Origin of the sequence: Actinosynnema sp. NPDC020468, from assembly GCF_040642015.1 — a bacterium.
Taxonomy (GTDB): domain Bacteria; phylum Actinomycetota; class Actinomycetes; order Mycobacteriales; family Pseudonocardiaceae; genus Actinosynnema.
The window spans coordinates 1-49668 of record NZ_JBFAEO010000058.1; the positions used below are offsets into that span (position 1 = coordinate 1).

Here is a 49668-nt window from a genome sequence, read left to right on the forward strand (position 1 = left end):
CGGTAGCGCTGAATGTGCCCCCTTGACACATGCGGTTGGGCTGCGCCCAGGCCATACGGGGAGAACACGAGGCCACCGGCTTGGTCGGCGCGACCGTGGCGTTGGGCTGCGCGCCCTGCGGCGCGTGGGGTGGCTCGCTTCGCCTTGCCGGGTTAGACCTCGGCTTCGAGCATGTCCGCTGTCACTGCCGATTCCGTGTCCGGCATGCCCAGTTCCTTGGCTCGCTTGTCCGCCATCGCCAGCAGGCGGCGGATTCGGCCTGCTACCGCGTCCTTCGTCATCTGGGGGTCGGAGAGTTGGCCCAGTTCCTCCAGTGACGCCTGGCGGTGGGCCAGGCGTAGGGCGCCTGCGGCGGCCAGGTGGTCGGGGGCTTCGGCGCCGAGGATTTCCAGGGCTCGTTGGACCCTCGCGGCTGCCGCTACCGCTGCCCTTGCCGAGCGGCGGAGGTTGGCGTCGTCGAAGTTCGCCAGGCGGTTCGCCGTGGCTCGGACCTCTCGGCGCATGCGGCGTTCTTCCCAGGCCAGGACGCTGTCGTGGGCGCCGAGGCGGGTCAGCATGGCGCCGATGGCGTCGCCGTCCCTGATGACCACGCGTTCCGCGCCTCGGACTTCCCTGGACTTCGAGCCGATGCCCATTCGCCTGGCGGCGCCGACCAGGGCCAGTGCGGCTTCCGGGCCTGGGCAGGTGACTTCCAGGGAGGACGAGCGGCCTGGTTCGGTCAGGGAGCCGTGGGCCAGGAAGGCGCCTCGCCAGGCTGCCTCGGCGTCGCACACGCCACCCGAGACGACGGGGGCGGGCAGGCCTCGGACCGGGCGGCCCCTCGGGTCGAGGAGGCCGGTTTGGCGGGCCAGGCCCTCGCCGTCCTTCACGACCCGCACCACGAACCTGGTGCCCTTGCGCAGGCCGCTGGAGGTGATCGTGAAGACGTCGGACTGGTGGCCGTACAGCTCGTGGATCTCGCGGCGCAGGCGGCGGGCCGTGGAGCCGAGGTCCAGTTCCGCCTCCACGACGACGCGACCGCCGACGATGTGCAGGCCGCCCGCGAAGCGCAACAGCGAGGCGACCTCCGCGCGGCGGCAACAGGTCTTGGAGACGGCCAGCCGGCTCAGCTCGTCCTTGACCGCCGACGTCATCGCCACGTCTGCTCGCCTCCCAGGGTCTCGCTTGCGTTGTGCAGGGTTGTACTCGACGGGTCCTCGGGTCCGTCAGGCAGGCCATCCAACGCCCGTCGGATGGCGAGCGCCAGCGCCGCCGGGTCGTGGCGGTCCGGTTGACCCGCCACCGCGACCTCCGCGAGGTGGGCCGCAGCGCCCAGAGCTGCGGCGGCGCGGCGGAGGCGGTCCGGTACCGGCACCGCGTCGGTGTCCGCGATCACAGCGTCGACGCGCAGTTCGGGCGCGTGCTCGCACAGCACGTCCAGGTGCAGCTCCGGCGAGAAGCCGGCGGTTTCCCCCGGTTGGGGGACGAGGTTGAGCACCACGACCTTGCGCGCCCTCGTGCGGACGAGCGCGTCGTGCAGCTCCGGCACGAGCAGGTGCGGCAGCACGCTGGTGAACCACGAGCCCGGACCCAGCAGCACCACGTCCGCGTTCAGCACCGCCTCCACCGCCTCCGGGCAGCCGCGGGGCAGCGCGCCCGGACCGCCGGGGCCGTGCAGCCTGATCCGGCGCACCCGGCCCGGCGTGGTCGCGACGGCGACCTGACCGCGGATCCGGCGGACCACGTCCGCGTCGTCGTCCAGGCCGGTGACCTCGGCCTCGATCTCCAGCGGCTCGGTGCACATCGGCAGCACGCGACCTCGGACGCCGAGCAGCCTCCCCGCCTCGGCGAGCACCTCGACCGGGTCGCCGAGCTGTTCGAGCAGGCCCGCCAGCACCAGGTTGCCGATGGCGTGGCCGGCGAGCGCGCCGGTGCCGCCGAAGCGGTGCTGGAACAGCGTCGCCCAGCGGCCCTGCGGGTCCTCGGCCAGCGCGACCATGGCCTTGCGCAGGTCACCGGGCGGGAGCAGGCCGAGTTCGCGGCGCAACCGGCCGGACGAGCCGCCGTCGTCGGCGACCGTCACGACCGCCGTCACGTCGTCGGTGACGCGGCGCAGCGCGGTGAGCGTGATGTGCAGTCCACGCCCACCGCCCAGCGCCACCGCTCTCAAGCTCACTCGCGACCCAGGTCGCGGTGCACGACCTTGACCGCCATGCCGTCCTCGGCGGCCAGCCGGGAGGCCAGCTCCTCGGAGATCGCGACGCTGCGGTGCTTGCCGCCCGTGCAGCCGACGGCCAGCGTCAGGTACCGCTTGCCCTCGCGCCGGTAGCCGGCGCCGATGAGCCGCAGCAGCTCGTGGTAGCGGTCGAGGAACTCCTCCGCGCCCTCCTGGGTGAGCACGTAGTTCTTCACGTCGCCGTCCAGACCGGTCTGCTCGCGCAGCTCCGGGATCCAGAACGGGTTCGGCAGGAAGCGGACGTCCATCACCAGGTCCGAATCCATCGGCAGGCCGTACTTGTAGCCGAACGACAGCACCGTGACGCGGGTGCGGGTCGCCGACTCGGTGCCGAACGTGTCCTCGATCTTGGCGCGCAGCTGGTGCACGGACAGCGCCGAGGTGTCGAGCACCAGGTCCGCCTCCTCGCGCAGCGGCGTGAGGAGGATCCGCTCGGCCTCGATGCCGTCCGCGAGCCTGCCGTCGGCCTGCATCGGGTGGCCGCGGCGGACCGACTCGAACCGGCGGATCAGCACGTCGTCGGTGGCCTCCAGGAACAGCACCTTCGGCTTGTAGCCGCGCGCGTCCAGGTCCTTGATCACCGCCGCCAGGTCCTCGGTGAACGCGCGGCTGCGCACGTCCATCACCACGGCGACCCTGGTGATCGCGCCCCTGGCCTGCGCGCCCAGCTCGACCATGGTCGCTATCAGCTCGGGCGGCAGGTTGTCGACGACGAACCACCCGAGGTCCTCCAGGCACTTGGCCGCCGTGCTGCGGCCCGCGCCCGACAGACCGGTGACCACGGCGACCTCGATGCCGGACTTCTCGCCGGCCGGTGCGTTCACGATTGCTCCCCTTCGGTACCCGACGCGCTCAACGTCGCGCGCACGGCCTCGGCGGTGCGCAGGCCTACCCCGGGCACCGCACTGATCTCCTCGACGCTCGCCTCACGCAGCTTCCTGAGCGAGCCGAAGTGCTTGAGCAGCGCGGCTTTCCGCGTCTGCCCCAAACCCGGCACGCCGTCCAGCCCGGACGTCGTCATGCGCTTGGAGCGCTTCTGCCGGTGGTAGGTGATGGCGAACCGGTGCGCCTCGTCGCGCACCCGTTGCAGCAGGTAGAGGGCCTCGCTGGTGCGGGGCAGGATCACCGGGTCCGGCTCGCCGGGCACCCACACCTCCTCCAGCCGCTTGGCCAGGCCGACGACCGCCACGTCGGTGATGCCCAGCTCGGCCAGCACGTCCGACGCGGCCGCGGCCTGGGGCGCGCCGCCGTCGACCACCAGCAGGTTCGGCGCGTAGGCGAACCGGCGCGGCTTGCCCGTCTCCGGGTCGATGCCGGGCGTCGGGCCCGCGTCCGCGGTCTCCCGCAGGTACGCCTGGAACCGGCGGCGGACGACCTCGGCGATCGAGCCGACGTCGCCCTGCTCGGCGCCCTCGCGGACGGCGAACCGGCGGTACTCGGACTTGCGCGCCAGGCCGTCCTCGAACACCACGAGCGAGGCGACCACGTCGGTGCCCTGCACGTGGCTGATGTCGGTGCACTCGATGCGCAGCGGCGCGGTGTCCAGGCCGAGCGCCTCCTGGAGTTCCTGCAACGCGGCGGACCGGGCGGTCAGGTCGCCGGCGCGCTTGAGCTTGTGCTGCTGGAACGCTTCCCTGGCGTTGCGCTCGACGGTGTCCATCAGCGCCTTTTTATCGCCGCGCTGCGGAACGCGCAGCGCGACCTTGCCGCCGCGCAGGTCCGACAGCCACTTCTCGACCGCCGCCGCGTCCTCGGGCAGTTCGGGCACCAGCACCTCGCGCGGCACGGGCGCGGCCTCCACGCCGCCGGCCGCCGCGGACTCGGCCTGCTCGCCGTAGAACTGGGTGGCGAACTGGTCGACCAGCTCGGCGGGCGTCGTCTCGTCCACCTTGTCCACGACCCACCCGCGCTGGCCGCGCACCCGGCCGCCGCGCACGTGGAAGACCTGGACGGACACCTCCAGGTCGTCCTGCGCGAACGCGACCACGTCGGCGTCGGTGCCGTCGCCGAGCACGACGGCCTGCTTCTCGAGGGCGCGCTTGAGCGCCGCCTGGTCGTCGCGCAACCGGGCGGCCTTCTCGAACTCCAGGTCCTCGGCGGCGGCGGTCATCTCGCGTTCGAGGCGGCGGACGAGGGCGTCGGTGCGGCCCGCGAGGAAATCGCAGAAGTCCAGCACGATGTCGCGGTGCTCCTCGGCGGTAACCTTGCCCACGCACGGCGCGGAGCACTTGTCGATGTAGCCGAGCAGGCACGGGCGGCCGATCTGGCCGTGCCGCTTGAACACGCCCGCCGAGCAGGTGCGCGCCGGGAACACCCTCAGGAGCAGGTCCAGGGTTTCCCGGATCGCCCACGCGTGCGCGTACGGACCGAAGTAGCGCACGCCCTTGCGGCGCGGGCCGCGGTAGACGTGCAGGCGCGGGTACTCCTCGTTCAACGTCACGGCGAGCACCGGGTAGGTCTTGTCGTCCCGGTAGCGGACGTTGAAGCGCGGGTCGAACTCCTTGATCCAGTTGTACTCGAGCTGGAGGGCCTCGACCTCGGTCGTGACGACCGTCCACTCGACGCTCGACGCCGTGGTGACCATCTGGCGGGTGCGCGGGTGCAGGCCCGCCACGTCGGCGAAGTACGAGTTCAGTCGTTGGCGCAGGCTCTTGGCCTTGCCTACGTAGACCACTCTGCCCCCGGAGTCGCGGAACTTGTAGACACCGGGAGCTTCCGGGATGGTGCCGGTTGCGGGGCGATAGGTCGACGGGTCGGCCACGGGGTCAAGACTACGGGCGGGCACCGACAATCCTGACGTGTGGCGTCGTGGTGAGGGGTGGAGTGGGGTCTGCTAGGTCGGGGGGGCGGGGGGCTGGGGCGGGGGCTCGGCTACGCCGTTGCCACTACCTGGCCGCCGTTGACGGTGACCGGGACTGATTTCAGGGCCTTGGTGGCCGGTGGGTTTTTGACTGAGCCGTCCGTGGCGCTGAACTGGCTGCCGTGGTTGGGGCAGGTCATCACGCCGTTCACCGGTGGGGCGACCGTGGTGCCCTGGTGGGTGCAGGAGGCGTTGAAGGCCTTGACCGTGTCTCCGGTTCGGACCACTACCACCGGGGCGCCCTTGTAGTCGACGATCACGCCGCCGCCGTCGGGGACGTCGGCCAGGGCCACCAGGCCGGCTGTTCCGGATGCGGTGCCGGTGGACGAGCCCGGGGTGGTGGCCTGGGCTCCGCCGGTGGTGGGGGCCGGGGTGTTGCCGGTTGTTCCGGATCCCGTTGTGGAGGAGTCGCCGCATGCGGCCAGGCCGCCGGGGACTGCCAGGGCTACCAGGACTCCGCAGAGGGCTCGGCGGCGGGAGATCGAGGGAGGGGTGGGGGTGGTCAAGCGGGCCTCCGCGTGGTGGGTGCGGTTCGGGTTACGAAGGCACTAACGACACCACGGAAGTTCCGGTTCAACACTTTGATCTTTGTCGAAGTGTTCAGGGCGTAAAAGCGTCCTCGCCGGACGGGCAGCGCCTCCGGGGGTGAAGGGCGTCGTGTTCTCCCCGTATGGCCTGCCTGAGGCAACCACATGCGTCAAGGGGGCGGTTTCGAGTTCGGCCGGCGGTAGCGCTTAAGGCGCCCCCTTGACACATGCGGTTGGGCTTCGCCCAGGCCATACGGGGAGAACACGAGGCCCCTGCGTTAGGGCTTGCGCGCCCTGCGGCGCTGGGGTGGCGTGGTCAGGCCAAGTGGATGTCCTGGCTGGTCAGGGTGATGGGGACTTCCTTCAGGGGGGCTGGGGAAGGGCCTGAGCGGACTGCGCCTGTCGTGGAGTCGAATTCGCTGTGGTGGGTTGGGCAGGTGATCGGGGTTGCCTTCGTTGGCGGGTTCACCACCGAGCCTGCGTGGGGGCAGGTCGGGTTGAAGGCTTTGATCACGTCCGCGGTGGGGCGTACCAGTAGGAGTTGGCCGTCTGTTGCCACGTCCACCAGTACGCCCGCGCCCACGGGGATGTCCGCTATCGCCGCCAGGCGGTCTCCGGGTTTGGCCGAGCCCGGGCCTGGTTTGCGGGTGTTGGACGAAGTGCCGCAGGCGGCGGTCGTCAGGAGCAGGGCGCCGCACAGGAGGGTTCTTCGGTCCACCCGGACATCCTGACCTACCTGTCTCCGGCCGCCGCCGAGCGGGCCAGGGCGAGGACCGCGGTGAACGGGGGGAACCAGTGGCGGGAGTGCGACGGGGGGTTCGCCCACCTCAGGGAGCCGTAGCGGGTCATCGTCGGTGGTAGGGCGATTCGTTGGGGGGAGCGCACGAACTGGACCTCGGGCGGTGCCTTGAGGTGGGTCGGGAGCAGGGCCACCAGTTCGGCCAGGAAGATCCAGTGCTCTCGGGGGCCCGGGATGACGGTGACCGGGCCTGCCAGCATTCTGGCCTTCAGGTCGGCGAGCACTCGCGAGCCGATGCGGGCGGGCATGGCCAGGGCCGTGGTGGCGGGGCCGAGGGGGAGGAAGACACCCTGTTCGGTCACCGTGACCTTCCAGCCGAGCAGCCGGTAGCCCGCGATCGCCTCGCCGAGCGCCTGCTGGTGGACCCGGTTTCTCGGGCTGAAGCGCGGGCTCGGTTCGGCGCCGGTGGCGGCGGTGAGGCTCATCTGCGGAGGTCCCTCCCCGGTCGGGTGGAGCGTGCGGATGGCTGGGCCGGCGCTGTGGTCGACGGGCACCGGCTGTTCCGCCGAGGGTGGGGCGCTCGGACGGGAAAGACCACACCGTCGTCGGGTGAGGCGCATGCACCGGACGTATCGCCGGTATCCACCACCCGGCGTCACGGGGGGCGGCCGCGCACTCCGACGGCCACTTATGCACGAAATGCATGGACACCCGTTCGCATTTCCCTAGACTGTCGAGCACGCTCAGTGACGGGAGCGAGCCGATGGAGCCGAAAGCACGGAGACGGGCAACGAGTTCCAGGCGCGCGTGCCCGTCGTGCGGAGCAGTGATCGCCGCCGACAACACCGACCGGTTGTGCCACCGGTGCAGGCGCAACGCGCGGACCGAGTTGTACGGCCCACCCAAGCTCCCGGACGAGTTCTGGGACCACGAGGTGCTGGCCGCCGCGTTCGCGCAACGGGACATGGGCGCGCTCCTCGCCGCCTATCGCCACCACCCGCAGCACGTCAGCCGCGTCACCCAGGACCGCATGGCGTCCTGGCTGGGCATCAGCCAGGCGCAGCTGTCCCGCTACGAGACCGGTGAGAACCCGATCGACCGGATCGACCGGCTGCGCCACTTCGCGCGGCAACTGGGCGTGCCCGGCGACCGGCTGTGGTTCGACCGCGTCGGGATCCCAAGCCAGGTGGGCGCCGAGACGGGCGTGCCGCCGGATGTGTTCGGCGCGGCGTGGGACGCGTCGAGCATTGCCAGATCGGTCGAGGAGACGGCGAGGAACGACTTGGCGATCAGCAGACGAGCGGCGCTCACCGGAGCGACCGCGGTGGCGATGGGCACCGCCCTGGTCGAACCATTGCAACGGTGGCTCCACCCGTTGCAACCGTTGGCCCGGTGGTCGTCCAGCGCGGCCATCAGCGAGGAGGAGCTGGCCGCGTTGCAGCACGTCGCCGACGGGCTGCGCGGCTGGGGCGGTCGGGGCGGGTACGGCCTGGCCCGCAAGGCGGTGCTGGGTCAGCTGGAGGAACTGGCCGAACGGCTGTCGCACGCGCCGGCCGGTCCCACCACCGAACGCGCCTTCTTCATCGGCGCGGAGCTGTCGAAGGTGGCCGCGAGCATGTCGTGGGACGCGGGCATGCACGACGCCGCGCAGCGGTATTACGTGCTCGGCGTCCGGATGGCGAAGGCGGGCCGCAACGACCCGTTCGCCGCGCTCTGCCTGGCCGCGATGGCCCGGCAGATGTTCGACCTGGGCAGGCCCGCGGACGGGCTGGAACTGGTGCAACTGGGCCAGTACGGCACCCGGCGCAACGCCACGCCCACGTTGCAGGCGCTGCTGCTCACCCGCGAGGCGTGGGCGTACGCGCAGATGGGGCAGGTGCGGGAGTTCCACCGGGCGGTCGGGCAGGCGCAGGACTGCTTCGCGCAGCGCGAGTCGGGCGCGGAGCCGTGGTGGTTGCAGAGCTTCGACGAGGCCGAGCTGGAGGGCGTCATCGGGGCGCGGATGCGGGACCTGGCCGGGCACGACCCGAAGCAGGCGCCGCACGCCGAGCAGCACATCCGGCGCGCGCTGGACCTGCGCGACCCGAAGCGGGTGCGCAACAGGGCGTTCGACGTGATCGGACTGGCCCGCACGATGATGGTTGCCGACGAGCCCGAGGAGGCGTGCGGCTTGATCCAGGGTGTGCTGCCGATGGCGACCGGATTGGCGTCCGGCCGGGTCGTGCGCAAGTTGCAGGACTTCGCGAAGGAGGCCGAGCGCCACCGCGACCTCCAGGCCGTGCGGGATGTCCGCGAGGCCATCCGCGGGGTGCGGACGGCGTAATGATCCGGGTGGGTGTCACCGGGCACAGCAACCTCGTGCCCGACTGCGTCGACGCCGTCCGGGACGCGATTCGGGCGGTGTTGGCGGCGGAGGGCGGGTCGCCCCTGGTCGGGGTGACCTGCCTCGCGCCGGGGGCGGACCAGCTGTTCGCCGAGGTCGTGCTGGAACTGGGCGGGCAGGTCGAGGTGGTGCTGCCCGCCATGGACTACCGGGACCGCATGAAGGAGGAGAGGAGAGCCGCCTACGACGCCCTGCTGGCCAGGGCGCACGTGGTCAGCGTGCTGCCGAACGAGTTGTCCGGCCGGTACGCGTACGTGATGGCGAACGAGCGGATGCTGGCATCGGTGGACCTGCTCGTCGCGGTCTGGGACGGCAACCCGCCCGACGGCCGCGGCGGCACCGCCGACGTGGTCGAAACAGCCCGCGCGTCGGGCGTGCCGGTGGCCGTGGTGTGGCCGCCGGGGGCAAGACGAGGACAGTAGTCGTCCGCGTTTGCCGGCAGTATCGGTCGCTGTGCTGGAAACCTCGGCCAGACTCCTGAGAATGCTGTCGCTCCTCCAGGTCCGGAAGGACTGGACGGGCGCGGAACTGGCGCGGCGACTGGGCGTGGACGTGCGCACGGTGCGGCGTGACGTGGACAAGCTCCGAACCCTGGGCTACCCCGTCAACGCCGCACCAGGCGTATCCGGCGGCTACCAACTGGGAGCGGGAGCCGAACTCCCCCCACTGCTGCTGGACGACGACGAGGCCGTGGCGGTGGCCGTGGGCCTGCGCACCGCGGCGAACGGCACCGTCACCGGCATCGAGGAAACCTCCCTGAGGGCGCTGGCAAAACTGGAACAGGTCCTCCCGACCCGTCTACGCCGCAGGGTGAACGCCCTACAACAACACACCATCGCCCTGAACCCGTCGGTGGTCCCGGTCGACGCCGAACTGCTCACCGCGATCGCCGGCGCGTGCCGGGACAACCAACGCCTGAGATTCGACTACTCGGCAAAACAGGGCACAACGACGAAACGCCACGTAGAGCCTCTGGGCCTGGCCCACACAGGCCGCCGCTGGTACCTGGTCGCCTGGGACGTGGAAAGGGAGGATTGGCGAACCTTCCGAGTGGACCGAATCACCACCACACCAACCCCGGGCGCCCGCTTCCCCCACAGACCCCCACCAGCAGAAGACCTGGCAACCTACGTCTCCCGCCAACTGTCGGTAGCCCCGTACACCCACCAGGCCCGCCTGATAATGCACGCCCCCCTGGAGGAGGTAGCGGCAAGAACCTCAAGAATGAGCGTCCACCTGGAACGAATCGACGACCACCAAACCCTACTGACCGTAGGATCCCCTTCACTAAAAGACGTAGGCCTCTGGATAGCCATGCTGGACATAGACTTCACAGTCCTGGACCCACCAGAACTCAAGGACCACCTACGCAAGTCCGCAGAACGCCTGCTGAAAGCCGCAGACCCAACCCCCACAACCACCCAACCCACGCGCAATCCCTAATGCGGGGGCCTCGTGTTCTCCCCGTATGGCCTGGGCGAAGCCCAACCGCATGTGTCAAGGGGGCGCATTAAGCGCTACCGCCGCCCAAACTCAAAAACCGCCCCCTTGACGCATGTGGTTGCCTCAGGCAGGCCATACGGGGAGAACACGACGCCCTACCTCCCCGGAGGCGCTGCCCGTCCGGCGAGGACGCTCTTACGCTTTTACGCTTTCAATCCCTAAACCCAACCCACTCAACCCCGCCCAGTGGCCACCCGATAAACCGCAGACCCGATCAACTCCAACGAAATCTGCAACCGAGCCTGACTGACATTCAACGCAATCGTATCCTCAGGCGTGTGGTAAAGGGGCTCAAGCGCACCAGGCCCAGCCTCCCCCCGCCAGCTGAAGTTCGCCGCCGCCACACCCTTCTCATGAAACGGAACGTGATCACTGCTCCCCCGGGCCACCGGCCCGCGAACCTGCCCCCGATACCCCAACCGGGAAGCCGCCTCGGCCACCGCGGTAGTGGTCACATTCGCCCCACCGTCGACCGACAACAACCAATACGCCGAAGACCCGACATGACTGGTGGCCACCATGTCGTTCTGAAACACCCCGGCAACCCGCCCGAGCTCCACCGCGGGCAACTGCGACACGTAATGCCGAGACCCCAACAACCCTTGCTCCTCGGACCCCCACAACGCGAACCGCAACCCACGAGCCACCGGCAGGTACCGCAACACCCGGGCCAACTCCAACACCAACGCGGTCCCGGACCCGTCGTCATTGGCCCCGGGCGACCCCGGCACGCTGTCGTAGTGGGCGGTCACCATCACGACCTTGTCCCCACGCCCGGTGGCCGGCCGCTCCGCGATCACGTTGTACGAGGTCAACCCGGTCAACACCCGGGTACCCACGACAACCGACACCACCCCGGCCGCCCGCAACCGCTCCACGTGCACCTGCGCCAACCCCACCACGGGGACCGGCACCACCTCGGTCAACACGGGCGAAAACGCCCCGGACCGCCCGGGCGACGTGATCCGCCCCAGCAACACCGCCGCGGCCCCGCGCCGAACCGCCTCGAACACCGGCCCGAACCCGGCGGCGACGTCGACCAACAACACCACGACCCCGGTCAGGTCCGGCGGCAGCACGGACCCGTCACCCAGATCCAGCACCGGCCCCTCGACCGACACGTCCACCGCCCCGAACCGGGACGCCGCCGCCTTCCACGTCTCCCCGCCCACCACCAACGACGCCAAGTACTTGTCCGGCACCGCGAACGGCTGCAACGCGACCCGGTACCGCAACTCCCGGAACACCGAGGCCACGTAGTCCCGGGCCTGGTGCTCGGCGGAGGTCCCGCCGACCCGCTCCCCGATCCCCTCGGCCAACGCCCGAAGGTGCCCCATGGCCCGACTGGCCCGCACCTGCGACACGACAACCCGATCCGACACCCCGAGATCGGGCAGCGCGGAGGCACCGGGCCGCTGAGCCGCGGCCGCCCGTGCCGCCGGAGAGAACCCCAGTGCGGCAGCACCCGCCGCGACCGCGCCGAGAAGGACATCGCGCCTGCGCATGACCCTAAAACCTAGGGAGCCCCGCCCACCCCGGACAAGGGTGCCGACGGGGGACCCGTGATCACCCGATTGCCGCCCGGTGCAGCTCCCGCAACGCCCGGACCGCCGTCACCGCCCGCTCCCGGTCCACCGCCTGCACGGCCATCACCGACACGTACTCGTCCTCGGGCAACTCCAACCGCGCCCACGACGCCCCGTCCGGGAACGACACGTGCAGCACCTCGGACCACGCGAACCGGTGCGCGGTGATCACGTTGCGCACCTCGATCCCCTCGGCGTCGGCCCGCACCCGCGGCCTGGTCAGCAGCAGCACGCCGCCCGCCAGCAGCACCCCGAGCACGATCATCGCGACCTGGTCGGAGGTGCGGAAGATGACGCCCGTCGGGGTGTCGCCGAGCAGCAGCCCGATGACCGTGAACGACACCACGAGGAACACCGCCGAGGCCCAGGCCACCACCCGGATCCGGCGCGGCCGGAACTCGACCGTCGAGGACACCACGACGCTCACCCCGCCACCCGCAGCGACCGCAGCACCAGGGCCGTGTCGAGCGCCGCCACGACGGCCTCGAAACCCTTGTCCTCCACCGAGTCCGGGAACCCGGCCCGGGCCAGCGCCTGCGCCTCGTCATTCGTCGTCAGCACCCCGTTGCCGACCGGCGTGGAGGTGTCGAGCGCGATCCGGGTCAACCCGGCGGTGACCGAGTCGCACACGTACTCGAAGTGCGGCGTGCCACCGCGGACCACGACGCCCAGCGCCACGACCGCGTCGTGGGTGCGCGCCAACTCCTGCGCCACCACGGGCAGTTCGATCGCGCCGGCGACCCGCACGACCGTCGGCGCGACGACGCCCGCCCGCTCCGCCGCGACGAGCGCGCGCGCCACCAGGTTGTCGGTGATCAGCGCGTGCCACCGGGTGGCCACCACGCCGAGCCGCAGCCCGGACGCGTCCGGCACCTCGTCGGTCGGACGTCCCTCGCCGCTCATTCCGCTCCTTCCGTACCGACCGCCGCGCCGCCCTTGGCCAGCGCCTCGTACTGCTCGAGCTGGTGCAGCTCGTGGCCCATCCGGTCCCGCTTGGTGCGCAGGTACCGCAGGTTCTCCGGGTTGGGCGAGATGGGCAGCGGCACGCGTTCGATCACCTTCAGGCCGTAGCCCTCGAGCCCGACGCGCTTGGCCGGGTTGTTGGTGAGCAGCCGCATGGACCGCACGCCGAGCTCGCACAGGATCTGCGCGCCGGTGCCGTAGTCGCGGGCGTCCGCGGGCAGGCCCTGCTGGAGGTTCGCGTCCACGGTGTCCGCGCCGCCGTCCTGGAGCTGGTAGGCCTGGAGCTTGTGGATCAGCCCGATGCCGCGACCCTCGTGGCCGCGCATGTAGAGCACCACGCCACGACCCTGCGCGGCGACGGCCTCCAGCGCGGCGTCGAGCTGCGGGCCGCAGTCGCAGCGCAGCGAGCCGAACACGTCGCCGGTGAGGCACTCGGAGTGCACCCGCACCAGCACGTCCTCGCCGTCGCCGAGGTCGCCGTACACCAGCGCGATGTGCTCGATGCCGTCGAGCTTCGAGTCGTAGCCGATGCCGCGGAACACGCCGTGCGCGGTCGGGATGCGGGCGTCGGCCACCCGCTCGACCTGGGTCTCCTTGCGCCGCCGGTAGGCGATCAGGTCGGCGATGGTGATCAGCACCAGGTCGTGCTTCCCGGCGAACAGCTCCAGGTCGTCGCGCCGGGCCATGGTGCCGTCGGCGTTGGCGATCTCGCAGATCGCGCCGGCGGGCCGCAACCCGGCGAGCCGGGCCAGGTCGATCGCGGCCTCGGTGTGGCCGGGCCGGCGCAGCACGCCGCCCTCCTTGGCGCGCAACGGGAACACGTGGCCCGGGCGGACCACGTCGTGCGCGGTCGCCTCGGGGTCGGCCAGCAACCGGATGGTCAGCGCCCGGTCGGCGGCCGAGATGCCGGTGGTGACGCCCTCGCGCGCGTCGACGGACACGGTGAACGCGGTGCCCATGCGCTCGGTGTTGTTCGAGACCATCAGGCCGATGCCCAGCCGGTCGAGCGCGTCGGGCTCCATCGGCGCGCACAGCAGGCCGCGGCACTCGGTCATGGTGAACGCGACCAGCTCCGGCGTCGCCTTCTCGGCGGCGAAGACCAGGTCGCCCTCGTTCTCGCGGTCCTCGTCGTCCACCACGACGACGGCCTTGCCCGCGGCGATGTCCGCGATGGCCCGTTCGATCGCGGCGAAGTCGCTCATCGGGTCTCCTCGGCGGCGCGCAGGTGCGGCAGGGTCAGCCGCTCGACGTACTTGGCCAGCACGTCCACCTCCAGGTTGACGGTGTCGCCCGGCCCGCGCCTGCCGAGCGTGGTCAGCTCCAGCGTGGTCGGGATGAGGCTGACCGTGAAGCTGTCTTCGGTCACCGACACGACGGTCAGCGACACGCCGTCGACGGTGATCGAGCCCTTCTCCACCACGTACCGCGCGAGCTGCGGCGGCAGTCCGAAGTGGACGACCTCCCAGTGCTCGGCCTTCTCCCGCGCCAGCACCGCGCCGGTGCCGTCGACGTGACCCTGCACGATGTGCCCGCCCAGGCGCTGCCCGACGGCCGCGGCGCGCTCCAGGTTGACCCGCTCCCCCGGCGCGACCTTCGCCAGGCTGCTGCGCAGGAGCGTCTCGCGCATCACGTCGGCGGTGAACGCGCCGTCGGCCACGTCCACCACGGTGAGGCAGACGCCGTTGACCGCGATGGAGTCCCCGTGCTTCGCGTCCTCGGTCACCACCGGACCCGCGATGGTCACGCGCGCCGCGTCCGGCAGGTCGGTGACCGCGGTCACCTCTCCCAGTTCCTCCACGATCCCGGTGAACACCGTCGTTCCTCCTCTAGCGCGCGGACTTCACGGCGGAGACCCGCACGTCCGGTCCGCACATCCTGACGTCCTCCACGACCAATCCCACAGCGCCGGTGACGGTCGACACCCCCGCGTCCCGCAGAGCGGACGGCCCGGCGCCGAGGAATTTCGGCGCGAGGTACGCGAGCACGCGGTCCAGCCGGTCCGCGCGCGCGAACGCACCCGCCAGGGTAGGCCCGCCCTCCAGGAGCACGTCGACCACGCCTCGCCGGCCCAGTTCGGCCAGCACGACATCCGGGTCGTGGGTGCGCAGGTGCACGGTCTCGGCCTCGTCGTCGAGCACGTGCGCGTCCCCCGGGAGGTCACCGCGCCCCACGACCACCCGCAACGGCTGCCGGCCCGCCGATGTTCCCCGCGCGGTCAGCCGGGGGTCGTCGGCGAGCACCGTGCCCCGCCCGACCATGATCGCGTCGACCTTCGTGCGCAGCTCGTGCACCTCGGCGCGGGACTCCGGCGAGCTGATCCACCGGCTGGTGCCGTCGGCGGCGGCGATCCGGCCGTCGAGGCTGGAGGCGTACTTCCACGTCACGTGCGGCCGGCCGGTGCGGGCGTGGTGCAGCCAGGCGCGCAGCGGGCCCCGTTCGACCTCCAGGGCGCCCAGCCCGGACTCCACGACCACACCCGCCGCCCGCAGCGCGTCCGCGCCGCCGGCAGCCCGGGGGTTGGGGTCGGCGACCGCGTGCACCACCCGGGCGACGCCCGCCCGCAGCAGGGCGTCCGCGCACGGCGGGGTGCGGCCCTGGTGCGCGCACGGCTCCAGCGTGACCACCGCGGTGCCGCCGCGCGCCCGGTCGCCCGCCTCGGCCAGCGCCACCACCTCGGCGTGCGCCTGGCCGGGCGGCCGGGTGCCGCCGGTGCCGACGAGCTCGCCCGACGCGTCCAGGATCACGCACCCGACGGGCGGGTTCGGGCTGGTCGTGCCGCGGACCCGCTCGCCGGCGGCGATCGCCAGCGCCATCGCCCGGTCGAGGTTCACCGGACCCGGGCCAGCCCGCGCAGCCGCTCGACGGCCGCCGCCGGGTCGGCCGCGTCGTAGACCGCGGAGCCCGCCACGAAGCAGTCGACGCCGGCCTCCGCGGCCTGTTCGATGGTGTCCGCGTTGATGCCGCCGTCGATTTCCACCACGAGCCTCAGGTGGCCGGTGTCGACCAGTCGGCGGGCTTCGCGCACCTTGTCGAGGACTTCCGGCATGAACGACTGCCCGCCGAATCCCGGTTCCACGGACATCACCAACAGCGTGTCGTAATGCCGGAGCACATCCAGGTGCGGTTCCAGGGGCGTGCCCGGTTTGATCGACAGGCCCGCCTTGGCGCCCGCCGCGCGGAGGTCCTTGGCGATCTTCACCGGGTCCGCCGCGGCCTCCGCGTGCACCGTGACGTTGTACGCGCCCGCCTCCGCGTAGCCGATCGCCCAGCGGTCCGGGTCCTCGATCATCAGGTGGCAGTCCAGCGGGATGTCGGTGGCCCTGCGCAGGGACTTCACCACCGGCAGGCCCAGCGTCAGGTTCGGCACGAAGTGCGCGTCCATCACGTCGACGTGCAGCCAGTCCGCGCTCCCGACGGCGGCGGCCTCCTCGGCGAGGCGGGCGAAGTCGGCTGACAGGATGCTGGGCGCGATCATGGGCTGCACAGGTGGTCAGTCTAGGGTCGGACCATTGCCCGCACCGACCCGGGAGCCGATTTCGGGCCACTACCCGATCGCGCGGTTTCGTGATTTAGCGTGACCGTCCAACTACTCACGCGGGTAGTTCCCTGCCGGTGCTCGTCCCCATTACCTTCGTTACCGGGGGCGGGGTCCGACTGGGGAGCGCTGGGGATGAAAGCGGAATTAAGTCACAAGATCGCGCTGGTGACCGGCGCGTGCACAGCGGTGGGCGCGGCGGTGGCGGAGTCGCTCGCGCGCCGGGGAGCGCTGGTCGCGCTGGTCGACAACGACGGCTCGCGGCTGGCCGCGCTGGTGGAGCGGCTGCACGGCACCGGCCTGCGGGTCGCGGGCCGGCAGGTCGACGTCACGTCGAGCGCCGCCGTCGACGCGCTGGTCGACCAGCTGGAACGGGAGTTCGGCCCGGTCGACGCGCTGGTCACGGTGGCCGCGGCGGTGCGGCCGGGTCCGGCGCTGGCGTTGTCCGACGACGACTGGGCGCACAGCTTCGCGGTGAACGCCGACGGCGTGTTCCACGTCTCGCGCGCGGTCGCCTGCCGGATGGTCGAGCGCCGGCACGGGGTGATCGTCACCGCGGCGACCCACCCGGGCTCGGTGCCCAGGACGGGGGTCGCGGCGTACGCGGCGTCCCGCGCGGCGGCCATCGCCTACACGGAGTGCCTGGCGGCCGAGGTGTCGCCGAGGGGTGTGCACTGCGCGGTCGTGGCTCCGGACGACGTGCGGCGCGTGGTGGACGAGGTGCTGTTCCTGCTGACCGACGTGGAGCAGGCGGCGAGCGCCTAGCGGGGGCGAAGGCTCGGCTGCGCCCTGGCAGCCGGCCCGGTGGAGACCGCCCGGGACGTCGGCCCGACGCCGCCGCCCTCAGGCCGACGTCCCGGCGGTCTCCCGAGGACGTGTCCTGCCCGCGACGCGGCACGCACCCGCGGTCCACCCCGGACCACACCAAGGGGTTGTCGACCCGCTGGACCGACTCGGCGGTCCCCCGGACCACACGGGGTGGTCGGCCCGAACCCGACTCCCACCGCGCCGCACGGCCGACCAGCCGGGGAACGAGGCCCGCGGTCAGACCGCGGTGTCGGCCGTCGCCTGCTCGTGCGCCAACCGGGCCAGTTCGACCCGCGAGCTGATGCCGAGCTTCTTGAAGATGCCGCGCAGGTGGTAGTTCACCGTGTGCGGCGACAGGAACAGCTGCTTGCCGACCTGCCGGTTGGTCATGCCGGCACCCACCAGGCGGGCGATGTCGCGTTCCGGCTCGGTCAGCCGCTGCCACTCCTCGCCGCCGCGCTCGGTCGTCTCCGGCACCAGGCCCGTGCGCCTGCGCAGTCGGGCCGCCTCGCCGTCCGCGCCCATCTGCTCGAAGATCTTCACCGCGAGCGCGCAGTGCTCCTCGGCCCGGTCGGCCCGGCCCGCGTCGGCGAACAGGTGCGACAGGTCCTCGTTGGCGTTCGCCCTCGCCCACGGGTGCGGGTGGGCCTGCGCGGCCGAGCGCAGGGCGTCCACGTCGCGGTCCACCAACGCCCGCGCGTGGCTCGCGGCCACCGACACGGGCGTGAAACCGGGGTTGCCGCCGGCCAACTCCTCCGCCGCCGACACGACCACGTCGGCGAGCCTGCTGTCGCCGACGGTCAGCGCCAGCCTGGCGAGCCACGGCGCCGCGCCCGGCTCCTCGATCAGCATCCGGCGCGCGCCGTCCAGGTCGGACAGCCGTTCCCGGGCCAGCTCGGAGGCCCGTCCCGGACCGCCGGCGGCGTGCGCGAGGAGCAGTTCCACCCAGTCGTACTGGCCGGAGTGCAGCACCGCCTCGCCGCCCGCCAGGTCGCCCCGGTACCGCCGCACGTGCTCGGCCGCGCCCGGCACGTCGCCGCGCAACAGGGCGACCGTCGCCAGCACCGTGCACGCCAACGGCACCAGCAGCCGCAGTCCCCGGTCGCGGGCCATGGCCAACCCGGCCTGCGCGGCGATGCCCGCCTGCGCCAGCCGACCCGCCTGGGTCAGCACCCTGGCCCGGGCGATCATCCGGGCCGCCGGCGCGCCGGAGGTGACCGCGCTGTCGATGTCCGGCCCGTCGCCGAGCACGAGCCGTTCGGCGGCGTCGAACTCGCCCAGCGCGGCCAACTTCATCGCGAACGACACCTCGGCCTGCGACTGCCACCACGAGGTGGGCCCGTCCAGCTCCCAGCGGGTGGACTCGCGGCCCCAGTACACGCCCTCGGCGAGGTTGCCCGCCGACCACTCCAGGCAGGAGTGGACGGTCGCGGCCATCACCACGTCCGCGTCGCTCGCCTCCCGGTCGCGGGTGGTCAGCACGGACAGCACGTGCGCGCCCGCCCGGTTGCCGGTGGCGAAGTACAGCGACAGCAGCCGACCGGCCGTGGCGAGCCTGCGCAGCGGCTCGGCGGCCAGCGGCGCGGCGATCGCGCGGTCCATCTCGGCCACCGCGTCCGCCGGTCGGCCGTCGGCCAGCAGGATGCCCGCGAGCAGCACGTGCAACTCGGCGGCGAAACCCTGGCCGGGCCGCAGCGCGAGGCTGTCGCGGGCCAGCGCGATCGCCGACCCGAGCCTGCCGTTCGCGGCCAGTGCCCGGACACCGCGCACCGCGACCGCACCCCGGTCCCGGTCGCCCGGCGGCGTCTCGGGCTCCGGTAAGGAGGTGCGCAACACCGCCGCGTCGTGCCGCAGCGCGTGCAGCACCGACTCCGGGATGGACTCGACCACCGCGCGCCACACCAGGTCCGAGCTGAACTCCAGCCGCTCGTCGGTGCACACCACCAGACCGGACGCGATCACCTCGTCCACGGACAGCAGCAGCGCCGCGGTCGTCTCGCCCATCAGGGTGGCGGCGTCGTGCAGCAGGAACGACCGGCCGATGACCGCGGACACCCGTAGCAACTGGGTCGCCCGCGCGGGCAGCCGCTCCACCCGGGCCCGCACCACACGGGCCACCCGCTGGGGCAGCCAGCCGCCGCGCAGCGCCGCGGTGCCGTCGCGCAACTGGAGTTGGCCCTCCTCGCGCAACCCCGTGACGAGGTCCACGACGAGCCTGGGGTTGCCGCCGGCCGTGGCCACGAACGCGGCCAGGTCCGGCTCCGGTGTCGCGCCCAGCAGCCCCACCACGAGCGCCCGCACCGCGTCGTCGGCCAGCGGCCCGAGGGGCAGCACGGCGCCCGCGAGCGACCTCGGCACCTCGACGCCCGCCCGCGTGCCGTCGAACGCCAGCAGCACCGTCGCGGCCGTGTCCGCCAAGCGCGCCAACAACTCCAGCACCGCCGTCGGGTTCTCGTGCGCGTCGTCGACGGCCACCAGCGGGCGCGGGCCGCGGTTCAGCGCGTCGGCCACGTCCGCCGAGTCGGCGAGCCTGGTGCCGGACACGAGCACGACCGCGTAACCGCGGTCACGGGCGGCGTCCACCGCCTCGTGCAGCAACGCGGTCTTCCCGCAGCACGGCGGGCCGTCGAGGGCCAGCACGCCACCGGGTGCGGACAGGAAGCGGAGAACCGAAGTCCATTCACGATCCCGGCCGTGCAATTTCGACACAATCAAGCCTGCTACGCCTCTTCGGCGGCTGTCAATTCACCCGGAGAACCCGCGGACGGCCTTCAGCACGGCTTCAGGGCCGCCTTCCGCCACGATCCGTGCACCTCCGCCGCGCAACACCGCCAAATGGCTGGAGAACGCGGGGTGCGCGCGCTGGTCGTCGTTCGCCTGCGGCATCACCACCAGCGGCGCGCGCCGGCCCAGCGCCTCGCACAGCACGGTCAGCGCCTGGTTGTCGGCGACGCCGAGCGCGAGCTTCGCCACCGAGTTCGCCGTGGCGGGCGCGAACACGAACGCGTCCGCCGGCGGGTGCGGTTTCGGTTCGGTCGGCAGCCGCGACGTCCAGCGCACCGGCAGGTCGGTGAGCGCGGACAGCGCGGGCACCTCGTCGGCGAGCCACCGCGCCACGGTGGGCGTGAGGGTGACGGCGAGCCGCCACCCGTCGCGCGCCAAGGGCTCGGCCAACCCGGTCCGGAACCAGTGCTCCACCCCGCCCGCGCCGGACGCCACCAGCGCGAGCACCTTCACGCCTTGCGCCTCAGCACCGCGCAGAACATCGCGTCGGTGCCGTGCACGTGCGGCCACAGCTGCACGTGCGGACCGTCGCCGAGGTCGGGCACGCCGGGGAAGAACTCCCGCGCGTCCAACCGCTCCGCGCCGGTGCGCCTGGCCACGTCGGCCACCACGCTGATCGTCTCGGCCAGGTGCGGTGAGCACACCACGTACGCCACCACACCGCCCGGCCGCACCAGCGACAGCGCCGAGGTCAGCAGCTCGCGCTGCAACCGGGCCAGCGGCGCGACGTCCGCCGGCTGCCGGCGCCACCGCGACTCCGGCCGCCGGCGCAGCGCGCCCAACCCGGTGCACGGCGCGTCGACCAGCACCCGGTCGAAGCCGCCCTCGGGCAGGCCCGGGTCGCGGCCGTCGGCCACGTGCACGGTGATCGGCAGGTCGCCCGCCGCCTTGCGGACCAGCTCGGCCCGGTGCGGCGCCTTCTCCACGGCCTCCAGCGACGCGCCGCTCAGCGTGGCGAGCGACGCCAGCAGCACGGCCTTGCCGCCCGGGCCGGCGCACAGGTCGAGCCAGCGCTCGTCCGGGCCCTCCAGCGGCGCGTTGGTCAGCGCCAGCGCGCACAGCTGGCTGCCCTCGTCCTGCACCGACGCCAACCGCTCGCGGACCGGGTCCAGGTCGCCCGGGTCGCCCGCGCCGGCCTCCAGCCGCACCCCGTAGGGCGAGTACGGCGCCGGGTCGCCGCCGGTCATCGCGGCCAGCTCGTCCGCGCTGCACTCGCCGGGCCTGGCCGCCAGGTGCACGGCCGGTCGCGCGTCGTCGGCGGCCAGCGCGTCGCGCAGCGGCTCGCCCCGGCTGCCCAGCGCCTCGGCGAAGGCCTGCGCGATCCAGCGCGGGTGGGCGTGCGCCATCGCGAGGTAGCCGATCGGGTCGGTGTCCTCGTCCGGCGCGACCTCGTCCACCCAGCCCGCCTCGTCCTGCGAGGTGACCCGGCGCAGCACGGCGTTGGCGAACCCGGCCGCGCCCGAGCCCAGCTCCGCGCGCACCAGGTCGACCGTCGAGGCGACGGCGGCGTGCGGCGGGATGCGGGTGCGCAGCAGCTGGTAGGCGCCCAGCCGCAGCGCGTCGAGCACCGAACCGTCCACTTCGGACAGCGGGCGCTCGGAGCAGACCGCGAGCACCGCGTCCAGCAAGCCCTGCGCGCGCGCCGTGCCGTAGGCGAGTTCGGTGGCCAACGCCGCGTCCCGGCCGGTGATCCGGCGCTCCCGCAGCAGGCCGGGCAGCACCAGGTTCGCGTAGGCGTCCCGCTGCCGGACCGCGCGCAGCGTGTCCAGCGCGGCGAGCCTCGCCGGGTCCTCCACCGGCGGCCTGGCCGGGCCGGTGCGCCTGCGCGGCGGCCGGGGCTGCGACGGTCGTGACGACCTCTGGGTCATGAGATGCGTTCCCCCGCCTCGATCCGGACGCCGCGGGCCCAGTCGGTCGCCGCCATCCGCTTCTTGCCCTGCGCCTGGACCTCGCCCAGCGCCACCGGCTCGGTGCCGGTGCCCACGAGCACCCGGCGCCGTTCGACCTTGACCTCGCCCACCGGCAGCGCCTGCTCGTCCACCGGCGTCACCGGGCCCAGCTTGAGCCGCTCGCCGCGGAACTCCGCCCACGCGCCCGGGTCCGGCGTGACGGCGCGCGCCACCCGGTCCAGGGTCTGCGCGGGCAGCTTGAAGTCCAGCCGGCCGTCGTCCACGGTCACCTTGGGCGCGTAGCTCACGCCCTCCTCGGGCTGTTCCACCGCGCGCACCGAGCCGTCCGCGACACCGTCCACAGTGGACAGCAGCAGCCGCGCGCCGGACTCGGCCAGCCTGCCGAGCAGGTCGCCCGCGGTGTCCCGCTCGCGGACCCGCTCGGTCACCACGCCGAACACCGGGCCCGCGTCCAGCGCCTTGACGATGCGGAACGTGGTCGCGCCGGTGATGTCGTCGCCGTGCCGCACCGCGGCCTGCACCGGCGCCGCGCCGCGCCACGCGGGCAGCACCGAGAAGTGCAGGTTGACCCAGCCGTGGGTCGGGATGGCCAGCGCGGACTCGGGCAGCAGCGCGCCGTAGGCGACCACCGGGCACAGGTCCGGCGCGAGCTCGCGCAGCCGGGCGAGGAACTCCGGGTCGCCCGCCTTGTGCGGGGTCAGCACCTCGACGCCGTGCTCCGCCGCCAACTCGGCGACCGGCGACCGCTCGACCTTGCGCCCCCGGCCGGCGGGCGCGTCCGGCCGGGTCACGACCGCGACGACCTCGTGGTCGGACTCCAGGAACGCGCGCAGCGACGGCAGGGCGGGCGCGGGCGTGCCGGCGAACACCAGCCGCATGCTCACGCACCCCCGAACAGCGGGTGCGGCGACTGCTTGAGCGTCGGCACGGCGCCGTCGAACCAGTCCTGCTGCCGGATGGCGCGCATGGCCTCCTTGCGGGTGGCGTCGTCCAGCCGGTCCAGGAACAGCACGCCGTCCAGGTGGTCGGTCTCGTGCTGGATGCAGCGCGCCAGCAGGTCCGTGCCCTCGACCTCGACCGGCTCGCCGTGCATGTTCCAGCCGCGCGCCACCACGTTCCGGTGCCGCACGCAGTCCCAGTACATGCCGGGGATGGACAGGCAGCCCTCCGGACCGTCCTGCGTCTCGTCACCCACCACGGTGAACGTCGGGTTGACGAGGTGTCCCGCGAACCCGTCGCAGTGGTAGGTGAACACCCGCAGGCCCACGCCGAGCTGGGGTGCCGCGAGCCCCGCGCCGCCCGCCTCGCTCATCGTGTCCCACAGGTCCTTGACGAGCTTGCGCAACTCCGCGTCGAAGTCGGTGACCTCGACGGCCGCGGTGCGCAGCACCGGATCGCCGAACAGCCGGATGGGTTGGACGGTCACGCAGTCTCCTCGCAGGTGGGCCGGGTGACCAGTCTAGGAGAACGCGGAAAGAGCGGGATCATCGGCTTTTGCCGGCGCGTGATCACCAAGCGCGACTATTCCCCGCCGGTGGCTCCCAATTTCACTCTTCCAGGGCAGCACTGATCTTTGTTGACACCTCTGACCAGCAGCGATGCCCACTGGACAATCCCGTCGAAATACTGGAGGAACTTTACACCGATCGGGCGGCATTCCTGGTTGATAGTTGTCCTACGGGGTGGAACCGCGGATAAAGTCCGGATCCGAACACGGAACGCAACGGGGAGGGTGTGTTCAGTGACCGGGGAGGACGCTGCCGAGAGAACCCGCCGGGAGGCCCACGAGGTGTACCGGGCCGACGGCTCGGGCCTGGTGGACCTGCTGACGCTCGGCGCGGGCGAGATCGTGGCCACCACCAGGTCGCTGGCCGCCGCCGCGCGGGCGGGCGCGCTCGCCGTGGACCCCCACGTGGTCGACGCGATGGTCCGGCAGCTGACCGACATGCGCGACGCGCTGGACCGGCTGGCGCTGGACACCCGGACGCTGGGCGTGCGCACCCCGCTGGGTCGGGGTTACGCCGAGGCCGTCGGCGAGCTGAACGCGGACCTCGGCCGGGAGTTGCGGTCGCGCCTGCTGCCCGAGGTGGCCCGCGCGCTGGACGAGCTGACCGCCGAGATCGCCCGGAGCCGCGACTCCTACCGGAACGTCGACTCGGCGCAGGCCGGGACGTTCGACCACGGCTGACGGGACAGTGACGATGCGTCGACAGCACGGCCTCCCGAAGCACAGCCTCCCGATCGCCTGCCTCGCCGCGGCGGCGCTGCTGGCGGCGTGCGGCACCGAGCGGGTGGCGGGCCGGGCCGCACCGGCCGAGCGCGTACTGGTCCTCGCGCCCACCGCGCCGAGCGCCGCGGACCGGGTGGTCGACCTGTGCGGGCTGCTGACCGCCCAGGACGTGGCGACCATCGGGCTGGACTACCCCGGCGAGTCCCGGGACATCGGCGGCGGCGCGCTGATGTGCACGTGGAACCGCAGCAGGCAGGGCGGGTTGAGCGCGAGCACCGTCGAGCGCCTCGACCAGCTCAACCTCACCGGCGAGAAGTCCTACCCGGCGAGGGTCGGCCGGTTCGAGGCGGTCAAGGTCGAGGCGCCCCAACGGGAAGCGGGCGGGTGCGCGGTGGCGATCGTGGTGTCCGAGGACCTCGTGGTGCTCCTGCTCGCCAGCCTCACCGTCACCTCCACCGACACCGCCGCCGCGTGCGTCCGCGTCGACAAGGCCGCCGAACTGGTCGCGCCCAAGCTGCCCTGACCGTCCCCGAGGGGAGAGCACGTGCCGCCGAAGGTCCCCCAGCCCGACGTCAACTACCCCGCCTACCCGCACGCCGCGCTGCGCAGCCAGGTCGTGGACGACTTCGCGCCCGACCGGGCGGGCGAGATCGCGCAGGCCTGGCACCGGCTCGGCGCCGCGTTCACCGACTTCGCGGTCGACTTCTCCGTCATCGTGAACGGCTCCCACGACGGGTGGACCGGGCGGGCGGCGGAGGGCGCGCGGGAGGCGCTGCGGCGGATCGGGGCGTTCGCGGACGCGACCGGCGACCAGTTCACCGCGATCGGCGCCGCCGTCGACCGGCAGACCTCGGCGGCGGTCGAGGCGCGGACCCGGATGCCGGAGCCGGTCGACTACGACCCGCGGCTCATGCTGGGTCAGGCGGCGGCGAGCGGGAACCTGTTGACGCTGCTCGCGCTGCCGATCACCATGCCCGGCCGGAAGGCCCTGTCCGACGCGGCGAAGGCCCGGGCCGAGGAGGTGGTGCGGGCCCGCGACGACGCGATGCTGGCCTCCGCGACCGAGCTGCCGACGTTCGCCGCGCCGCCCCGGGTGGGCCACGAGCGGGAACTGGTCGGGGGCACCACCACGACCGCGTCGGTGACGACGGGCACCGCGACACCGCCACCGACCGTCGGCACCGTGCCGACCGCGCGCCCGGGCACCCCGCTGCCACCCGCCTCGCCCGTCCTGCCCACCGTGCCCACCTCGCCCACCTCCCCTCCCGACCCGACCGCCGCCGTGCCGACGCCCGCGGTGGTCCCGCGTCCTTCGTGGACACCGACGCCCCGACCGACTCCTGAGGTGCCCGCCTTCGAGCCCGAGCCTTCGCTGTCGTCACCGGACCGGAGCGGGACGTCGACGGCGAGCGGCGCGGCCGACCACGTGCCGGGTACGCGCGGCGGGTCGGCGTTCGCGGGCCACGCCGCGGTGGTGCCCGGTGGCACGATCGCGCCCGGTGGTCCGCCGGAACCGGGTTTCGGCCCGGTGCCGGGTCGGACGAGCGCGATCGCGCCCGGCGGCTCCGCGGCGGCGCGCGGGGTCGGGTCGGCGGGCGCGGGTCGGGTCGCGCGGCCCGGTGGTCCGGGTCCGGTCGGCGGGCCGCCCGGTCCGGTCGAGCGCGAGGAGGACCGGGAGCACGCGGCGAAGTACCTGGTGCCGACGGACGAGTACTTCGACGACGACAGACTCGTGGCGCCCCAGACCATCGGCGAGGAATGAACGCCATCACGTTGTCGCTGCCCGAGTTCGACGTCCTGTGGCACGAGGCGCGGGGCGGCGTCACCCCCTACCCGCTGGACGTGCCGCACCACGGCGCGACACCCGCCGCCCGGGCCGCGCTGGTGGCGGAGGTCCGGGCCGACCTGACCAGGCGGGGACTGGTGCGCCGGGGTCGGGTGGAGCCCGACCTGGAGGTGGCGCTGAGCGTGCTCGCGAGCCCGGAGCGGTCGGTGACCGTGATGGGGCTGGCGGACGTGACGGCGGGTGAGCTGGTGCGGGCGCTCGTCGGCACCCGCGGCGCCTACGCGGTGCTGGCGGTGCGGCACGAGGACGGCGTGACCGTGGACGTGCTGCACGACCGCACCCCGGTGACGGCCGCGCTCGGCGTCCTGCCGCCGAGGGGCGCGGGTCCGGGACGCCGGGTCACCGTGCCGGCGGCGGCGCTGGATCCGGGCGGCACGCCCGCGGTGGTGCGGAGGGTGCGGGCCGGCGACGACGACCTGAGGGCGTTGCGCGGGATGCTGGCCGGCCCGATCGTGGGCACCGGCCACGTGTCGGTCGGGCGGGCGGCGGTGACGTGGATCGACACGCCGGGCGGGCGGTACGCGGCGGACGGCGCGGACTGGGTCACGGTGGCGCCGGCGGACGGCCCGACCCTGGCAGGCCGGGTCCGGGCCCTGTGGGGCGAGCCGAGGTCGGCGCGCTGACACCGTTGCGCGGCGGGGAAAGCCGAACGCGAACGGGCTACGCGGTAGGTGCCGGATCGACGCGCGAGCCGCACATCACGACCGGTCCACGCGGGCGGGTCGGTGGTCGACGCCCGAGGTGTCGCGATCGACCGGCGCGGGCGGGTCAGTGCTCGACGCGGGTGCCGAGGATCGTGACGCCGACCAGCGCGGCCAGGAAGTGGCCGAGGAAGCGGATCGCGGTGGGTGCCGGCACGGTCAGGCGGGCGGCGGGGGTGGCCGGGATGGTGGTCATGGTGGGTTCCTCTCGTCTGTGCCACCACGATGCCGCGGCCGGACGTACGCGCGCGTCCGCTCGGGGTAGCGCGTTCGGGTCATCCCCCGGGATGAGGGTCCGGCCGTGCCGCGGCTGACCACCCGCACGAGCCGCAGCTGCCCGCCCGCACGACTCGAGCCGCAGCCCCGACTACCCCGCCGCCACACGACCAACCGAGGCCCGTCCGACCAGCGCGCCGCCCACCTCCGGCCACCGCACGACCATCACCAGCCGCAGCCCGGCTTCTGCCCAGTGCCGCAAGGCCAACCGGGGCTCGTCCGGCTAGCGCGCCGTCACCACCGCCGCCGCTCCCCCGCCGCGCCGCGTGGTTTCGGCCGCCGCGCGCCACCGCCCGTCGGGCAGCCGCTCGACGGCGGTCACCGCGCCGATCTCCGCCGTGGAGGTGAACCGGTGCCCCAGCGCCTGGAGCGCCGCGGCGGCGGGCGTGGTCAGGAATGCCGCCTCGGCCTGCGTGCTCACCGAATTCCGTTGCGACGCACGGGGTTCGGCGATCGCCCGGACCAGCGGCACGCCTCGGTCCAGCCGCTGGGTCAGCACCTGGAGCACGGTGGTGATGATGCTCGAACCACCCGGCGAACCCAGCGCCAGCACCGGCTCGCCGTGCCGCAGCACGATCGTGGGCGCCATCGAGGAACGGGGTCGCTTGCCGGCGGCGGGCAGGTTCGGGTCCGGGACGCCGGGCGTCGCGGGCGTGAACGAGAAGTCCGTGAGCTCGTTGTTGAGCAGGAAACCCCGCCCCGGCACGACGATCCCGCTGCCGCCCTCCTGCTCGATGGTCAACGTGTAGGCGACGACGTTGCCCCACCGGTCGGCCACGGTCAGGTGCGTGGTGTCGGTGCCCTCGTACGGGGTGGCGGCGGGCGCGCCGGTCGTGCCGCACGCGGTCGGGTTGCGCGGGTCGCCGGGCGCGACCGGGCTGGTCAGCACCTTGTCCGGGGCGATCAGGCAGGCCCGGCTGTCCGCGAAACCCTGGGACAGCAGGGCTTTCGTCGGCACGTCGACGAACGCCGGGTCGCCGACCCACCGGTTGCGGTCGGCGTAGGCGAGCCTGCTCGACTCGAGGTACCGGTGCAGGTACTGGGTTTCGGTCTGCGCGCCGAGGTCGACGTTCTCCAGGATGTTCAGCGCCTCGCCGACGGTCGTGCCACCGGAGGACGGCGGCGCCACGCCGAACACGTCCAGGTCGCGGTACCGGGTGCGGCTCGGCTCGCGCTGCGGCGCGGTGTAGCCCGCGAGGTCGGCCCGGGTGAGCTTGCCCGGCCGGACGGTGCGCGTGGTCCCGGCGGCGACCGGCGGCGTGCGCACCGCCCGCACCAGGTCGCGGCCGATCGGACCGCGGTAGAGCGCGTCCACGCCGTCGTGGCGCAGTTCGCGGTAGGTGTCGGCGAGGTCGGGGTTGCGGAACGTGCTGCCGACGGCGGGCACGGGCAGGTACAGCGCGGCGGTCGAGTCGAACGCGCCGAAGCGCGCCGCGTTCTCGGTGACCTGCCGGTTGAACGTGGCGTCGACGGTGAACCCGCGCCGCGCCAGGTCCTCGGCCGGCTTCAGCGCCTGGTCGACCGAGTACGTGCCCCACCGCTGGAGCGCGCGCTGCCACAGCCGCGGCGTGCCGGGAACACCCACCGACAACCCGCTGGTGACCGCCTCGTCGAACGGGATCGCGGTCCCGTTCTCCACGAACAGGTTCGCGTCCGCCGCCGCGGGCGCGATCTCCCGACCGTCCACTGTGGACACCCGATGGGTGCGGGCGTCGTAGTACACCAGGAACCCGCCACCCCCGATGCCCGCGGAGAACGGGTCGGTGACCCCGAGCGCCGCCGCCACGGCCACCGCCGCGTCGACCGCGTTGCCACCGCGCCGCAGCACCTCGACCCCGATCCGCGACGCGTCCGGGTCGATGCTCGACACCACCCCGCCGACCCCGACGGCCTCCGGAACCCGCGGCGCCTCGGCGGCCTCCGCGACACCGGCCGCACCACCGGCCACCAACGCGGAAACCAGCACAGGCAACAAGAACCCAGTCCGCACCATGCCTTCTTGTACCGCACCACCGGCCCCGCCGACAGGACCGTCCGCCATCCGGGTACGGCCGAACTCCCACCATCCGGACACCTCGGGTCAGAGGATCTCCAGCGGGTCGAGCTTCACCCGGAGCACGTCCGGCTCCTTCTGGAGGCTGCGGACGGCCAGCATCGCCGCCAGCACCCCCGACAACGCCTTGCCCTCGGTGCGCGCCACCCGGACCAGCGCGCGCTCGCGGCCGTCCTCGCCCAGCGGCACCGGACCGAGGATCTCGCCGGACGGCGGCAGCTCCAGCTCGTCCAGGGCCTTCCCCAACGCCTCCGGCGCGCCGTCGACGGTCGCCATCCGCACCGCGGGCGGGAAACCCAGCTCGGTGCGCGCGGCCAGCTCCGTGCGGGCGTGCCACACCGGGTCCCAGCGCACCAGCGCCTGGACCGGGGTCAGCGACGAGTCCGCGACCACGACCACCCGACCGCCCGCCGCGCCGGTGCGCACCAACCCGGCCGCCGCCATCCAGCGCCGCAGCGCCTCCTCCGCGGCGCGCAGGTCCGCCCGACCCAGCAGCGCCCACCCGTCGAGCAGCAGCGCCGCGCCGTACCCGCCCTCGGCCACCGGCTCCGCGCCCGGCGTGGCCACGACCACCGCCGGACCACCCGGCACGGTCGACAGCACCTCGTCACCGCCCGACGTGCGCACCGGCACGCCGCTGAACGCCCGCCCCAGCTCCTCCGCCGTCCGCCGCGCGCCGATCACCTGCCCGCGCAACCGCCGCGACCCGCAGGTCGGGCACCGGAACGCCGCCTCCATCGCGCCGCACCACCGGCACGACGCGGGCCGCGGCACGCCGTCGTCCGCTCCGCCGGGCAGCGCCAACGGGCCCGCGCACCGCCGGCACCGCGCGGGCGCCCGGCACTGACCACAGGCCAGCGCCGGCACGTACCCGCGCCGCGGCACCTGCACCAGCACCGGCGCCTCCAGCGCGAACGCCGCCCGCGCCGCCTCGAAGGCGATGGAGGGCAACCGGGCCGACCGGGCCGCCGCGTCGCGCGCCTCCTGCCACTCGTGGTCGCCGACCGCCACCACCCTGGGCGCGGCCGACCGCAGCACCTCCCGCGCGGCGACCACCTCGTGCGCCCACCCGCTCTCCACCAGCAGCTGCGCCTCGGCCGTCCGGGCGAACCCGCCGACCAGGAACGACGCGCCGGACAGGTGGGAGCGCTGCACCAGCACGTCCCGCACGTTGGGGTAGGGCATCCGGGGCTCGGTGTGCAGGTCGTCGCCGTCGTCCCACACCGCGACCAACCCCAGGTCCGCGACCGGCGCGAACGCCGCGCCGCGGGTGCCCAGCACGATCGGCACCGCGCCCCGCCGCACCGCGAGCCACCGCTGGTAGCGCGCGGACGGGCCCAGGTCGGCGGACAGCGCCACCACGCCCTCCACGCCCACCAGCGCCACGCACGCCGCGTGCAGCCGGGCCAGGTCGCGGTGGTCCGGCACGATCACCAGCGCGCCGCGCCCGGTGCTCGCCACCGTCGCGGCCGCCTCGGCCAGCCGGGCAGGCCAGTCCTCGGCGGGCAGCGCCTGCCACACCGCGCGCGCCTGCCGGCCGGACCGCAGCGCCTCCAGCAGGTTCGGCCCGAACGGGTAGCGGCCCCACCCGGCGTCACCCGGGGCCTCCGGCGGCGGCGGGCGCTCGGGCGACGGCTTCGCCTCGACCCTGGCGTGCCGCGGCGGCACGGCCATCCGCAGCACGTCGATCAGCGAGCCCGCGTACCGGTCGGCCACCGCGCGCGCCAGCTCGGCCACCTCCGGCGACAGCACGGGCTCGGCCGAGATCACCCGGTCGAGGAACGTCAGCTTCCCCTTGTGCCCGGACTCCTCGGCCCGCTCCAGCAGGTACCCGTCGACCAGCTGCCCCGCGAACCGGACCCGCACCCGGCACCCCGGCACCGCGTCCGCGTCCTGCTCGGTCGACACCTGGTAGTCGAACAGCCGGTCGAGGTGCGCCAACGGCACGTCGACGCAGATCCGCGCCACGGGCAGGGTCGACGCGGGCACCCGCTCGCCGCGTCCGGTAGTCGCCTTCCCCGCCATGCGTGGAGGTCTACCAGACACCACCGACAACTTCTCAGCCGCTCTCCACGTGGCCGGTCAGCGTGCGGTGGAACGGCCCGGAGCTGATCGCGAGGTCGTACCACCCGTGCCGGTAGGCGGTCATCCACGGCAGCACCCGCCGCCCGCCGGGTCGCACCGACATCCGGAACCGCCGCCCGTCGCCCGCGACCTCGTAGACCACGTCGGTGTCGCCGGAGTTCCCGAGCGTCACGGTCAGCACCTTCCCGCGCCCGCTCACCGAGGACTCCACCACCTGCGGCTCGTTGCGGGTGCCGGCGAACTCGCGGCGGAACCCGTTGGGCCCGGTCACCGCGAACCGGTAGGCGATCTCCAGCGGCAGCACCAGCTCGGTGCTCGTGGACACGTCGTGCGGCTCGCCGTCGAGGTGCAGGCGCACCCTGGCGCCCGAATTGCGCAGGTGCAGCCTGACGTGCTCGGACGCCCGCGCGCCCGCGTCCGGCTGGTAGGGCTGGCCGAAGCCGAACGCCCAGGTCAGGTCCGAGGTGGTGGGTCCCTCGTGCGGCACGCCCAGCCAGCGGTGCAGGAAACGGTGCAGCGAGGAGTCGTCGAACACCTGCTTCGCCGGCTGCTGCCGCCGCGACCACGGCGACACCACGACCAGCGGCGCGCGCCCCTCACCGGTCACCAGGCACGCCGTGCGGTCCCACGCGGCACGCGCGACGGCGTCCAGCACCTCGCCCGCGTCGCCCGCCACCCTGGCCACCGCGGGCAGCGACCCGGCGGCGGCGTGCCCGGCGAACGTCGCGACGTCGGCGTACCGGTGCGCCTTCACGTCCAGCGTGCCGCGGTAGGTGTCGCAGCGCGTGAAGCAGCCGGCCAGCGAGCGGTGCAGCGCGGGGTCGGCCCGGTCCAGCAGCACGACGTGCCGGAGTTCGGCCAACCCGCCCCGCCCGGGTTCCCGCTCGGCCGCCCGGCACACCGAGGCGGGCAGCGGCGGCCCCGCGACCACCGCGGGGTTCCGGGACAAGGGCGACATGTGCAAGGTGTAGCGGCCCCAGGTGAACCCGAGGGGTGGTCGCGCCCCAACCGACGACGAACAGCGCGGTACCCGTCGTCCCTGGTGGAGCCGCCCGAACCCGGGGGACACCACGTCGACGGCGGCGCCGTCCGACCACGAGCCGGACCGACACCGGCCCGCGCGACACCCGAACCGGGCGGATCGCACCGGCCGGGCACCACTGCGCCGCACACCGCCACGGACACCCCGGGCGGCCGTCCGCGACCGTCGACGCCCTCGGTGGGGACCCCGTCGACGCGCCTCGGCCGAGCTCGCAGGCGCGTCGGGTCGAGCCGCTCGACGCGCCTGCGCCGAACCCGGAAAGCGCCGGGCACCTCCGCCTGAGTACCGGAGCGCGGACTTCTCGCCGGTCGAGCCATACAGCGCGCCTGCGCCGAACCCCGCAACACACCGAGCCCCTCCGCCCGGGTACCGGAGCACGGATCCGTCCCCAGGTCGAGCCGTGCGGCGCGCCTGCGCCGAACCCCGGAAACGCCGCGCGCCCGGGCACCCTCGGCAAGGGGTGTCCGGGCGCGGCGAGGTGCGTCGGTCAGGCGCCGGCGGCCGAGCGGAGGGCGTCCGCGCGGTCCGTGTTCTCCCACGGCAGGTCGACGTCGGTGCGGCCGAAGTGGCCGTACGCGGCGGTCTGGGCGTAGATCGGGCGGAGCAGGTCCAGGTCGCGGATGATCGCGGCCGGGCGGAGGTCGAAGACCTCGGTGATGGCCTGCTGGATCTTCGACGGGTCCACGGTCTCGGTGCCGAAGGTCTCCACGAACAGACCCACCGGCGCGGCCTTGCCGATCGCGTACGCCACCTGGACCTCGATGCGCGTGGCCAGGCCCGCCGCCACCGCGTTCTTCGCCACCCAGCGCATCGCGTACGCGGCCGAGCGGTCGACCTTCGACGGGTCCTTGCCGGAGAACGCGCCGCCGCCGTGCCGGGCCATGCCGCCGTAGGTGTCCACGATGATCTTGCGGCCGGTGAGGCCCGCGTCGCCCATCGGGCCGCCGATGACGAACCGGCCCGTCGGGTTCACGAGCAGCCGCACGTTCGAGGTGTCGATGCCCAGCGTCGCCAGCTCGGGCTCCACCACGTGCTTGCGCACGTCGACGCCCAGCAGCTTCTCCAGGTCGATGCCGTCGGCGTGCTGCGAGGACACCACCACGGTGTCCAGCCGCACCGGCTGGTCGCCCGCGTACTCGATGGTCACCTGGGTCTTGCCGTCCGGGCGCAGGTACGGCACGGTGCCGTCCTTGCGCACCGCGGACAGCCGCCGGGACAGCCGGTGCGCGAGCGCGATCGGCAGCGGCATCAGCTCGGGCGTGTCGGTGGACGCGTAGCCGAACATGAGGCCCTGGTCGCCCGCGCCCTGCTTGTCGATGTCGTCGAGCGCGCCGTCGACCCGCTGCTCGTACGCGGTGTCGACGCCCTGCGCGATGTCCGCGGACTGCGAGCCGATGGCCACGTTCACACCGCACGAGGTGCCGTCGAAGCCCTTGGCGGACGAGTCGTAGCCGATGTCCAGGATCTTCTCCCGGACGATGGTCGGGATGTCGGCGTAAGCCTCCGTGGTCACCTCGCCCGCGACGTGCACCTGGCCGGTGGTGATGAGCGTTTCCACCGCCACGCGCGAGCGCGGGTCCTTCGCCAGCAACGCGTCCAGGATGGAGTCGCTGATCGCGTCGCAGATCTTGTCCGGATGCCCCTCCGTCACCGACTCACTGGTGAACAGCCTGCTGCTGTGGCTCACGGCACTCCCTAACTGATCGATCTGCGAATAGGTTCCAGCTTACTCAAGCGTTCGTACCGCGAAGGCCCGCAGTTCGCCCGACAACGCAATGGCGTCCCACACTGCGGACGCCAGCATCGCCTTGGAACCGTGCGGTATGGGTGTTTCCGAGCCGTCGGACGACAGCAGCCAGCCCGCGTTGTCCTCGACCTCGAACGCCTTGCCGTCCCCCACCGCGTTGACCACGAGCCAGTCGCAGCCCTTGCGCTTCAGCTTGGCACGGCCGAAGTCGAGAACGCTCGTCGTGGAGTCTCCGGTTTCGGCCGCGAATCCCACGATCACCTGACCGGACGCCCGGTGTTGGACCAACTCGGCGAGGATGTCCGGGTTCCGGGTGAGCCGAACGGGCTCCGGGTCGCGGTCGGTCTTCTTGATCTTGTGCTCGGCGAGCGCCACGGGCCGGAAGTCGGCCACCGCGGCGGCCATCACGAGCACCTGCGCCCGCGCGGCCACGTCGAGCATCGCCGCGCGCAACTCCACCGCCGAGCCGACCCGCACCACGTCCACCCCGGCGGGCGGCACGAGGTCGGCGGTCTGCGCGGCCACCAGGGTGACCCGGGCGCCCCGCTGCGCGGCGACCCTGGCCAGCGCGAAGCCCTGCCGGCCCGACGACCGGTTGCCCAGGTAGCGCACCGGGTCCAGCGGCTCGCGGGTGCCGCCGGCGGAGATCGCCACGTGCACGCCCTCGAGGTCGCGCGGCAGCGCGTCGCGGCGCGCCAGCAGCAACCGGGCCAGCTCCACGATCTCGGCGGGCTCGGGCAGCCGGCCCTTGCCGGTGTCCTTGCCGGTCAGCCGGCCGCTCGCGGGCTCGGCCACGACGACGCCGCGCGACCGCAGCAGCGCCACGTTCGCCCGCGTCGCCGGGTGCTCCCACATCTCGGTGTGCATCGCCGGCACCAGCAGGACCGGGCAGCGCGCGGTCAGCAGCGTGTTGGTGAGCAGGTCGTCGGCCAGGCCGGAGGCGGCCTTCGCGAGCAGGTTCGCCGTGGCGGGGGCGACGACCACGAGGTCCGCGGTCTGACCCAGCCGCACGTGCGGCACGTCGGGCACGTCCTCGAACACGCCCGTCGCCACCGGTTGCCCGGACAGCGCCTCGAACGTGGCCGCGCCGACGAAGTTCAACGCGTCCTTGGTCGGCACGACGCGCACCGCGTGACCGGACTCGGTCAGCCGGCGGAGCACCTCGCACGCCTTGTACGCGGCGATGCCCCCGCCCACGCCCAGGACGACCCTGGGACGCGCGGGGGCACCTGGTGCCTCGGTCACTCGCCTTCGGTGTGCTCGAGCAGACCCGCGTGGATCTCCCGGAGCGCGATCGACAGCGGCTTCTCGCGGGGGCCGGGCTCGACCAGCGGGCCGACGTACTCGAGCAGGCCCTCGCCGAGCTGGGCGTAGTAGTCGTTGATCTGGCGGGCGCGCTTGGCCGCGTAGATCACCAGCGCGTACTTCGAGCTGACCTGCTCCAGCAGGTCGTCGATGGGCGGGTTGGTGATGCCCTCCGGAGTGCCCGCGAGGGGGCCCAGCTCGGTGTGCGTGGTCACTCGTCAACGCTCCTGCGGTTCGGTGTCGTCTGGTCGTCCCGCGCCTCTCGGCGCACTGTGCCCGATCTGGTCGTCACGCGCCGGGCTGCGGGCCGACCACCAAGTTTAGCAAGCTCTCGGCCGCGGAGCGCACGTCGGCGTTCACCACGACCTCGTCGAACTCGGGTTCGGCCGCCAGCTCCTCGCGGGCGATCTCCAGCCGGCGGGCCACCACGGCGGGGTCCTCGGTGCCGCGGCCGGTCAGCCGGTGCACCAGGTCCTCCCACGACGGGGGGGCCAGCATGACCAGCTGTGCGCCGGGCATCGTGGCCCTGACCTGCCGCGCGCCCTGGAGTTCGATCTCCAGCAGCGACGGCGTGCCCTCGGCCAGCGCCTTCTCCACCGGCCCGCGGGGCGTGCCGTAGCAGTTGCCCGCGAACTCGGCGTGTTCCAGCAGCTCGTCGTTGGCGACCAGCTTCTCGAACCCGGCGAGGTCCACGAAGTGGTAGTGCTCGCCGTCGACCTCGCCCGGCCTCGGCTTCCTGGTGGTCACCGAGACGCTGAAGTGGATCGCGGGCCGCATCCGGCGCAGCTCGGCCAGCACGCTGGACTTGCCCACGCCCGACGGCCCGGAAAGTACGGTGAGGCGGGATCGGACGCGTGCGCCCGATCCCGCCCCGGTGTCATCACTCACTCGCCGCTGAACTCGGTGAGCAGCGCCTTGCGCTGCCGCTCACCCAGACCGCGCAGCCGACGGCTCGGAGCGATCTCAAGCCGCTCCATGATCTGCTGCGCACGCACCTTGCCGACGCCCGGAAGGGCTTCGAGCAGCGCGGACACCTTCATCTTGCCCAGGACCTCGTCATCCTCAGCGGCCTTCAGCACGTCCTTCAAGGTCGTGCCGCCACGCTTAAGGCGCTCCTTGAGCTCAGCCCGAGCGCGACGAGCGGCAGCAGCCTTCTCCAGCGCTGCGGCCCGCTGCTCCTCGGTAAGCTGGGGAAGGGCCACGATTTCCTCCGTGGTGTGGGAATTTCAATTCTGGATCGGTGCCGCGACCGTACCGAGCGCAATTGCCTGGGTACAACTGGGTCCCAGTCAGGTGAAACTTTTCAGCGCCTGTCGGTTGCGGCGGGTGGTAGTAGTACCAACACCCTCCGACGGTCCCGTCACCGCCACCGCCAACGCTTCGCGCACCACGTATGTGGTATGCGCTCGATGGGTGACGATCCCGCCGGTGGCAGGACCGTACCAGCCCGCGTTTACGCAGGTGAGAAGACCTGGCAAAGCGTGTCGCGATTTGACCGCGATCAGCTCGCCAGCGAGTCCTTCACGCGTGCCACCGCCGACCGCAATGTTGCGGTCTCCGGACCGTGCCGGAGCACGTCCCGGGAGGTGGTCGGCAGCACGCCGCGCAGCTCCTCACCGAACAGCCGCCGCAGGTCCGCCACCGTTGCGCCCTGCGCCCCGAAACCCGGCGCGAGGACGGGTCCGTGCAGGTCAGACAGGTCGACACCGAGATCGCCGAGCGTCGCGCCCACCACCAGGCCGACGTCGCCGAGCGGCGTCACACCGGCGTTGCGGGCCGCCGCCGCGTCGACCACGGACTGGGCCACGCTCACCCCGTCGGCGGTGCTCGCGCGCTGCACCGACGCGCCCTCCGGGTTCGAGGTGAGCGCGAGCACGAACACGCCGCGCCCGGACGCCGTCGCCGCGTCGATCGCGGGCGAGAGCGACCCGAAGCCGAGGTAGGGGGACACCGTCACGGCGTCCGCGGCCAGCGGCGAGGCGTCGTCCAGGTACGCCGCCGCGTAGGCGGCCATGGTCGAGCCGATGTCGCCGCGCTTGACGTCCAGCAGCACCAGCGCGCCGGCCGCGCGCAATTCCGCGATCGCCCTTTCCAGCACCGCGACGCCCTTCGAGCCGTAGGACTCGAAGAACGCGGACTGGGGTTTCACCACCGCCACCGAGTCGCCCAGCGCCTCGACGGCGGTCAGCGTGAACCGCTCCAGCCCGGAGGCGTCCCGGGGCAGGCCCCAGGACGCCAACAGACCTGGATGCGGGTCGATGCCCACGCACAGCGGACCGCGCTCGGCGACCACCTTCGTGAGCCGTTCCCCGAACCTCACGCAGGACTCCCGTCCGTCGACTCGCCGGCCCTCAGCGCCGCCTGGAGCGCCTGGAGGGGCCGAACCCCGATGTCACCCCGGATGACCGCCTCGATCCCGTGCACGGCCGCCGCCGCGCCCTGGATCGTGGTCACGCACGGGATGTCCTTGGCCACGGCCGCGGTGCGGATCTCGTAGCCGTCCACGCGCGGGCCGTTGTTGCCGTACGGGGTGTTGATGATCATCGCCACATCGCCGTCCAGGATCGCGTCGACGATGTTCTTCTCGCCCTCGAAGTGCTTGCGCACGACGGTGCACGGGATGCCGTTGCGGCGCAGCACCTCGGCCGTGCCGGTGGTCGCGAGCACCTCGAAGCCCAGGTCGGCGAGCCGCTTGACCGGGAAGATCATGGCCCGCTTGTCCCGGTTCGCCACCGACACGAACACCCGGCCCGAGGTGGGCAGCGAGCCGTAGGAGGCGGTCTGGGACTTGGCGAAGGCCTTGCCGAACGACACGTCGATGCCCATGACCTCGCCGGTCGACTTCATCTCCGGGCCGAGCAGCGAGTCCACGCCCTTGCCCTCCGGCGTGCGGAACCGGTGGAAGGGCAGCACGGCCTCCTTGACCGCGACCGGCGCGTGCGCGGGCAGCTTGGCGCCGTCGCCCACGGCGGGCAGCAGCCCCTCGGCGCGCAGCTCGGCCACCGTGGCGCCCAGCATGACCCGGGCGCACGCCTTGGCCAGCGGCACGGCCGTCGCCTTGGACACGAACGGCACGGTGCGCGACGCGCGCGGGTTGGCCTCCAGCACGTACAGCACGTCGTCCTTGAGCGCGTACTGCACGTTCAGCAGGCCGCGCACGCCGATGCCGCGCGCGATGGCCAGCGTGGACCGCCGCACCGCCTCGATGTCGGTTTCGCCGAGCGTGATGGGCGGCAGTGCGCACGCCGAGTCGCCGGAGTGCACGCCGGCCTCCTCGATGTGTTCCATCACACCGCCGATGAACACCTCCTCGCCGTCGAACAGCGCGTCGACGTCGATCTCGATGGCGTCGTCGAGGAACCGGTCGACCAGCACCGGGTGCTCCGGGCTGACCTCGGTGGCGCGGGCGATGTAGCTCTTCAGCGACTCCTCGTCGTAGACGATCTCCATGCCGCGACCGCCGAGCACGTACGAGGGCCGCACCAGCACCGGGTAGCCGATCTCGTCGGCGATGGCCTTGGCCTGCTTGAACGAGGTGGCGGTGCCGTACTTCGGCGCGGGCAGGCCGGCGTCGGTGAGCACCTGGCCGAACGCGCCGCGGTCCTCGGCGAGGTGGATCGCGTGCGGCGGGGTGCCCACGATCGGCACGCCGGCCTCCTCCAGCCGCTTCGCGAGCCCGAGCGGGGTCTGGCCGCCCAGCTGCACGATGACACCCGCGACCGTGCCCGAGCGCTGCTCGGAGTGGAAGACCTCCAGCACGTCCTCGAACGTCAGCGGCTCGAAGTAGAGGCGGTCGGACGTGTCGTAGTCCGTCGACACGGTCTCCGGGTTGCAGTTGACCATGACGGTCTCGTAGCCGGCCTCGCGCAGCGCCATGGCCGCGTGCACGCACGAGTAGTCGAACTCGATGCCCTGGCCGATCCGGTTCGGGCCGGAGCCCAGGATCAGCACCTTGGGCTTCTCGCGCTGCTCGGTGACCTCGGACTCCGCGTCGGGGTCGAGCTCGTAGGCCGAGTAGTGGTACGGCGTCTTCGCGTCGAACTCGGCCGCGCAGGTGTCGACGGTCTTGTAGACCGGCCGCACGCCGAGGCGGTGGCGCAACGTCCGCACGCCGTCCTCGCCGGCCAGCTCGGGCCGCAGCGCGGCGATCTGCCGGTCGGACAGGCCCGCGCGCTTGGCCTTGCGCAGCAGGTCGGAGGCGAGCACCGGCGCGTCCTCCAGCTCGCCGCGCAGGGCGACGAGCCAGGCCAGCTGCTCCAGGAACCAGCGGTCGATCTTCGACGCCTCGTAGACCTGCTCGATGGTCGCGCCCAGCCGCAGCGCGCGGTCCACCGTGTACAGCCGGCCGTCGTGACCGCGGGTCAACGCCTCCAGAGTGGACTCCAGCGACTCCTCCGGGTCGGGCGTCGTCCAGAAGCCGGCGGCCTTGGTCTCCATGGAGCGCAACGCCTTGCCGAGCGCCTCGATGAAGTTGCGGCCGATGGACATCGCCTCGCCGACCGACTTCATCGTCGTGGTGAGCGTGCGGTCCGCGCCGGGGAACTTCTCGAACGCGAACCGCGGCACCTTCACCACGACGTAGTCGAGGGTCGGTTCGAAACTCGCCGGCGTTTCGCCGGTGATGTCGTTGCGGATCTCGTCCAGCGTGTAGCCGATGGCGAGTTTCGCGGCGATCTTGGCGATCGGGAATCCGGTCGCTTTCGACGCGAGGGCGGAGGAGCGCGACACCCGCGGGTTCATTTCGACCACGACCATCCGGCCGTTGTCCGGGTGGATCGCGAACTGGATGTTGCAGCCGCCGGTGTCCACGCCGACCTCGCGGATGACCGCGATGCCGACGTCGCGCATGTGCTGGTACTCGCGGTCGGTCAGCGTCATCGCGGGCGCGACGGTCACCGAGTCGCCGGTGTGCACGCCCATCGGGTCGATGTTCTCGATGGAGCAGACGACCACGACGTTGTCGTTGCGGTCGCGCATCAGCTCGAGCTCGTACTCCTTCCAGCCGAGCACGCTCTCCTCGATCAGCACCTCGGTGACCGGGGACTCCGCGAGCCCGGTGGCGGCGAGCCGCTCCAGCTCCTCGGCGGTGTAGGCCATGCCCGAGCCGAGGCCGCCCATGGTGAACGACGGCCGGATGACGACCGGCAGGCCCAGGTCCTCGACGGTCGCCCGGACCTCGGCCATCGTCTTGCACACCGCGCTGCGCGGCACGTCCGCGCCGATCTTGCGCACCAGGTCCTTGAAGATCTGCCGGTCCTCGCCGCGCTGGATGGCGTCGATGTCCGCGCCGATCAGCTCCACGCCGTACTTCTCCAGCACGCCGTGCTCGTGCAGCGCGATGGCGGTGTTCAGCGCGGTCTGGCCGCCCAGCGTCGCCAGGATCGCGTCGGGCCGCTCGGCCGCGATGACCTTCTCCACGAACTCGACCGTGATCGGCTCGACGTAGGTGGCGTCGGCGAACTCCGGGTCGGTCATGATCGTCGCGGGGTTGGAGTTGACGAGGCTGACCCGCAGGCCCTCCTCGCGCAGCACCCGGCACGCCTGGGTGCCGGAGTAGTCGAACTCGCAGGCCTGACCGATGACGATCGGGCCGGACCCGATCACCAGGACGTGGTTGAGGTCGGTCCTCTTCGGCATGTCAGCGACCCTCGCTCATCAGGTTGACGAACTCGTCGAACAGCGGGGCGGCGTCGTGCGGACCGGCCGCCGCCTCGGGGTGGTACTGCACGCTGAACGCGGGCACGTCCAGGGCGCGCACGCCCTCCACGGTGCCGTCGTTCGGGCAGTAGTGGCTCAGCAGCACGCGGCCGAAGTCCGAGGTGAACTGCTCACCCGGCTCGCCCTCGAGCGCGAACCCGTGGTTCTGCGACGTGATCGCGACCTTGCCGGTCGACACGTCGATCACCGGGATGTTGATGCCGCGGTGGCCGTAGCGCATCTTGTACGTGTCGCGGCCCAGCGCCCGGCCCAGGATCTGGTTGCCGAAGCAGATGCCGAACAGCGGCACGCGGCGGTCCAGCACGCCGCGGGTCAACTCGACCGCGTGCGCCTGGGTCGCCGGGTCGCCCGGCCCGTTGGACAGGAACACGCCGTCGGGCTTGATCGACGCGAGGTCGTCCACCGTGGACGACAGGGGCAGCACGTGCACCTCGATGCCGCGCGCGGCCATCATCCGCGGCGTGTTGGACTTGATGCCCAGGTCCAGCGCGGCGACCCGGAACCGGCGCTCGCCGACGGCCTCGACCACGTAGGGCTCCGCCGTGGTGACGTCGCCCGCGAGGTCCGAGCCCGCCATCTCCGGGCTCGTGCGCACCCGCGCCAGCATCTCCGCGTGCTCGCCGAGGTCGTCGCCGGAGAACACGCCCGCGCGCATCGCGCCGCGCTCGCGCAGGTGCCTCGTCAGCATCCGGGTGTCGATGCCCGCGATGCCGACGATCCCCTGGCGCACCAACTCGTCGTCCAGCCCGCGCGTGGCGCGCCAGTTGGACGGGGTCCGCGCGGGGTCGCGGACCACGTAGCCCGCCACCCAGATCCGGCTCGACTCGTCGTCCTCGTCGTTCCAGCCCGTGTTGCCGATCTGCGGTGCCGTCTGCACCACGATCTGGCGGTGGTAGGAGGGGTCGGTGAGGGTTTCCTGGTAGCCGGTCATGCCGGTGGAGAACACGACCTCGCCCAGGCTCGCGCCGACCGCGCCGTAGGCCTCGCCCCGGAACACGCGACCGTCCTCCAGCACCAGTGCCGCGTTCGTCATGCCCTGCCTCCCGCGTTCAGCGCGTCCACCCACTGCTCGTACACGTCCTTGTCGTCACCCCGGAACCCGGTGTCGAACACCTGATCCCCGAGCCTCCAGCGCACGACCAAGAGGCCGTCCGCGGTCATCACCTTGCCCGCGAGACCCCGCGCCGTGCGCGCGCTTTCCACGCCCTCTACGGGAATCCACAGCGCGCTCGCACCGGTGCGCTCGACCAGCACACCGCGGTCGGTCAGCCGCAGGACGGCCTCCGCGCGGTGGCCGACGTCGCCGACCGCGACCCTGTCCTGCCAGTTGTCGCCGATCGTCGTGCCGATGTAGACACCCGTCGTCTCCAGGGCCGTCGCGCCGGTGTCGGCGGGCGCCTGCGGGAACGCCGGCAGGACTTCGGCCTGCCTTCGGGCCTTCCGCCGCCAGCCGTGCCACATCCCGTAGACGCAGAGCAGGAAGAACGCCAGCACGGCGAGGCTCAACAGCACGCGGCTCATCCCGGGATCCTTCCGCTCGCGGCCGTGACGCGCCCGCGCAGCAGCGTGGCGACGACCCTGGCCGGCAACTCCATGCCCTCGAACGGCGTGTTGGCCGCGACGCTCGCGAAGTCCGCGCCGCGCACCGTCCACTCCGCGTCCGGGTCGACCAGCACGAGGGTGGCGGGCTCGCCGACCTCGATCGGCCGGCCCTGGTCGGTCAAGCCCGCGATCGCCGCCGGCCGCTCGCTCATCACCCGGGCGACGCCGCGCCAGTCCAGCAGGCCGGTGCGCACCATGGTGGCCACCACGACCGACAGCGCGGTCTGCAACCCGAGCATGCCCGGCCGGGCCGCGGACCACTCGCAGTCCTTGTCCTGCACGGCGTGCGGCGCGTGGTCGGTGGCGACGCAGTCGATCGTGCCGTCGGCCAGCGCCCGGCGCAGCCGCTCCACGTCCGCGGCGGTGCGCAGCGGCGGGTTGACCTTGTTGACCGGGTCGTAGGTCTCCAGCCGGTCGTCGGTCAGCAGCAGGTGGTGCGGGGTGACCTCGGCCGAGACCTCGGTGCCGCGGGCCTTGGCCCACGCCAGCACGTCGGCGGTGCCGGCGGTCGACACGTGGCACACGTGCAGGCGCGCGCCCGCGTGCCGCGCGAGCAGGCAGTCGCGGGCCACGATGGACTCCTCGGCGGCGGCGGGCCAGCCCTGGAGGCCGAGCCGGGACGCCTGCTCGCCCTCGTGGGCCTGCGCGCCGACGGTCAGCCGCGGCTCCTCGGCGTGCTGCGCGATCACCACGTCCAGCGCCTTGGAGTACTCCAGGGCGCGCCGCATGATCAGCGGGTCGTGCACGCAGTGGCCGTCGTCGGAGAACACCCGGACGCCGGCCTTGGCCATCGTGCCCAGCTCGGCGAGCTTCACGCCGGCCAGCCCGACGGTGACCGCGCCGACCGGGTGCACGTCCACCAGGCCGACCTCGCGGCCGCGGCGGGCGACGTGCTCGACCACGACCGCGTTGTCCGCGACCGGGTCGGTGTTGGCCATCGCGAAGACCGCCGTGTAGCCGCCCAGCGCGGCGGCGGCCGAGCCGGAGGCGATGGTCTCGGTGTCCTCGCGGCCGGGTTCGCGCAGGTGGGTGTGCAGGTCCACGAAGCCGGGCAGCAGGACCGCGCCCGCGCCGTCGACCTCGTCCGCGTCGGTGTCGGTGACCTCGCCGATCGCCGCGATCACGCCGTCGCGGATCAGCACGTCGACCGGGTCGCCTTCGCCGTACGGTCGGACTCCCTTGAGGATCAAGGGCTTCACGCGGTTTCCTCCTCGTGGGCGAGCAAGTGGTAGAGCACGGCCATCCGCACGTGGACGCCGTTGCGCACCTGGTCGGTGATGGCGGCGCGCGGCGAGTCGGCCACCGCGCTCGCGATCTCCATGCCGCGCAGCATCGGACCGGGGTGCAGCACCACGGCGTGCTCGGGCAGCAGGGCGAGCCGGCGCTCGTTCAGGCCGTAGGCGATCGAGTACTCCCGGGCCGACGGGAAGAACCCGCCGTGCATCCGCTCCGCCTGCACCCTCAGCAGCATCACGGCGTCGGTGCTGGGCAACTCGGCGTCGAGTTCGTGCGACACCTCGACCGGCCAGTTCGCCACGCCGGTGGGCAGCAGCGTGGGCGGCGCGACCAGGGTGACCTGCGCGCCCAGGGCGGTCAGCAGGTGCACGTTGGACCGGGCCACGCGGCTGTGCAGCACGTCGCCGACGATCGCGATCCGGCGGTCCTTCAGGCTGCCGAGCCGCTCCCGCAGGGTCGCCGCGTCGAGCAGCGCCTGGGTGGGGTGCTCGTGCATGCCGTCGCCCGCGTTGACCACGGACGTGCCGGCCTCCTTGAGCCAGCCCGCGAGCCGGTGGGCGGCGCCGCTGGCCGGGTGCCGGACGATCACGCAGTCCGCGCCGGCGGCGGCCAGGGTCAGCGCGGTGTCCCGGAGCGACTCGCCCTTGCTCACGCTGGAGCCGGACGACGAGACGTTCACCACGTCCGCGCTCATCCACTTGCCCGCGATCTCGAAGCTGACCCGGGTCCGGGTGGAGTTCTCGTAGAACATCGTGATGACCGTGCGACCGCGCAACGTCGGCAGCTTGCGCACCTCGCGGCCCTCGAGCGAGCGCTTGAGGTTGGCCGCGGTGTCCAGGATCGCGGTGGCCTCGGCCGGGTCGATGCCCTCGGTGGTGAGCAGGTGCTTCACCGCAGGACCACCCCGTCGCGGCCGTCGAACTCGTCCAGCAGCACGTGGACCCCTTCGGAGCGGGCGGTCGGGACGTTCTTGCCCACGTAGTCCGCGCGGATCGGCAGTTCGCGGTGGCCCCGGTCCACCAGCACGGCCAACTGCACCGCGCGGGGGCGGCCGTGGTCGCGCAGGGCGTCGAGGGCGGCGCGGATGGTGCGGCCGGAGAACAGGACGTCGTCCACGAGGACCACCAGCCGGTCGTCGATCCCGCCGTCCGGCAGCTTGGTCGCCTCCAACGGACGAGTCGGGCCGCGCCGGAGGTCGTCCCGGTAGAGGGTCACGTCCAGGGCCCCTATGGGTACCGCCACACCGCTGAATTCGGAGATCTTCGCCGCGAGCCTGCGCGCGAGCGGCGCTCCGCGGCTGGGAATCCCCATCAGGACTACTTCGGGTGCGCTCGGTGCATCAAGAGCGGTCTTCTCGATGATCTGATGGGCCATTCGGGCGACGGTGCGCGCGACGTCGCCGGCCGAGAGGAGCTCGCGCTCTCCCGCCGGGTCCGTCGCGCCACGTTGACGTGGCGCCACGGTTGGACCTCCTTCCCCGCCTCGCTGGACGGGTCCTTAAAGGACGTCGGACACCCGGTTGCGACCGGGCTGACCAGCACGGTATCAGGCTTTCGACGTCAATCTTCCGGGTGGTAGGCGTGGTCTCGCCCACCTGGGCCGGCGAGATCAGCTTGACCTGGTGACCACGGAGAGCAATCATTACTCTGCGTATTGATCTAAGCCTCCCCGCGCCAGTCCCCTACCGGCTGACGGGGCGAATGAACGGAGAACCGCCACATGGGCGACTACGCCAAGGCGCTGGGGGCAAAGCTCCGCGCGATCCGCCAGCAGCAGGGCCTCTCTTTGCACGGTGTCGAGCAGAAGTCCGGCGGCCGCTGGAAGGCCGTGGTCGTCGGCTCGTACGAGCGCGGCGACCGTGCCGTGACCGTGCAGAAGCTCGCCGAGCTCGCCGACTTCTACGGCGTGCCGGTGGCCGAGCTGCTGCCCGAGGGCCGCGTCCCGTCCGGCGCCGAACCCGCGACGAAGATCGTCATCAACCTCGAACGGCTGCAACAGCTGCCCGCCGAGAAGGTCGGCCCGCTGGCCCGCTACGCCGCCACCATCCAGAGCCAGCGCGGTGACTACAACGGCAAGGTCCTCTCCATCCGCACCGAGGACCTGCGCTCCCTGGCGATCATCTACGACATGACGCCGGGCGAGCTGACCGAGCAGCTGATCGACTGGGGCGTCCTCCCGCCGGAGGCGCGCCCGGCCAAGGAGGACTGACCCGCGAGTCCCCCACCCGGACACCACGAGTCCTCCGGTCCGACACCGCGGACCGACCGTCGCGGCGCACGCCGGACGGCCGGTCCGCGGTGTCGGCGACCCGGGTCGACCCGCGGGCACGGGTGAGGCCGCCCGACCCCGGTGGGGTGGGCGGCCTCGGGTACGGCTTCTCCTCGGGCTAGAGGACGGCCCGGAGCTGGTCGGCGATCACCGCGATGCGGCCGAGCACGCCGTTGACGAAGCGCGGCGAGTCGTCCGTGGAGAGGCCCTTGGCCAGCTCGACGGCTTCATCGATGGCGACCGCGTCCGGCACGTCGGTGGCCCACAGCAGCTCGTACAGGCCGACCCGCAGCACGGCCCGGTCGACCGCCGGCATCCGCTGGAGGGTCCAGCCCTCGGCGTGCTCGGAGATCAGGTCGTCGATCCGCGCGCGGTGCGCCGTCACGCCCTCGACCAGGCTGACGGTGTAGTCGTTGACCGGCGGCACGTCCGTCGAGCCGACCCGCTCGGCGAGCAGGGTCACCGCGTCCATGCCCCGCAGGTCCGCTTCGTACAGGACGTCGACGGCGCGTTTCCGGGCCTTGCTGCGCGCGCCCATCTCAGCCGTTCACGCGGCCGAGGTAACGCCCGTCACGGGTGTCGACCTTGATCTTCTCGCCGGTCGTGACGAACAGCGGCACCTGGATCTCGGCGTCGGTCTCGAGCGTGGCGGGCTTGGTGCCGCCGGTGGACCGGTCGCCCTGGAGGCCCGGGTCGGTGTGCTTGATGACCAGCTCGACCGACGTCGGCAGCTCCACGTAGAGCGGCACGTTCTCGTGCGTGGCGACCAGGGCCTCCTGGTTCTCCAGCATGTAGTTCGCGGCGTCGCCCACGGTCTCGGCCGGCACCGGGATCTGGTCGTAGGTGTCGCCGTCCATGAAGATGAAGTCGGCGCCGTCCCGGTACAGGAAAGTCATGTTGCGCTTGTCCACGGTGGCGGTCTCCACCTTGGTGCCCGCGTTGAAGGTCCGGTCGACGACCTTGCCGGACAGGACGTGCTTCAACGTGGTGCGCACGAAAGCGCCACCCTTGCCCGGCTTGACGTGCTGGAACGCGGTGACGGTCCACAGCTGGCCGTCGATGTTCAGCACCAGGCCGTTCTTGAGGTCGTTGGTGGTGGCCACGGGGTGGGCTCTCCTGTTACGTGTGGAAGGGACGCGTGCGCCGGTCGGCCGACGTCAGACGACCACGAGCTCTTTCGTGGTCAGGGTGAGGAGCTCCGGGGCGCCTTGACGCACCACAAGCGTGTCCTCGATGCGAACACCACCCTTACCGGCCAGGTACACACCGGGTTCGACGGTGACCGCCATACCGGGCAAGAGTGTACCGGCACCCGCCTTGGACAGCGCCGGAGCCTCGTGGATCTCCAACCCGACGCCGTGCCCGAGCCCGTGCGGGAACTGCGCCCCGTACCCGGCCTCCTCGATCACCTCGCGCGAGGCCCGGTCGACCTCCGCGATCGGCGTGCCCGGCGCCAACACCGCCCGCCCGGCCGCCTGCGCCGCCGCGACCAGTTCGTACAGGTCCCGCTGCCAGTCCGCGGCCTGCCCGACGACGAGCGTGCGCGTCATGTCCGAGTGGTACCCGTCGACCAGCGCGCCGAAGTCCAACTTCACGAAGTCGCCCGCCCGCACGACGGCGTCCGTCGGCCGGTGGTGCGGCACCGCGGAGTGCGCCCCCGCCGCCACGATGGAGTCGAACGAGGGCCCGGCCGCACCGTGGTCGAGCATCCGGTTCTCCAACTCGCGCGCGATCTCCTTCTCGGTCCGCCCGACCCGGAGCCCGCCGTGCTCGATCAACCCGGCCAACGCCCGATCAGCCGCCGCGCACGCCATCCGCAACGCCTCGACCTCGGCGTCGTCCTTGACCACCCGCAACCCCTCGACCACCCCGGGAGCCCGCACCAACTCCCCACCCCCGACGGCCTCCACGAGCAGGTCCAGCCCGTCCACGGTCACGTGCCCACTCTCGAACCCGACCCGCCCGGCCCCGTCCTTGACCGCCCACCGCGCCAACACGACGTCACACGGCCGATCAATGACCCGCTCGAGGTCGGGCACCTGCTGCGCGGACTGCTCCGTGTACCGCCCGTCGGTGCAGAAGACGGACCGATCATCGGACTCGGCGGCCACGAGCACGGCCCCGTTGGACCCGGTGAACCCGGTCAGGTAGCGGACGTTGAGCAGATTCGTCACCAACAGCGCGTCCAACCCCGTCTCCCGGAGCGTGGCACGCAGCGCGGCGCGTCGAGTGGCGTGCGGCATACGGAAAGCCTAGAGCCCACCCCACCACCCCCGCTCCCCACAGACCACCCACCACCCCCCTGACTGTTCACACCCACCCCCAAGCGCCCAGGGCGCGCAAGCCCAATGCAGCGGCCTCGTGTTCTCCCCGTATGGCCTGGGCGAAGCCCAACCTCATTTGGCACGGGGGCGCCGAGAACTCAGGACCGCCGCCCACACTCCAAAGCCGGCGCCCCCGTGCCAAATGTGGTTGCCTCTGGCAGGCCATACGGGGAGAACACGACGCCCTTCCTCCCCGGAGGCGCTGCCCGTCCGGCGAGGACGCTTTTATCTTTTGTCTTTTCTTTTGTCTTTTGTCTTTTGTCTTTGTCGCTTAACTCTTGTCGTGCAACGTGACCCAGTACCCATCGGGATCGACAAACGTGAACGTCCGCCCGAACGGCCCGTCAACGGGCCCGGACACAATAACCCGCCCGTCCGCAACCAACGCGTCGTGAATCGCCTGAACCCCCGTGGCGTGAAACCAGAGAGCCACCCCGACCCCGGGCTGGGCAACCCCCGACAGGTCGGTGCCCGGAACCACCTCGCGCAGCGCGAACGCGATCGGCCTGGTGTCGAAGACGACGGCGTGCGGTGGCCCGGCGGGCGAGCGGACCAGTCCGAGGTACTGCTCGTAGAACGCCCGCGAGGCGTCGAGGTCGCGAGCCTGGAGCGAGATGAAGTCGGGTCCGGTGACGGGCATGGCACTCCTCCTGATCATGTCAGTCTTCTGACACGCACCAAGGTATGTCAGAATGCTGACATGAGTCAAGACGGGGTCGACCTGGAGACGTCGCTCGGCTACCTGCTGAAGGAGGCCTCGAGCGCCCTGCGCACGGCCATGGAGGAGGTGCTCCGGCCGCTCGGGATGAGCGTGACGCACTACTCCTGCCTCGAGCTGCTGGCCCAGAGACCCGGGCTGTCGAACTCCGAGCTCGCGCGGGGGGCGTTCGTCACCCGGCAGACGATGAACGTGCTGCTTCAGGGGTTGGAGCGGGAGGGGCACGTGACCCGGGGGGAGGCGACCGTGGGGAAGGTGCTTCCCGTTCGGCTCACGGCTCGGGGGCGGCGGGTGCTGGGGAAGGCCAGTGCGGCTGTTCGGGGGGTTGAGGTTCGGATGACTGGGGGGTTGTCGGTGGAGGAAAGTGCGGAGGCCCGGCGGATTCTGCGGGGGATGATTGGGGCTTTGCGCAGTGGAGCGTGAAGCTAAAGAAAAAGCTAGAGACAAAAGCTAAAAGACAAAAGCTAAAAGCGTAAAAGCGTCCTCGCCGGACGGGCGGAGCCTCCGGGGAGGGGACTTGGGCGGTGCTGGATTGACGTCTTCGTCGCGCGTTGGGGTGTTGGTCGGGTTGGGTGGCTGTGTTTCCCTCCCGTATGGCCCGCCAGAGGCAACCACATTTGGCACGGGGGCGCCGGCTTGGGAAATTTGTGTTGCGTCCTGAGAGCGGGTCCGGTGACGCTCCGGAGTGGACCTGCTTGGTGTCGA

General features: G+C 72.6%; 49 protein-coding genes. 10 read left to right on the forward strand and 39 right to left on the reverse strand.

Translation table 11 applies throughout. The annotated features are described in order from the left end of the window. Positions 1-152: 152 nt before the first annotated feature. The 7 genes from whiA to AB0G50_RS30860 form a co-directional block, all read right to left on the reverse strand. Positions 153-1139, reverse strand: a complete 987-nt coding sequence (gene whiA, locus AB0G50_RS30830) for a DNA-binding protein WhiA (protein WP_360115640.1) — start codon at positions 1137-1139, stop codon at positions 153-155. After that, positions 1130-2149, reverse strand: a complete 1020-nt coding sequence (gene yvcK / locus AB0G50_RS30835; protein ID WP_360115774.1) for a uridine diphosphate-N-acetylglucosamine-binding protein YvcK — start codon at positions 2147-2149, stop codon at positions 1130-1132. The genes whiA and yvcK overlap by 10 nt, the downstream gene beginning before the upstream one ends. 2 nt (positions 2150-2151) lie before the next feature. Beyond that, complete coding sequence (rapZ, locus tag AB0G50_RS30840) at positions 2152-3039, reverse strand: RNase adapter RapZ (protein ID WP_360115643.1); 888 nt, start codon at positions 3037-3039, stop codon at positions 2152-2154. Next, positions 3036-4976 (reverse strand): excinuclease ABC subunit UvrC, encoded by a 1941-nt coding sequence (gene uvrC / locus AB0G50_RS30845; RefSeq protein ID WP_360115646.1) that lies wholly within the window; start codon positions 4974-4976, stop codon positions 3036-3038. The genes rapZ and uvrC overlap by 4 nt, the downstream gene beginning before the upstream one ends. A 110-nt stretch (positions 4977-5086) precedes the next feature. Then, a complete protein-coding gene (locus AB0G50_RS30850; protein WP_360115649.1) occupies positions 5087-5368 on the reverse strand; it encodes a Rieske (2Fe-2S) protein in 282 nt (93 codons plus the stop codon). Between the two features lie 550 nt (positions 5369-5918). After that, the gene (locus AB0G50_RS30855) at positions 5919-6428 is read right to left on the reverse strand and encodes a Rieske (2Fe-2S) protein (protein ID WP_360115652.1); all 510 of its coding nucleotides are present in this window, start codon (positions 6426-6428) and stop codon (positions 5919-5921) included. Then, complete coding sequence (locus AB0G50_RS30860; RefSeq protein WP_360115655.1) at positions 6335-6826, reverse strand: hypothetical protein; 492 nt, start codon at positions 6824-6826, stop codon at positions 6335-6337. The genes AB0G50_RS30855 and AB0G50_RS30860 overlap by 94 nt, the downstream gene beginning before the upstream one ends. 341 nt (positions 6827-7167) lie before the next feature. On the opposite strand from AB0G50_RS30860, the gene AB0G50_RS30865 reads away from it, so the two are divergent. Genes AB0G50_RS30865 through AB0G50_RS30875 form a run of 3 tightly spaced genes read left to right on the forward strand, consistent with a single transcriptional unit; the run spans position 7168 to position 10167 of the window. After that, positions 7168-8664: a helix-turn-helix transcriptional regulator gene (locus tag AB0G50_RS30865; protein ID WP_360115658.1), complete on the forward strand. Its 1497-nt coding sequence runs from the start codon at positions 7168-7170 to the stop codon at positions 8662-8664. After that, on the forward strand, positions 8664-9146 hold the full coding sequence (locus tag AB0G50_RS30870; RefSeq protein WP_360115661.1) for a hypothetical protein: 483 nt from the start codon (positions 8664-8666) through the stop codon (positions 9144-9146). The genes AB0G50_RS30865 and AB0G50_RS30870 overlap by 1 nt, the downstream gene beginning before the upstream one ends. Positions 9147-9177: 31 nt before the next feature. Then, entirely contained in the window at positions 9178-10167 is a 990-nt protein-coding gene (locus AB0G50_RS30875) for a YafY family protein (RefSeq protein ID WP_360115664.1), read from the forward strand. A 233-nt stretch (positions 10168-10400) separates the two neighbouring features. On the opposite strand, the gene AB0G50_RS30880 is transcribed toward AB0G50_RS30875, so the two are convergent. The 7 genes from AB0G50_RS30880 to rpe all read right to left on the reverse strand — a co-directional run bounded on the left by AB0G50_RS30880 (position 10401) and on the right by rpe (position 16251). Next, positions 10401-11546 (reverse strand): M28 family peptidase, encoded by a 1146-nt coding sequence (locus tag AB0G50_RS30880; protein ID WP_360115667.1) that lies wholly within the window; start codon positions 11544-11546, stop codon positions 10401-10403. 247 nt (positions 11547-11793) lie between these two features. Further along, the gene (locus AB0G50_RS30885; protein ID WP_360115670.1) at positions 11794-12240 is read right to left on the reverse strand and encodes a PH domain-containing protein; all 447 of its coding nucleotides are present in this window, start codon (positions 12238-12240) and stop codon (positions 11794-11796) included. After that, the gene (gene ribH, locus AB0G50_RS30890) at positions 12237-12716 is read right to left on the reverse strand and encodes a 6,7-dimethyl-8-ribityllumazine synthase (protein WP_360115673.1); all 480 of its coding nucleotides are present in this window, start codon (positions 12714-12716) and stop codon (positions 12237-12239) included. The genes AB0G50_RS30885 and ribH overlap by 4 nt, the downstream gene beginning before the upstream one ends. Then, on the reverse strand, positions 12713-13978 hold the full coding sequence (locus AB0G50_RS30895; RefSeq protein WP_360115676.1) for a bifunctional 3,4-dihydroxy-2-butanone-4-phosphate synthase/GTP cyclohydrolase II: 1266 nt from the start codon (positions 13976-13978) through the stop codon (positions 12713-12715). The genes ribH and AB0G50_RS30895 overlap by 4 nt, the downstream gene beginning before the upstream one ends. Continuing rightward, on the reverse strand, positions 13975-14589 hold the full coding sequence (locus AB0G50_RS30900; protein ID WP_360115679.1) for a riboflavin synthase: 615 nt from the start codon (positions 14587-14589) through the stop codon (positions 13975-13977). Before AB0G50_RS30900 ends, AB0G50_RS30895 begins: the two co-directional genes overlap by 4 nt. Before the next feature lie 13 nt (positions 14590-14602). Next, positions 14603-15589: a bifunctional diaminohydroxyphosphoribosylaminopyrimidine deaminase/5-amino-6-(5-phosphoribosylamino)uracil reductase RibD gene (gene ribD, locus AB0G50_RS30905; protein ID WP_360115777.1), complete on the reverse strand. Its 987-nt coding sequence runs from the start codon at positions 15587-15589 to the stop codon at positions 14603-14605. 14 nt (positions 15590-15603) lie between these two features. Continuing rightward, positions 15604-16251 carry a ribulose-phosphate 3-epimerase gene (gene rpe / locus AB0G50_RS30910; protein ID WP_360115780.1) on the reverse strand — a complete coding sequence of 216 codons (648 nt, stop codon included), beginning with the start codon at positions 16249-16251 and terminating at the stop codon, positions 15604-15606. Positions 16252-16446: 195 nt separating this feature from the next. On the opposite strand from rpe, the gene AB0G50_RS30915 reads away from it, so the two are divergent. Beyond that, complete coding sequence (locus AB0G50_RS30915) at positions 16447-17076, forward strand: SDR family NAD(P)-dependent oxidoreductase (protein WP_360115682.1); 630 nt, start codon at positions 16447-16449, stop codon at positions 17074-17076. Between the two features lie 279 nt (positions 17077-17355). Here AB0G50_RS30915 and AB0G50_RS30920 read toward each other — a convergent pair whose 3' ends face one another. The 5 genes from AB0G50_RS30920 to def all read right to left on the reverse strand — a co-directional run bounded on the left by AB0G50_RS30920 (position 17356) and on the right by def (position 23238). After that, positions 17356-19758, reverse strand: a complete 2403-nt coding sequence (locus tag AB0G50_RS30920) for a LuxR C-terminal-related transcriptional regulator (RefSeq protein WP_360115685.1) — start codon at positions 19756-19758, stop codon at positions 17356-17358. A gap of 105 nt (positions 19759-19863) precedes the next feature. After that, the gene (locus AB0G50_RS30925) at positions 19864-20355 is read right to left on the reverse strand and encodes a flavoprotein (RefSeq protein ID WP_360115688.1); all 492 of its coding nucleotides are present in this window, start codon (positions 20353-20355) and stop codon (positions 19864-19866) included. Further along, a complete protein-coding gene (locus AB0G50_RS30930; protein ID WP_360115691.1) occupies positions 20352-21770 on the reverse strand; it encodes an RsmB/NOP family class I SAM-dependent RNA methyltransferase in 1419 nt (472 codons plus the stop codon). Before AB0G50_RS30930 ends, AB0G50_RS30925 begins: the two co-directional genes overlap by 4 nt. Next, positions 21767-22690, reverse strand: a complete 924-nt coding sequence (gene fmt / locus AB0G50_RS30935; protein ID WP_360115695.1) for a methionyl-tRNA formyltransferase — start codon at positions 22688-22690, stop codon at positions 21767-21769. Before fmt ends, AB0G50_RS30930 begins: the two co-directional genes overlap by 4 nt. 2 nt (positions 22691-22692) lie before the next feature. Then, on the reverse strand, positions 22693-23238 hold the full coding sequence (gene def, locus AB0G50_RS30940; RefSeq protein WP_360115698.1) for a peptide deformylase: 546 nt from the start codon (positions 23236-23238) through the stop codon (positions 22693-22695). Positions 23239-23553: 315 nt separating this feature from the next. Here def and AB0G50_RS30945 point away from each other — a divergent pair, with 315 nt between their 5' ends. The 4 genes from AB0G50_RS30945 to AB0G50_RS30960 are packed head-to-tail and all read left to right on the forward strand — an operon-like array spanning position 23554 to position 26511. Then, positions 23554-24000, forward strand: a complete 447-nt coding sequence (locus tag AB0G50_RS30945; protein ID WP_360115701.1) for a hypothetical protein — start codon at positions 23554-23556, stop codon at positions 23998-24000. A gap of 13 nt (positions 24001-24013) precedes the next feature. After that, positions 24014-24565, forward strand: a complete 552-nt coding sequence (locus tag AB0G50_RS30950) for a DUF3558 family protein (protein WP_360115704.1) — start codon at positions 24014-24016, stop codon at positions 24563-24565. Positions 24566-24586: 21 nt separating this feature from the next. Further along, the gene (locus AB0G50_RS30955) at positions 24587-25804 is read left to right on the forward strand and encodes a hypothetical protein (protein ID WP_360115707.1); all 1218 of its coding nucleotides are present in this window, start codon (positions 24587-24589) and stop codon (positions 25802-25804) included. Beyond that, positions 25801-26511, forward strand: coding sequence for an ESX secretion-associated protein EspG (locus AB0G50_RS30960; protein WP_360115710.1), 711 nt, complete (start codon positions 25801-25803; stop codon positions 26509-26511). Before AB0G50_RS30955 ends, AB0G50_RS30960 begins: the two co-directional genes overlap by 4 nt. A gap of 145 nt (positions 26512-26656) precedes the next feature. Here the strand turns inward: AB0G50_RS30960 and AB0G50_RS30965 are convergent, their stop codons facing one another. The 16 genes from AB0G50_RS30965 to pyrR form a co-directional block, all read right to left on the reverse strand. After that, positions 26657-26785, reverse strand: a complete 129-nt coding sequence (locus AB0G50_RS30965; RefSeq protein WP_360115713.1) for a hypothetical protein — start codon at positions 26783-26785, stop codon at positions 26657-26659. A 303-nt stretch (positions 26786-27088) separates the two neighbouring features. Beyond that, positions 27089-28858, reverse strand: a complete 1770-nt coding sequence (gene ggt / locus AB0G50_RS30970; RefSeq protein WP_360115716.1) for a gamma-glutamyltransferase — start codon at positions 28856-28858, stop codon at positions 27089-27091. Positions 28859-28945: 87 nt separating this feature from the next. Then, the gene (locus tag AB0G50_RS30975; RefSeq protein ID WP_360115719.1) at positions 28946-30943 is read right to left on the reverse strand and encodes a primosomal protein N'; all 1998 of its coding nucleotides are present in this window, start codon (positions 30941-30943) and stop codon (positions 28946-28948) included. 34 nt (positions 30944-30977) lie between these two features. Next, on the reverse strand, positions 30978-31961 hold the full coding sequence (locus AB0G50_RS30980) for a phospholipase domain-containing protein (protein ID WP_360115722.1): 984 nt from the start codon (positions 31959-31961) through the stop codon (positions 30978-30980). A gap of 571 nt (positions 31962-32532) precedes the next feature. Beyond that, on the reverse strand, positions 32533-33732 hold the full coding sequence (gene metK, locus AB0G50_RS30985) for a methionine adenosyltransferase (protein WP_360115725.1): 1200 nt from the start codon (positions 33730-33732) through the stop codon (positions 32533-32535). 39 nt (positions 33733-33771) lie between these two features. Then, positions 33772-35037, reverse strand: a complete 1266-nt coding sequence (coaBC, locus tag AB0G50_RS30990) for a bifunctional phosphopantothenoylcysteine decarboxylase/phosphopantothenate--cysteine ligase CoaBC (RefSeq protein WP_360115728.1) — start codon at positions 35035-35037, stop codon at positions 33772-33774. Continuing rightward, positions 35034-35312, reverse strand: coding sequence for a DNA-directed RNA polymerase subunit omega (rpoZ, locus tag AB0G50_RS30995; protein ID WP_360115731.1), 279 nt, complete (start codon positions 35310-35312; stop codon positions 35034-35036). Before rpoZ ends, coaBC begins: the two co-directional genes overlap by 4 nt. Before the next feature lie 73 nt (positions 35313-35385). Then, entirely contained in the window at positions 35386-35985 is a 600-nt protein-coding gene (gene gmk / locus AB0G50_RS31000; RefSeq protein ID WP_360115734.1) for a guanylate kinase, read from the reverse strand. Further along, positions 35982-36299 carry an integration host factor, actinobacterial type gene (gene mihF, locus AB0G50_RS31005; RefSeq protein ID WP_184667744.1) on the reverse strand — a complete coding sequence of 106 codons (318 nt, stop codon included), beginning with the start codon at positions 36297-36299 and terminating at the stop codon, positions 35982-35984. Before mihF ends, gmk begins: the two co-directional genes overlap by 4 nt. 299 nt (positions 36300-36598) lie before the next feature. After that, a complete protein-coding gene (pyrF, locus tag AB0G50_RS31010; RefSeq protein WP_360115738.1) occupies positions 36599-37417 on the reverse strand; it encodes an orotidine-5'-phosphate decarboxylase in 819 nt (272 codons plus the stop codon). Next, positions 37414-40734: a carbamoyl-phosphate synthase large subunit gene (gene carB / locus AB0G50_RS31015; RefSeq protein WP_360115740.1), complete on the reverse strand. Its 3321-nt coding sequence runs from the start codon at positions 40732-40734 to the stop codon at positions 37414-37416. The genes pyrF and carB overlap by 4 nt, the downstream gene beginning before the upstream one ends. Before the next feature lies 1 nt (position 40735). Next, positions 40736-41848, reverse strand: a complete 1113-nt coding sequence (gene carA / locus AB0G50_RS31020) for a glutamine-hydrolyzing carbamoyl-phosphate synthase small subunit (protein WP_360115743.1) — start codon at positions 41846-41848, stop codon at positions 40736-40738. Beyond that, the gene (locus AB0G50_RS31025; RefSeq protein ID WP_360115746.1) at positions 41845-42336 is read right to left on the reverse strand and encodes a transporter; all 492 of its coding nucleotides are present in this window, start codon (positions 42334-42336) and stop codon (positions 41845-41847) included. The genes carA and AB0G50_RS31025 overlap by 4 nt, the downstream gene beginning before the upstream one ends. Then, positions 42333-43616 (reverse strand): dihydroorotase, encoded by a 1284-nt coding sequence (locus AB0G50_RS31030; protein ID WP_360115749.1) that lies wholly within the window; start codon positions 43614-43616, stop codon positions 42333-42335. Before AB0G50_RS31030 ends, AB0G50_RS31025 begins: the two co-directional genes overlap by 4 nt. Beyond that, the gene (locus AB0G50_RS31035; protein ID WP_360115752.1) at positions 43613-44545 is read right to left on the reverse strand and encodes an aspartate carbamoyltransferase catalytic subunit; all 933 of its coding nucleotides are present in this window, start codon (positions 44543-44545) and stop codon (positions 43613-43615) included. The genes AB0G50_RS31030 and AB0G50_RS31035 overlap by 4 nt, the downstream gene beginning before the upstream one ends. Beyond that, positions 44542-45114 (reverse strand): bifunctional pyr operon transcriptional regulator/uracil phosphoribosyltransferase PyrR, encoded by a 573-nt coding sequence (pyrR, locus tag AB0G50_RS31040; RefSeq protein WP_360115755.1) that lies wholly within the window; start codon positions 45112-45114, stop codon positions 44542-44544. Before pyrR ends, AB0G50_RS31035 begins: the two co-directional genes overlap by 4 nt. Positions 45115-45372: 258 nt before the next feature. On the opposite strand from pyrR, the gene AB0G50_RS31045 reads away from it, so the two are divergent. Beyond that, positions 45373-45861, forward strand: coding sequence for a transcriptional regulator (locus AB0G50_RS31045; RefSeq protein ID WP_015103676.1), 489 nt, complete (start codon positions 45373-45375; stop codon positions 45859-45861). A gap of 178 nt (positions 45862-46039) precedes the next feature. On the opposite strand, the gene nusB is transcribed toward AB0G50_RS31045, so the two are convergent. The 4 genes from nusB to AB0G50_RS31065 form a co-directional block, all read right to left on the reverse strand. Next, a complete protein-coding gene (gene nusB / locus AB0G50_RS31050) occupies positions 46040-46459 on the reverse strand; it encodes a transcription antitermination factor NusB (RefSeq protein ID WP_360115759.1) in 420 nt (139 codons plus the stop codon). Between the two features lies 1 nt (position 46460). Beyond that, positions 46461-47024 (reverse strand): elongation factor P, encoded by a 564-nt coding sequence (gene efp, locus AB0G50_RS31055; protein WP_360115762.1) that lies wholly within the window; start codon positions 47022-47024, stop codon positions 46461-46463. 54 nt (positions 47025-47078) lie between these two features. Continuing rightward, positions 47079-48164 carry a Xaa-Pro peptidase family protein gene (locus AB0G50_RS31060; RefSeq protein WP_360115765.1) on the reverse strand — a complete coding sequence of 362 codons (1086 nt, stop codon included), beginning with the start codon at positions 48162-48164 and terminating at the stop codon, positions 47079-47081. A 352-nt stretch (positions 48165-48516) separates the two neighbouring features. Continuing rightward, entirely contained in the window at positions 48517-48885 is a 369-nt protein-coding gene (locus AB0G50_RS31065; RefSeq protein ID WP_360115768.1) for a VOC family protein, read from the reverse strand. Between the two features lie 60 nt (positions 48886-48945). Here AB0G50_RS31065 and AB0G50_RS31070 point away from each other — a divergent pair, with 60 nt between their 5' ends. Next, complete coding sequence (locus tag AB0G50_RS31070; RefSeq protein WP_360115771.1) at positions 48946-49386, forward strand: MarR family transcriptional regulator; 441 nt, start codon at positions 48946-48948, stop codon at positions 49384-49386. Positions 49387-49668: the final 282 nt, after the last annotated feature.

What these genes read in the sequence shown, in the direction of transcription:
- AB0G50_RS30860 (WP_360115655.1), bottom strand. Translation starts at nt 6,826, where the DNA reads ATGAGCCTCACCGCCGCCACCGGCGCCGAACCGAGCCCGCGCTTCAGC.
- AB0G50_RS30870 (WP_360115661.1), top strand. Translation starts at nt 8,664, where the DNA reads ATGATCCGGGTGGGTGTCACCGGGCACAGCAACCTCGTGCCCGACTGC.
- ribH (WP_360115673.1), bottom strand. Translation starts at nt 12,716, where the DNA reads ATGAGCGGCGAGGGACGTCCGACCGACGAGGTGCCGGACGCGTCCGGG.
- AB0G50_RS30895 (WP_360115676.1), bottom strand. Translation starts at nt 13,978, where the DNA reads ATGAGCGACTTCGCCGCGATCGAACGGGCCATCGCGGACATCGCCGCG.
- ribD (WP_360115777.1), bottom strand. Translation starts at nt 15,589, where the DNA reads ATGGCGCTGGCGATCGCCGCCGGCGAGCGGGTCCGCGGCACGACCAGC.
- rpe (WP_360115780.1), bottom strand. Translation starts at nt 16,251, where the DNA reads ATGATCGCGCCCAGCATCCTGTCAGCCGACTTCGCCCGCCTCGCCGAG.
- AB0G50_RS30915 (WP_360115682.1), top strand. Translation starts at nt 16,447, where the DNA reads ATGAAAGCGGAATTAAGTCACAAGATCGCGCTGGTGACCGGCGCGTGC.
- AB0G50_RS30930 (WP_360115691.1), bottom strand. Translation starts at nt 21,770, where the DNA reads ATGACCCAGAGGTCGTCACGACCGTCGCAGCCCCGGCCGCCGCGCAGG.
- fmt (WP_360115695.1), bottom strand. Translation starts at nt 22,690, where the DNA reads ATGCGGCTGGTGTTCGCCGGCACGCCCGCGCCCGCCCTGCCGTCGCTG.
- AB0G50_RS30950 (WP_360115704.1), top strand. Translation starts at nt 24,014, where the DNA reads ATGCGTCGACAGCACGGCCTCCCGAAGCACAGCCTCCCGATCGCCTGC.
- AB0G50_RS30960 (WP_360115710.1), top strand. Translation starts at nt 25,801, where the DNA reads ATGAACGCCATCACGTTGTCGCTGCCCGAGTTCGACGTCCTGTGGCAC.
- AB0G50_RS30965 (WP_360115713.1), bottom strand. Translation starts at nt 26,785, where the DNA reads ATGACCACCATCCCGGCCACCCCCGCCGCCCGCCTGACCGTGCCGGCA.
- ggt (WP_360115716.1), bottom strand. Translation starts at nt 28,858, where the DNA reads ATGGTGCGGACTGGGTTCTTGTTGCCTGTGCTGGTTTCCGCGTTGGTG.
- AB0G50_RS30975 (WP_360115719.1), bottom strand. Translation starts at nt 30,943, where the DNA reads ATGGCGGGGAAGGCGACTACCGGACGCGGCGAGCGGGTGCCCGCGTCG.
- AB0G50_RS30980 (WP_360115722.1), bottom strand. Translation starts at nt 31,961, where the DNA reads ATGTCGCCCTTGTCCCGGAACCCCGCGGTGGTCGCGGGGCCGCCGCTG.
- carB (WP_360115740.1), bottom strand. Translation starts at nt 40,734, where the DNA reads ATGCCGAAGAGGACCGACCTCAACCACGTCCTGGTGATCGGGTCCGGC.
- carA (WP_360115743.1), bottom strand. Translation starts at nt 41,848, where the DNA reads ATGACGAACGCGGCACTGGTGCTGGAGGACGGTCGCGTGTTCCGGGGC.
- AB0G50_RS31025 (WP_360115746.1), bottom strand. Translation starts at nt 42,336, where the DNA reads ATGAGCCGCGTGCTGTTGAGCCTCGCCGTGCTGGCGTTCTTCCTGCTC.
- AB0G50_RS31045 (WP_015103676.1), top strand. Translation starts at nt 45,373, where the DNA reads ATGGGCGACTACGCCAAGGCGCTGGGGGCAAAGCTCCGCGCGATCCGC.
- nusB (WP_360115759.1), bottom strand. Translation starts at nt 46,459, where the DNA reads ATGGGCGCGCGCAGCAAGGCCCGGAAACGCGCCGTCGACGTCCTGTAC.
- AB0G50_RS31060 (WP_360115765.1), bottom strand. Translation starts at nt 48,164, where the DNA reads ATGCCGCACGCCACTCGACGCGCCGCGCTGCGTGCCACGCTCCGGGAG.
- AB0G50_RS31065 (WP_360115768.1), bottom strand. Translation starts at nt 48,885, where the DNA reads ATGCCCGTCACCGGACCCGACTTCATCTCGCTCCAGGCTCGCGACCTC.
- AB0G50_RS31070 (WP_360115771.1), top strand. Translation starts at nt 48,946, where the DNA reads ATGAGTCAAGACGGGGTCGACCTGGAGACGTCGCTCGGCTACCTGCTG.